Here is a 52182-nt window from a genome sequence, read left to right as displayed (position 1 = left end):
CGATCCCACCGGCGGTCGCGGCGACACCAGCGAAGGTCAGGGCGGTCTTGCGGATCAGATCGGTACGCATGAGGGTGCACCTTTCGATCGGGGGACACGCAACCGTCGTCGGGGGGACGGCGATGCGTGAAAGGAAGTCAAGAAGGGGGATGCCCGGCGGCCGCGCAAGGGGGCTCTGCTCGGGTGTCCGGGGGGATGTAACCAGCCCGGCGGGCTCCGCATTCCACAGCCCGGGAGCCTGCTCGGATGGTGCCGGGGAGGTAACCAACCCGGGTGGCTCCGCATTCCACGGGCCTTCGTTCCGGGGTTCGTCCGGGCCGGGGGGCACGGCGGTCTGCCATGTACAACGACCCCGCCCCGCCGACCATTCCACCACGCGACCGGCCCGGCCACCCGACACCGCAGGTAAGAGTGGACATCCGGGCGGTAGCCACCGGGCCTCAATCCGGACATGCGGCACTGAACCGACGGACGGGGTGACCTCCTGCCCAGGCGCCTACCGACGGCCGACCGACACCCTCGCTCACAGCTCGCGGGCCGGTTCGTCATTGTCTCCGCTGGGAGACATGTTCGTGGTGAGCGATATGCCTGTGAGTCATAAATATGCCTCACAGTCATATCGCTCACCGGCCCATCGACCGGCCATGCACTACTGGCAGTAGCCGATCGCCGTGTTGCCGTTGCCGGTCGGCGGCCCTCGGCGTGCCGGTCGCCGATTGGCCCAGCCGATCATCCTGAAATCGGCTCTCACACTGGGCCGCTCCACCGGCCAGGATCGAAGGACGACAAAGATCCTGGAAGGAACGGAACGACGATGACGACGGCCGACATGTGGTTCGACCCGCGCTGCCCCTGGGCCTGGAACGCCTCCCGCTGGCTGCTGGAGGTGGAACAGGTCCGCGCGGTCGAGGTGCGCTTCCACGTGATGAGCCTCAGCGTGCTCAACGAGGGTCGCGAGGGGTTGGAGGAGTGGTACCGGGAGTGGTTGAAGCCCGGCATGGGCCCGGTGCGGGTCGCGGTGGCGGCGGAGCTGAAGGCCGGCCCGGAGGGGCTGCGGGACCTCTACACCGCGCTGGGCAACCGGATCCACCACGACCGGGCGCCGATCGGGCCCGACCTCTACCGGGCGGCGCTGGCCGAGGTGGGGCTGCCCGTGGAGCTGGCCGAGGCGGCCGACTCGACCGCGAACGACGAGGTGCTGCTGGCCAGCCACCACGCCGGCCTGGAACCGGTCGGCGAGGACCTCGGCACCCCGACCATCCACGTCACCGACGAGGCCGGCCGGCGCACCGCGTTCTTCGGGCCGGTGGTCGCGCCGATCCCCCGTGGCGAGGACGCCGGCCGGCTCTGGGACGGGGTGGTGCTGGTCGCCGGCACCGACGGGTTCTTCGAGCTGAAGCGGGCCCGGACCCGGCCGCCGATCGACCGCTGACCGTTCAGCCGAACGCCGCCGCGAGGGGGCCCCGGTTCGTCGGATCCGGCACCGCGAACACCACCAGGTCGAACCGGCCCGCGTACGGGCGGCCGGGCCCGAGCAGGTCGGCGAAGGCGGCGGCGACCTGGCGCGGGTCGTTGCGGAACACCCCGCAGCCCCAGGCGCCGAGCACCAGCCGCCGGTGTCCGTGCGCCAGCGCCACCCCGAGCACCCGCCCGGCGCGACGCCGCAGCACCCCGGGCAGGTCGACCGGCTCGCGCAGCGCCCCGGCGTTCGGCGCCGCCGCGGTCAGGAAGGTCACCGGGTACGGCGCGATCAGCCGCCCCGAGTCGTCCCGGAACACCGCAACGTCGGGGGAGTGGATGACCCGGTCGGAGTAGACCGGGTCCGGCCGGGCCCGGTGGTACGCGTAGAAGTCCGGCGCCGTCCGCAGGCTGGCGGCCAGGGCGGAGGATCGGGCCAGGCTCTCCTCCTGGGCGTGCGCGCCGGTGGCGTACCCGCCGCCGGGTTTCTTCGCGGAGGCGAAGTTGAGGCAGGCGACCTGACCGTCGGCGGTGCCGGCGAGCCGGCGGGTGGCGGCGAGGCTCGTCTCGTCGGTCACCTCCACCGTGGACGGTCCCGCCGGGCCGGGCTCGGGCAGTGGCTCGTCGGGCAGGTGCAGGGTGGCGGCCGGTACCGGCCCGTATCGGCCCTCGGCGACGAGCCGGTCGGTCTCGGCGGCGAGCGCCGCCCGTTCGGTACGGTCCACCGGCCCATCATGCCGGCGCGGGCCGACTCCGGCCGCCCCGACCGTCCGCTCAGGTCAGCTCGACCGGCAGCGGCACCGGGCGCTTCGCCACCCGGTCGTCGCCGGAGGAGCGGCCGCGCAGGTGCCGGGCCAGCCACGGCAGCAGGTGCCGCCGGGTCCAGGCCAGCTCGGTGCGGAGCACCTCGTGCCCGCGTCGCCGGGGTGCGACCGCCAGGGGTCGGGTCCACGAGTCGTCGTACCCGGGCAGGCCGGCGGTGTGCGCGAGCGCCGCGGCGATCCGCTCGTGGCCGGCGCTGTTGGCGTGCAGCCGGTCCTCGCTCCACAGCCGGGGGTCGGAGGCGACCGGGTGCGCGGCGAAGTCCAGCAGGGTGGCCCCGGTCTCGGCGGTGACCCGCCGCAGCGACGCGTTGAGCATGACCACCCGGCCGCGCAGCGGGCGGGCCAGCGGCATCACCGGCACCGGATCGGGCAGCGTGAAGGTCAGCACGGTGGCGCCCTGGCCGACCAGCGCCCGCTGCATCGTCGCCACGTCCGCGGCGATCCGCCGCGCGTCGAACGAGGGACGCAGCACGTCGTTCATGCCGGCCACCACCGTGCACAGGTCCGGCGCCAGGTCGAGGGCCACCGGCAGCTGCTCGGCGAGGATGCGGGCGGTGGTCCGCCCCCGGATCGCCAGGTTGGCGTACTCCAGGCCGCCCTGCTCCCGGGCCACCGCCTCGGCGAACCGGTCCGCCCAGCCCCGGTAGCCGCCGGCGTCGTCCGGGTCGTCGAGCCCTTCGGTCGTGCTGTCGCCGATCGCGACGTACCGCTGCCACATCACGGTGGACAGCCTATGGGCGGTGGTGCCGCCGCCGTCCGCCGGGCGGGGCCGGCACGGGGCGCGTGCCTGGTTGTTCTCGCTGGACCGGGAGCTGGCCGCGCTCGCCGAGCGTGATCCGACCCTGATCCGGCCCTGATCCGGCTCGTCCTGTCTGCACCGGGTCTGGCGGAGGGCTCAGAGCCAGCCGGAGCGGCGGAAGAGCCGGTGCAGGACCACCGCGGCGGTCGCCATCAGCAGCAGGGCACCGGCGTAGCCGTACCGCCAGGTCAGCTCGGGCATGTGCGTGAAGTTCATGCCGTACACGCCGGCCACGGCGGTCTGGGTGGCGGCGATCGCGGCCCACGCGGCGATCTTGCGCATGTCGTTGTTCTGGTCGACGGCGAGCTGCGCGAGCCGGGACTGGAGCACCGAGTTGAGCAGCTCGTCGTACGCGGCGACCCGCTCCACCGCGCGGCTCAGCCGGCTCTCGACGTCGACGAACCAGCGGCGCAGCCCCGGCGGCGGCCCACCGGCCCGGTCGGAGACCAGCGCGCGCACCGGCTCCTGCAACGGCAGCACCGCCCGCTTGAACTCCACCACCTCCCGCTTGAGCTGGTAGATGTGCTGGATGTCGGCGCCCCGGTCGCGGGCGAACACGCTCTCCTCGACGCGTTCCAGGTCCTTCTCCAGGTGGGCGGCGACCTCCAGGTACAGGTCGACCATCCGGGCGGCCACCGCGTACGCCACCGCCCATGGCCCCTCGGCCAGCATCGCCGGGCGGCTCTCGATGTCGTGCCGGACCGGGGCCAGGGCGCCGGAGGCGCCGTGCCGGACGGTGATGACGAACCGGTCGCCCAGGAAGACCATCACGTCCCCGGTGTCGATCACCTCGGAGGTCGCGGTCAGCTCGGCGTGCTCGACGTAGCTGGCGGTGCGCAGCACCAGCAGGGTCACCGCGTCGTGCCGCTGCACGGTGGGCCGGTGCCCGTCGGCGAGCGCCTGCTCCACGACGAGTTCGTCGAGGCCGAAGGTGCGACCGACCGCCGCCATCACCGCCGCGCCCGGGTCGTGCAGCCCCAGCCAGACGAAGGCGTTGCGGCCGCGCCGGGAGCGGGCGTACGCGTCGGCGTAGTGCGGGCGACCGGGCTCCCGGCGGCCGTTGACGTACACCGCGCAGTCGACCACGGCGTCCGGATTGGACCGCCGCGGGGCCGGCGCGGACGCCTCGGCCTCGCGGCCGAGCACCCGGTCGACCAACGACCCCAGTCGCGGAATGAGCCGTGCCGCCACCGTCCACCTCCGCCGCCCTCGATCCGGGGGCCCACCGTAGTACGGCGGTGCTCCCGCAGGTGGTGGTGGGTCAGGCCACGGCGGTGGCCCGCACGACGATGTTGTCGGAGTAGTCGCGGGAGCGCTCGTCGAAGCGTCCGCCGCAGGTCACCAGGCGCAGCCCCGCGCCCGGCCCGCCCGGTCCGTAGACCAGCGCGGTGGGAAAGCTCCGCTTCGGGTACGCCCCGACGCCGTCCACGGCGAACGTCACCGCCCGGCCGTCGGCGCGGGTGACCCGTACGGTGTCGCCGGGCCGCAGCCGCCCCAGGTTGAAGAAGACCGCCGGGCCGTCGCGGGTGTCGACGTGGCCGACGATCACGGCGTTGCCGGCCTCACCGGGGCTGACGCCCGGCCGGTACCAGCCGGCGACGGTGGGGCGGTCCAGCGGCGGCACCTCCAGGGTGCCGTTCGGGTCGCCGGCGACGGACACCAGGTCGGCGTGGACGCCGATGGCCGGGATGTCGATGCGGACCGGTTCCGAGCGGGGCAGCACCGGGCCGGGGGAGCCGCTGCGGTCGGCGCCGCGCGCGCCCACGCCGGGCTGCGGCGGCCCCGCCGGCGATGCGGTGAGCCCCACGGTGATCAGGCTGAGTCCGGCGGTGCCGGCCACCGTCACCGCCGCCACCGACGCCCGGGTACGCGTGAACCACCTGCCGACGGCCATCGCCTCACCTCCCGCGACACGGCGATGCGGTCGGGGTGCCCGTCCCGGTCGCGCCGGTGCGGGCACCCCGTCCTAGGGATGGTGTGAGGTACGGGTCAGGCGACGGGCGCGGCCGCTCGGCGTCGGCGGCGGACCATGATGGTCGCCCCGATCGCGGCGGCTCCGGCGAGCGCGCCGCCCGCGGCCAGCAGGCCGGTTGTGGTGCCGTCGTCGCCGCCGCCACCGGCCGGCGCCGCGCCGATCGGGGTGACGGTGAAGGTGGCGCTGCCCCCGGAGCTGCCGTCACCGCACGTGGTGGTCACCGTGTAGGTGCCGAGGGTGAAGCCGGCGGTGAAGAGTTCCGCGCTCAGCCCGCCGCCGGCGGCGGCGGTGGTGGAGCGGACGTTCTGGTCCCGGTTCGGGCCGGTGACGCGGAAGATCGCGTCGCCCGCGTTCGGGTTGCAGGTGGTCGCGGTGAGTACGACCGTCCCACCGACCGGTGTGGTGGCCGGTGACACGATGGTCTGCGCGAGCGCGGCGGCCGGGAGCAGAAGCGTGCCGAGTCCCACGCCGAGCGCCGTCGATACGAGAACTGACTGTGCCTTCATACGCGTCTTCCCTCACTTTTCGTCCGCTGTCTGCGTGGGACGTCGTTCGGGTGGCCAACTCCGTAACTAGCACCGGTGTGGCCAACACTAGGAGGGTTGGGCGTCGCGCCCGACGTAAATGAGAAATCTTCGTTGCCGTCACGAGTTTTCCCTCGCGCCGGGGAGGTGCGGAAATGCCCGCACAGGACCGCCCACAACGCCCTTTAGGTCGTACCTGCTCGTGCCGGTCGTCCCGTTGCGGTGGGAAGCGTCCTTCCGCGTGGCCCGTCCCTTTGTGGGAAGGGCTGTCCGGGTCGCCCGGTTCCTCGGCGGGCGGCGGTCGCGGCGCTGGAAGCGGTCCTTAGGTTCACGACGGAGCCAAGGGTGCCTTACCGGACGGCCGGGCCCTGTTGCTGAGGTCCGGACCCGCACCGCTCCACTGTGGTCGGTGATTCGGTGCGGCCGGGTGGACGGCGGACGCGTGCCGCAGCCGGGCCCGACGGCGCCGGCGGGGGCCACCGCATCCGTTGCGCTCCAAGGCGGTCGTCAGGGCGGCGAGGGGGGATGTCCGGTCGCAGAGGCCGCCCAGGGTCCGTCCCTTGCGGACAGCGAGGCCGTCGGGCAGTCCGTACCCCGACCGACGCCCGGCATTCAGCTAGCCTCCTAGGATGGCCTACGGGTTGTGAGGCAGCGCGCTACGGGCAGCCCGACTCCAAAAGTGCTGCGGGGGACCAGCGTGGCGTGGCCGGTCGAGCTGCACGGCCGGCGTCGCGCGAGAGCTACCGCGGTGCGCGTCGCCAGAACTGGCGTGGGGCGTACCCGTCGCGGCGCAGCCAGTGTTCGGTGTAGACGATCCGGTCGGCCTCGACGACGACCAGCGGTCCGCTCGGTGGCTCGTCCAGCGACCGTCCCCGCTCCGCGTGGTCGGACTGCCAGCGCACCGCCGGCCACCAGTGCGCGAAGTCCGCGTCGCCCTCGTGCAACACCCGGGCCCGGCCGAACAGCTGCGCGCCTCGGCTGCTGGCCTGCCCGACGAGCGGGGCGAACACCCCGACCGACACCCGTGGGTCGGCCGCGATGTTGCGCATTTTCGGCGAGGTGGCCGCGGCGGTGAACATGACCGCGAAGTCGAGGTGGAAATAGCGGACCGGGGTGGCCAGCGGGCCGTCCGGGCCGGCGGTGGCGAGCACGCACATGTTCTGCGACGACAGCAGGTTGAGGATCCGCTCGCCGAGGCGTTCGGGGTCCAGGCGGGCGGTGGGGGCGGGGCCGGCGAGCCAGGGGTTCGTGACGGGCATGGTGGATCGTCCCATGCCCGTCCCGGGTCCTCAGATCCGGTCGCGGACCCGCCCCGGTGCGGGACGAATCACCGCTTGCGCGCCTGGAGCGTGTACGTCTGCGCCAGCCGCCACGGCCGGTCGGCCAACCGCCACTCGCCGTCGGCGTCCTTGGTCTGCCGGCCGGGCAGCGCGTCCCAGGGCGCGCTGTCGTGTTCCTGGAGCATGGTGAGGTCGAGGCCGGCGTCGAGCAGGGCGGTGACCACCTCGCCGAGGCCGTGGTTCCACTCGTGGGTGGTGTTGTGCCGGAACGTGGCCTCGGTGCTGACGTAGGTGCCCGGCTCCTCCCAGACCAACGGTTCCGGCCGCTCGAAGTACGGGTGCTCCACCACCAGCAGCCCGTCCGGGTGGGTCTCGTCCAGCGCCCACAGCATCGGGTGGCCCTCGCGCAGGAAGAGCCGGCCGCCGGGGCGGAGCAGCGCGGCGACCACGTCCGCCCAGCGGCGGATGTCGGGCAGCCAGCACAGCGCGCCGACGCCGGTGTAGACCAGGTCGAAGCCGCCCACGCCGAGCACCCCGGGCGCGTCGTAGACGTCGGCCTCGACGAAGTCGACGGCGGCGCCGGTCCAATCGGCCAGGGCCCGGGCCTGGGCCAGCGAGGCGCCGGAGAAGTCCAGCCCGGTCATCCGCGCGCCGAGCCGGTGCAGCGAGACGGTGTCGGTGCCGATGTGGCACTGCAGGTGCACGCCGCGCAGACCGGTCACGTTGCCGAGGCGGGGCAGGTCGAAGCGGACCACCTCGCTCAGGTACGCCGGGTCGGCGGCGAAGCGCTCCACCGCGTAGTCGGGCGACGCGGCGTGGGCGGGGGCGCGCTCGTCCCAGTTGGCTCGGTTGAGGGTGCGGTAGTCGGTCACCCGGCGAACCGTCGCACATCTCACCGCCGCCGCTCAACGGGGATTCGTCGCCGCCCGCAGGGCTGGTAGGTTGCCTCGCCGTGACGGCGCAGCGGTGGGACGGGCGATTCGCGAAGCTGTGGGCGGCGAGCACCCTGTCGGCGCTGGGCAGTGGCATGGCCACCGTGGCGGCGCCGCTGTACGTGGCGGCGCGCACCGACGACCCGCTGGTGGTGTCCGCGGCGTCCGGGGTGGCGTGGCTGCCCTGGCTGCTGTTCGCGTTGCCGGGCGGGGTGTTGGCGGACCGGGTCGACCGGCGGCGGCTGATGGTCGTCATCGACTGGGTACGGGTGGCCGCCCTGGCAGTGCTGACCGGCGCGATGCTGACCGGCCGAGCCGGGGTGGTGCTGCTGTACGTGGTGCTCTTCGTGATCAACACGGGCGAGATCGTGTTCCGTTCGGCCAGCCAGGCGATCCTGCCGGCGGTGGTGCCCCGGGCCCGGTTGGAGCGGGCCAACGGCTGGCTGGGCGGCGGCACCACGCTGATGAACGGGATGCTGGCCGGTCCGCTCGGCGGGTTCCTCTTCCTCGTCGCCGAGAGCATCCCGTTCCTGGTCAACGCCGGCACGTACGCGCTCAGCGCGGTGCTCGTCGCGCTGGTCGCCGGGACGTACCGGGGTGGGGAGGACGCGGGGCGCCCGCCGGCGCGGTCGGTGCGGGCGGAGATCGGCGAGGGGTTCCGCTGGCTGCTGGGGCAGCGGCTGCTGCGCACCATGGCGGTGCTGATCGGGCTGCTCAACCTGACCCTCACCGCGGCGCTGGCGGTGCTGGTGCTGCTCGCCACCGACCGGCTGGGTCTGGACTCGGTCGGCTTCGGGCTGCTGTTCACCTGCATGGCGGTGGGTGGGCTGCTCGGCGCGGTGGTCGGCGACCGGCTGGTCGCGGCGATCGGCGCCACCTGGACCATCCGGGTCGGGCTGCTGGTCGAGGCGGGCCTGCACCTGGCCCTGGCGGCGTCGACGAGCGCCTGGCTGATCGGCGGGGCGCTGTTCGCCTTCGGCGTGCACGGCGCGCTGTGGAACATGGTCGCGAACTCGCTGCGCCAGCGGCTGACCCCGGCGGCGTTGCAGGGGCGGGTCGGCGGCACGACACTGTTCATCGCCGCCGGCGGCAACTGCGCGGGTGCCCTGCTCGGCGGCGTGATCGCCACGACGTTCGGACTGACCGCGCCGTACTGGGTGGGGTTCGTGGTGGCGGTGGCGGTGTCCGCGGCCACCTGGCGGGTGTTCGACCGGGCCACGGTCTCCGCCGCGTACGCCGAACCGGACGACCGGCAGCCGGTCGTCCGGTTCGGTTGAGCGGTCAGCGAGCCGGGACGGGCAGCACCTCGCCCCGCTCCGCGGAGCGGTGCGCCAGCTCGATCAGTTCCACCGTGGCGACGGCGTCGCGCGGGTCGACCGGCATCGGGGTGCCGTCCCGCAGCGCCGCCGCCACCTGCGCGTAGAAGTCCTGGTAGCGGCCCGGGTCGGTGGGCACCGGTCGCAGGTCGCCGTCGACGCCGAGCCGGCCGTACCGCTCGGCGGGGACCTCACCCCAGCCCGGCGCGTCCGGGCGGCCCCCGGCGCGCAGCGCCTCCTCCTGCACGTCCAGGCCGTAGCTGGTCCAGCCGGCGCGGTCGCCGAGGATGCGCATTCGCGGACCGAGCTGCGCGGTCATGGCGCTCATCCAGAGGTGGGAGTGGACGCCGCCGGCGTGGGTGAGTGCCACGAAGGCGTCGTCGTCGACCTGGGCGTCGGGTCGCCGCCGGTTCACCTCGGCGTACACGCTGCGTACCGGCCCGAACAGCTGCACCGCCTGGTCGACGAGGTGGGCGCCGAGGTCGTAGAGGGCGCCGCCGGCCTCGCCGGGGGCGGCGCTCTCCCGCCAGCCCTCCTTGATCGCCGGCCGCCACCGCTCGAACCGGGACTCGAAGCGGAGGACGCGGCCCAGCTCACCCTCGGCGATCAGCCGGCGAGCGGTCAGGAAGTCGCCGTCCCAGCGGCGGTTCTGGAACACCGTCAGCGGCACGCCACGCCGGTCGGCCTCGTCGATGAGGTCGCGACCCTCCGCGGCCGTGGCGGCCAGCGGCTTGTCCACCACGACGGCCAGCCCGGCCGTGACGGCGGCCCGGGCCATCGGCACGTGCGTGCGGTTCGGCGTCGCCACCACGACCAGGTCGAGGCTGTCCGCGGACTCCCACAGCCGGTCGGCGTCGTCGAGGACGCGGGCGTCCGGGTGGTCCTTGCGGGCCTGCTCCTGCCGCTGCGGGTTGCCGGTGACGACGGCGTCCAGCCGCAGCCCGGGGGTCGCGGCGATCAGCGGGGCGTGGAAGACCTGGCCCGCCAGCCCGTATCCGAGCAGTCCGACCCGCAGTGGTGCCGGCGTGTTCGCCATCGTGTCCCCCCGGTTTCCCGTCCGTGCCCTGGTGGTTCCAGGTTGTGCCGGTACGAACCTACGCGCCGGCCCGGACCGGTGTGCCGCCCGGTCAGCGGGGAGTCGGCTCGGTCACCCAGCCGGCGACGAGGACCAGACCGGTCGGGCGGTGTACGGCCAGGAAACCGAACGGGCGGTCGACGGCGAGGCTGACCCGCCGCGCCCGTACGCGGTGCCGGGGTGGCGCGGAGCCGGGTGCGATGGCGATGGCGGTGACCGCGGCGGCGCGGAAGCCGGTGGCGCTGAACTCGGCCGTGACGGTCTGCCGGGCCTGGGAGACGTAGAGCAGCGGGGCGATGCCGGGGAAGTTGTCCGCGTCCCGGCGGGTCGCGGCGGCGAGCCCGTACAGCTCGGCGCGGTCGAGCAGGTCGTGGTCGGCGTCGACGCGGAACGCGACGGTGTGCACGGCCAGTTGCGGCCGGTCGTCGAACGCCTCGACGGTCTCCTCGGTGACGCCGGGCCCGGCGGTGTCGGGGAGCGTCGGGCCGCCGGTGAGGGCGCGGATCGCGGCCGGCAGCACGGCACCGGCCGGGCGCCCGGGTTCGCCGAGGGCCAGCACCACGTCGACGTCCGCCTCACCGGCGACGGTCAGCAGGCTCACCGGTCCGGCCGGGGTGTCGGCCACCCGCAGCGCCCGGGGGTCGCCGCCGTACCGGTGCAGACCGATCAGCCGCCGCCCCTGCCAGGGACCCTGCCGGGGCTCGCACCAGCCCTCCTGGAAGGGCGCCGCCCAGCCGGTCAGCAGCGACAGGGCGCTGGCCAGCACCAGCGCCGTGTCCGGGGTGACCGTGATCGGCATCTTCTGGATCTGCCCGTCGGTGTGGGTGGACGCCCAGCGGTCCAGCACGGGCTGGTCCACGGCCCGGTCGCCGGTCAGCTCACCCCGCATGGACGCGGGGACCGCGCGCAGCCAGGCCGGGTTCAGTCGCAGGTCGCGTCGGGCCCAGAAGCCCAGCGCCAGCCGGGTGGTGGGGGAGGCGGCCAGGTCGTAGGGGGTGGCGTCGGGGGCGACGGCGGACAGCTCGTCGCGGGCCGGGCCGGCCGCGTGTCGGGCGAGCAGGGCCAGCAGCGGGTACGCCCCGGCGCCGGACAGGACGGTCTGCCGGTCGTCGATCAGGGCGGCCCAGCGGGCAGTGAGGGCGTTGGCGGGCGTGCTGCTCATGCCGTGGCACCGTACCGGCCGGGCGGCGCGCCGTGGGGGCTCCGCCCGGCGGGGCCGGGGGATGTGACAGCGTGGTCGGGTGGACAACGTCGACCTAGCGGTCGTCGGCGGTGGCGGCGCCGGTTCCCTGGTCCTCGCCGCGCTGGACCGGCACGACCTGCGTGATCTGCGGATCGCCGTGGTGGACCCGGTGCGCAAGCGCGGCCAGGACCGCACCTGGGCGTTCTGGGGTACGCCCGGCACCGACCTGGAGCCGATGCTCAGCGCGAGCTGGCGGCAGGTGGAGGTGGCCACGCCGGCCGGGCGGCGCCGGCTCGACCTCGCCCCGCTGCGGTACGCGATGCTGCGCTCCGCCCCGGTCTACGAGCGGGCCGCCGAGGCGGAGCGGCGCCTCGGCGCCACCCGGGTCGACGCGGCGGTCGGCGCCCTCGACGACGACGGCGGGTCGGTGACCGTCCGGGACGCCGACGGCGCGGCGCTGCTGCGGGCCCGGTGGGTGCTGGACTCCCGCCCCCGGCCACCCCGGCGGGCGGGGCGGACGAGCTGGTTGCAGCACTTCCGGGGCTGGTGGCTGGAGTCGCCCGGGGCGGTGTTCGACCCGGGCCGGGCGGTGCTGATGGACTTCCGCACCCCGCAACCGGCGCGGGGTGTCTCCTTCGGCTACGTGCTGCCGGTCAGCGACCGGTACGCCCTGGTCGAGTACACCGAGTTCTCCCCGCGACGGCTGACCGACGCCGGCTACGACGCCGCGCTGCGCGGCTACGCCGACCTGCTCGGCCTCGACCTGACCGCGCTGAGGGTGCGGGAGGTGGAGGACGGGGTGATCCCGATGACCGACGCCCCGTTCGACAGCCGGCCGTCGCCGAGGGTGGTGCGGCTGGGCACCGCCGGCGGGGCCACCCGGCCGTCGACCGGGTTCACCTTCTCCGCCATGCACCGGCAGGCCGACGACGTGGCCCGGGCGCTGGCCGCCGGTCGGGCCCCCGTGCCTCGGCCGGCGTACCCCCGTCGGCACCTGTGGATGGACGCCGTCGCGCTGCGGGCGCTGGACCGTCGGGCGGTCGGCGGCCCGGAATTCTTCGACCGGCTCTTCGACCGCAACCCGGCGCAGCGGGTGCTGCGTTTCCTCGACGGCGCCACCACCCCGGCGGAGGACCTGGCGGTGATGCGGTCCAGTCCGCTGCTGCCGATGACCTCGGCGGTGGTCGGTGACGCCGTCGGCCGGCTGCGCGCCCGGCTGCGCCCCGGCCCGGCCCCCGCGCCCGTCGGCGCGGCCCCGGACCAAGCGGGTCAGGCCGGCTCGTAGGTCGCGATCACCACCTCGGCGGTGGTGGTGACGCTGCCCACCAGACGCGCTTCCGCCGGCAATCTTCTGCCGGTACGGTCACCCGGGCGCGACCGGCCGGGACGGTCGGGAACGGGGGCGGACATGCGGCGCGGACACCTGATCGGGCTGGTCGCCGCGACGGTGGCCGTCGCGCTGCTCTGCTGCGGCGGACTCGTGGCCGGCAGCGCGTTCCTGCTGCTGCGCCCGGAGAACGCCCACGCCGTCGCCTACGCCGACCAGTTGACCGTCGGCCAGGGCTACCGGCAGCTCGCCGACTCCGACTGGAGCGACGGGACCTGCGGCTGCAACCTGCTCCGGTCGTTCGTCGGCCCTGCCGACGTCGACCCGGTGGCCGTCTTCACCGGCGGGGGACTGGTCCTCGTGCCCGACACGCGTGTGGTCGACCGGTTCTGGGAAGACCTCGCCGCGGGCGAGGGCCGCAGCCCGGAGTCCGGCACCTGCCGGGTCATCGTCACACGGCTGCGGCACGGGGAGACCCTGGGCCACCACGAGGAGGGACTCTCCCAGGCCGAGGTCGACGGCTGGTACGCCGGGTCGCTCGAGGTGCTCCAACTCTTCGTCGACTGCGAACAGGACCACGGCGGGATGTGGTGACGCAGAGGGCCGGGACCGGCCGCCCGGGTCGCCGCCCGCCCGTACCGGTAGGTTCGGCGGCATGGTGGACGCGGGGACCGGCAGGGTCGTGGAGATCTGGACCGACGGGGCGTGCAGCGGCAACCCCGGCCCGGGCGGCTGGGGCGCGCTGCTGCGCTACGGCAGCCACGAGCGGGAGATCTGCGGCGGCGAGGCCACCCCCACCACCAACAACCGGATGGAGCTGACCGCGGCCATCGAGGCGCTGGAGAACCTGACCCGACCGGTCACCGTGCGGCTGCACACCGACAGCACCTACGTGCGCAACGGCATCACCGGGTGGCTGGCGTCGTGGAAACGCAACGGCTGGCTGACGGCGGCGAAGCAGCCGGTCAAGAACGCCGACCTGTGGCAGCGGCTGGAGGCGGCCTGCGCCCGGCACGAGGTGACCTGGCTGTGGGTCAAGGGGCACAACGGCCACCCGGAGAACGAACGGGCGGACGCGCTGGCCAACAAGGGGATGACCGAGGCGCGGGCGGCGGCGCCGCTCAGCGCTCCGGCAGGCGCTCGCGCAGGGCGCTGACCAGGGCGTCGTCGACGGCGAGCGCGTTGCGGGCGGAGCCGCGTACCGAGCCGTGCGCGGCGGTCGGGTCGGCCAGGAAGAGCTCGATGATGCGCGCGGGCGTCGCGCGCCGTCCCGCTACGTCGTCGGGCCCGGCCGGACGCCGCCGGCCGGGCTCCGGCCCGGGTCGGAGCGCCGTCACCGCTCGGTGGGGGGATTGACCGCCTCCTCCTGGGAGGGGTCGGCCGTGCCGGATACCGCATCCACGTCGTAGCCGGCGCGGCTGGTGTCCCGAGCCGAGAGGTGCTCCTCGGCGGGCAGGTCCGCGAAGTCGTCGCCGGTGTCGTCCGTGCTGCGCAGCGAGTCCCCCGGCGGGCGCAACGACGCCTCGTACGCGGGGGTGCCGTCCGGTTCGTCGGAGTCGGCCCGGTCGGTGCGCTGTTCATCCGTCATACCGGCCTACCTGCCCGTCTGGCCGGCCGGCAAACACGCCGGTCAGCGGCGGGGGTCGCGCTTGCGCCGGGCGGTCGGGCGGACCGCGGCGCGGGTCCCGCCCGGGCGGGGACGGCCGACCGGGGTGATGGCCAGCCCCGACCAGTGCGGCGGGTGGCGCAGCGCGGGCGGCAGCACGGTGCGCCGGTCGCCGCGGGCCGCGTCGAGCTGCGACTGGTGCAGGAACAGCGCGCCGGACAGGTCCGCGCCGCGCAGGTCGGCGCCGCGCAGGTCCGCGCCCGTGAGGTCGGCCAGCCGCAGCCGCACCCCGCGCAGGTCCGCGCCGATCAGGCACGCGCCGCGCAGGTTCGCCCCCACCAGGTCCGCCCCGCGCAGGTCGGCGCCGAGCAGCGCCGCGCCCCGCCGGTCGACGCCGTCGTGGCCGGCCCGGGCCAGCTCGCTGGCCCGCACCAGCAGCGGGTTCATCCGCCCCCGGTACGCGTCGACGTCCACGTCGCGCAGCGCGTCTGCGCCGCCGGCGGTGCGGCATCGGGTCTCGTCCACGGCCGCCCGCAGCTCGTCGCGCAGCGCCCCCGCCGGGGTCAGCGCCAGCGCCTCGGTGAGATACCAGAGCAGCTCGTGCAACGGGCGCACCACGGCGAAGGTGGCGAACATGGCCGACGCCGTCGCCGGGTCGTCCCGCCAGTCCCGCCCGCCGAAGGTGACCTGGGTGACGTGCTGGCCGGCGCCGAAGCAGTCGAAGACGGTGCAGCCGGCGAAGCCCCGTTCGCGCAGCTGCGGGTGGATGCCGCAGCGCGAGTCGGCGCCCAGGTTCGGGCAGGGCCGGCCGGCGGGCTTGTCCAGCGCGAAGTCCGCCGAGGCGGCGAAGGCCGGGGCGACGCAGCACAACCCGACGCAGCGGGCGCAGTCGGCGCGCAGCTCGGTGCCGCCTCGGGGTGTTTCGGACACGCTGACCGGTCTCCCACTGGTTGGTTCGTCTGCCGCCCGGGTCGCCCGGGCCGGCGTACCCCATTGTCCGCCAGCGGGGTGTCCGGGCCGCCCGGGGGAGGGCTCTGATCGGTCTCGGCTTCGTCTCGTGGCCGGGGAGGCGCGACGCCCGTTCCCCAGGGACGGGCGCCGCGCCGATCCGGTCAGAAGGCGAACAAGGCGCCGGTGCCGCGCAGCAGCAGGCACCGGTTCTCGTACGACTTCGACCAGGTCACCGGCCGGTCCTGCCAGAACCCCCAGGCGTGGACCGTGACCGGCGCGTAGTCGAAGGTGCAGGGGCCCGGGTCGGCCGACAGGGCGGAGAGATCGCCGTCGACTCGGGCCAGGGTGCGGCAGGCGGCGACCGCCTCGGGGTGGGTGCCGCCGGTCGGTCCGCAGACCAGCACGGCCGAGCGGTCCTCGGCGGTGCCGGGCCGGTCGATGTCGAGCAGCAGCACCGACGGGGTCTCCGGGCCGGATCGGGGTGCGGCCTGGGCGGCCTGGGGGAGCAGGGCCGCCTGCGCGGTCAGTACGGCGACGGCGAGGGCGGCCGCCGTGGCGGCGGCGCGTCGGGCGAAGGGCATCGTGACGTCCTTCCGTTGCGGGACCCCGGGTCGGGGCCGGTGGACGGCCCGTCCGTCGTGTGGCCGGGCCGTCCAGAACCCTAGGTGGACGGTGTGAACGCGAAGCGTCACGACTTGTTACACCACCTGCCCTTCAGAGGACGTCAGGTGTGACAGCCTGCGCCGGCGCGCGCCGGGAGGGCGGTCGTCCGCCGCGACATGGTCTCCGGCCCGACCCATGAGTTGCCGCGGTGTTGCCGACCACCCGCCGGCGCCGGCCGCACGTCGTCGTCTGCCCCCGGCCGGCCGCCCCCGGACCCAGGGGTGATTCAGACCGAGCGCCAGTCGTCCGAGCGCAGGTGCGAGCCGGCCTGCGGGCCCATCAGCAGCATGCCGCCGTCCACCGGCCAGGACGCGCCGGTCACGTACGCCGCGGCGGGCGAGGCGAGCAGCGCCACCACCGCGGCGACCTCCCGCGCGTCGCCGGGCCGGCCCACCGGTACGCCCGGACGGTCCTCGGTGAACGGGTCGACGTCCTCCTGGCCGGTCATCGGGGTGGAGATCTCGCCGGGCGCCACTGCGTTGACGGTGATCCCGTCGGCGGCGAGTTCCTGCGCCATGACGCGGGTGAGCAGGCCCAGCCCACCCTTCGCCGCGCAGTACGCGGCCGACCCGACCCGGGGCGCGTGCTCGTGCACGCTGGTGATGTTGACGATCCGACCGCCCCGACCGGCGGCGCGCATCCGCCGGGCCGCCCGCTGCGAGCAGAGGAACGGGCCGTCCAGGTCCACCGCGAGCACCTCGCGCCACTGCTCCCAGCCCATGTCGACGAACGGGACGGACGCCCCGGTGCCGGCGTTGTTCACCAGCACGCCGATCCCGTCGAGCCGGTCGGCCAGCTCGTCCACGACGGCGGCGGCCTCCGGCAGCCTGGTCAGGTCCAGCTCGGCGACCTCGCAGCGGCGGCCCAGGGCGCCGACCTCCGCGGCGGTGCGCTGCGCGCCCGCGCGGTCGCGGTGCCAGGTGATGCCGATGTCGAAGCCGGCCGCGGCGAGGGCGACGGCGCAGGCCTTGCCGATGCCGGAGTCCGCGCCGGTGACGATGGCGACCTTCGGGTAGTTCTCGTATCGCTGGGGCATGCTGCCAGCACTACCCGGATCGGGCGAGGGAGAACCAGAGGGGGTGTAACCGGTCCGGGCCGGGGTAGCCGGGCGGGATGGACCTGGTCGAGGAGTCGCCGTACCGGTTCCGCATCGACCGGCACGACCCGATGCGGGTGCCGGGCGTGGTCTTCGCGTCCCGGGATCTGCTCCCGGACGCCGGGGCGGACAAGTCGCTGGAGCAGGTGGCGAACGTGGCCACCCTGCCCGGCATCGTCGGCGCCTCCTATGCCATGCCGGACGTGCACTGGGGCTACGGCTTCCCGATCGGCGGGGTCGCCGCCACCGCCGTCGAGGACGGGGGAGTGGTCTCGCCTGGCGGGGTCGGCTTCGACATCTCCTGCGGGGTGCGGCTGCTCACCGCCGACCTGGACCGGGCCGCGCTGCGCCCGCGGCTGGACGCCGTGATGGACGGCCTGAGCGAGTCCACCCCGCGCGGCATGGGCAAGGGCGCCGTGTGGCACCTGACCGACCGGGCCGAGCTCGACGCCGTGCTCCGCGGCGGCTCCCGGTACGCCGTCGAGCGCGGCTTCGGCGTCCAGCGGGACCTGGACCGCTGCGAGGACTACGGCGCGGTGGGCGACGCGAACCCGGCCCAGGTGAGCGAGCGGGCGGTGGAGCGCGGCGCCCGCCAGGTGGGCAGCCTCGGCTCCGGCAACCACTTCCTCGAGGTGCAGGCGGTGGAGGAGGTCTACGACGAGGCCGTGGCGGGGGCCTTCGGGCTGCGCGCCGGCCAGGTCTGCGTCATGATCCACTCCGGCTCGCGCGGGCTGGGCCACCAGATCTGCACGGACTACGTCCGGGAGATGGAGAAGGTGATGCCCGGGTACGGCATCCACGTGCCCGACCGGCAGCTGGCCTGCGCGCCGGTCTCGTCCCACGAGGGCCGGGCGTACCTGGGGGCGATGGCCGCCGCGGCCAACTACGCCCGGGCCAACCGGCAGCTGCTCGCCCACGCCGCCCGGCAGGTCTTCGCCCGGGTCACCGGCTGCGACCTCGACCTGGTTTACGACATCTCGCACAACCTCGCCAAGATCGAGACGCACGAGGTGGACGGGACGTCCCGGCCGCTCTGCGTGCACCGCAAGGGCGCCACCCGGGCCCTCCCGCCGGGACACCCCGAGCTGCCCGACGACCTGCGCCCGGTCGGGCAGCCGGTCCTCATCCCCGGCTCGATGGGCACCGGCTCGTACGTGCTCACCGGAGTGGCCGGGTCGCCGGCTTGGGCGTCAACCTGCCACGGCGCTGGCCGGGTGCAGAGCCGCAAGCAGGCCACCAAGGCGGTCCGCGGGCACGACCCGCGCCGGGAGCTGGAGGCGCAGGACATCGCGGTGCGGGGCGCCAGCCGGCGCGGGCTGGCGGAGGAGATGCCGGCCGCATACAAGGACGTCACCGCCGTGGTGGCGGCGGCCGAGGGGGCCGGCCTGTGCCGGAAGGTGGCCCGGCTGGTGCCGCTCGGCGTGGTGAAGGGCTGAGCCGGTCAGACGTCCACCGTCACCGCGCAGCGCCAGCCGGAGTCGGTGCCGGTGAACTGCAGCTCGTGCAGCGAGACCGCCTTCGGCACCGCGCCGACCAGCTCCACCGCGTCGGTGCCGACGGTGTGCCAGCGCACCCGCAGGCCGTCGGCGCCCGGCTGGGCCTCGGTGACCAGCGGCACCGTGCCCTCGGTCTCCAACCGGAAGATCACCTCGTCGAGGATCCCGACCAGGAGGTCCTCGTCCCGGTCGGCCGGCAGCTCGACCGTCGTCTCGCCGTCGGGGTGGGCGCCGGTGGTGTCGACGAAGGTCTGCACCAGCGCGGCGACCGCCTCGGCCAGGCAGCCCTCCCGGTCCGGCGCCCACGCCTCGATCCGCACGTCGGCGGTGTGCGGGACGGCGCGGTGCCCTCGGTCCATGCCCCCGATCATGCCCCCGCCACGGCTGTCCGGCGGCCGGAACTGTCGCACCGGGACGCTAGGTTCCTCCCATGATCGCCGATGACGCGGACGCCCTGGCCGTCACGTTCCACCGCATGATGCGGGCCGTTCTCGCCGCCGAAGGGCCCGGTGCCGACACCCTCGGCCGCACCGTCGAGCTGGCCCGCGACTGGGGCACCGGGCCGGCCGCCGAGGCCCGGCTGGCCGACGCGCTGCGCCGCCTGCACGGCGAGCCCGACGAAGCTCCGACGACGCGGGAGTCCGCCCGGGGCGCGGCGATCGGAAAGTTCGCCGCCAACGCCCGGCGGCTGCGCGAGGGGGAGATCACGCCGGCCGAGTTCCACGAGATCATGGACGACGACGACGGCGGCCCGACCCGAGGCTGACCCCAGGGGGGCCGCCGGCTTGCGGAGTGCGTCCGCGCCACCGCCGGCCCCACCGCCGTCACGAGTTGACGAAGTCGCGCACCTGGCCGTAGATGGTGGCGTTGCTCTGCAGGCTGTTGTGTGCCACGCAGCCCGCCAGCGTGTTGCGCGCCCCGGCGAGCACCGTGCTGTCCACGGGGTTGATCACGCCGTCGCAGTTCGACCGCCAGGTGCCGTACGCCGGGACGCCGGGAGTCTCGTCGACCGAGTTGAGGTTGGCCAGGAAGGTCGAGCCGATCCGCATCTCGGTGCAGGCGGTGCTGTAGCAGGCGTTGGCGGAGCTGGTGCCATGGTTCGGGCCGCCGAGGGAGACCCAGCGGTCCACCTTGCCCCCGCCGCCGAGGTTCTTCAGGTAGTAGCGGGAGGAGAGCCCGCCCATCGAGTGGGTGACGATGTCCACCTTCGTCGCGCCGGTGCTGGCGAGCAGCTTGTCGACCTCCTGGCCGACCTGCTGCGCGGTGGTGGCGTTGGACTGACTGGTGTTGTAGGAGAAGGCGCGCAGCCGGCTCGACGGCCAGCCGTCGGCCTGGAACCGGCTGATCATCGTGTTCCAGGTGCTGGCACTGCTGTTCCAGCCGTGCACGAACAGGATCGGGTTGCTCGACGCGGTGTATGTGGCGGCCTGTGCGGGGGTGGGTGCGACGGCGACGGCGGCGACCGCCACGGCCACCGCGAACAGCCACCTGCTGATGTACGTCCTCATGGTCGTCTGTCTCTCTCGGATGCCCGCGCGGGAAGGGGGGTGTGCGCGGACCGACGCCCAACTGGTGGTCGGACGTCGGTCGACGGGGGGTCTCGGTACTCCGATGTGACGGATGTTACTGACGGGTTGCCTTTTGATGTCAATGCATCAATCAGTGCTGCTGAGGGCACGGACAGCGACGTCGAGCAGGGCTGCGGTAGCGTCCGTCCGATGCGGATCACCAAGGACACCCACGCCTGCGTACGGCTGGAACGCGACGGTCGCGTGCTCGTCGTCGACCCCGGCACCTGGAGCGAGCCGGCGGCTCTCGTGGGCGCGGACGCCGTCCTGGTCACCCACGAACACGCCGACCACATCGACGTGCTGCGGCTGGCCGGCCTCGGCGTACCGGTCTTCGCGCCCGAGGGCGCCGAGCTGCCCGCCCTGCCCACGCTGCCGGTCCAGCGGGTACGGGCCGGGCAGCGGTTCGCCGCCGCCGGCTTCGCGGTCACCGCAGTGGGCGGCCGGCACGCCGCCATCCACGACGGCCAGCCCGACTGCGCCAACCTCGGGTACGTCGTGGACGACGAGGTCTACCACCCGGGTGACTCCCTGCACCTGCCCGGGCAGCCGGTGCGGACGCTGCTGGTGCCGGCCCAGGCGTCCTGGCTGAAGCTGACCGAGGCGATCGGGTTCGCCCGTGCGGTCGGCGCGGCGCGCACCCACCCGATCCACGACGCGCAGGTCAACGAGCGGGGCCTGGCCAGCGTGAACGGCTGGTTCGCCGAGACGCTCGGCGACGGTTACCGCTACCTCGCGCCCGGCGAGACGGCCTGACCCGGCCGCTGCCAGCCGCGGCGTCCTCGCGGCGTCACGGCCGGCTCCCGGGGCCGGTTCGCCCCCACCGCGCTGCCGGGTCCCCATCCGCCCCTGCCCGAGTTGCGGTGTGTCGCGGTGTCGCTGTCCCGGCTCTGCGCGGATTGCGGCGTGTTGCGGTATCGCGAGGGCCGGATACCGCGACACGCCGCAATCGGCGGGACAGAGATCGGCTCCGCCGTCGGATGACGCGCCGTCCTGGTCCGGGCCGAGGCCCACTGCCCGCTGTCCTCCGCTGACGATGTCGCCATGGGGCGGCGGCGCCGGTCACCGTCCCCGACCGCGCGTCAGTGGGCGCGCCGGCAGCGGGTGGCGGCCGGAAAGGACGGGGACCTCAGCCGGGTACGTCGACGGCCGGTGCGGCGGCCGTCAGCACCACGCCCCGCGTGCCGACCTGCCATCCGGCGGCCAGCTCCGCGGTCGGGCTGGTCCTGGAGGACGACTACGACGCCGAGCACCGGTACGACCGCCCGCCCGTGCCCGGCCTGCGCGGCGCGCTGCCCGAGCGGGTCTGCTACACCGGCAGCGTCTCCAAGCTGCTCGCCCCCGCCCTGCGGGTGGGCTGGGTGCTGGTGCCCCCGCGCCACCTCGACGCCCTGGTGGCGGCGAAGCGGATGGCGGACCTCGGCAACGCCGTCCTGCCGCAACTGGTGCTGGCCGAGCTGATGACCTCCGGCGACCTGGACCGGCACCTGCGGCTGCTGCGCCGCCGGCACGTGCGCCGCCGGGACGCGATGATCCGCGCGATCGCCGCGTACCTGCCCGGGGCCACGGTGCACGGGGCGGCGGCCGGGCTGCACCTGACCGTCACCTTCGCCAGCGACCTGCCCGACGCCGACCTCGCCGCCGCCACGCTGCGCCAGGGGGTGAAGACCCAGCCGCTGTCCTGGCACGCGCAGCGCCCGTACCCGCCCGGACTGGTCCTCGGCTACGCGGCGAACACCGCGAGTGAGATCGATGAGGGCGTCGCCACGATCGGCGCGGTGCTGCGCGGCCGTCAGGGGTCCGCGTGACCTCAGGGGCGTGGTCGCTGGCCCGGCGTCGAGGCCGGCACTTCCGGGGAGCAGGGCCCCGATGACGGGGCGGTCGCGGTGCGGTAGAGGGCGGCGAGCCCGGCCGCCGTCTCCGCCAGCAGGTCGCGCAGCTCGGTCGGGGCGAGGATCTCCACCTGGGCGCCGAGCCGCAGCAGGTCGCCGTGGGCGTGGGTCAGCGACTCGATCGGCACCACGGTGGTGACCCATCCGTCGGCGTCGGGGGCGCCCGCGCCCGCCTCGGCCGTCGCGACCACCACCGCACTGCCGATGTCCCGGAGTCGTTCCCGGCCGGCGGGGGAGAGCCGGATCACCGCCTCGTCCCGGTGCAGGCGGGCACGGAAATCCATGACGTGGGTCCGCCACCAGGCCGGCAGGTCGAAGCCGGCCGGCCGCTCGAAGGTCTCCGGCAGGGCGGTCAGGTCGAGGATCTGGTTGACCCGGTAGCTGGCCGGCCCGTTTCCCCCGTCGGCGACCACGTACCACCGACCGCCCTTGAGCACCAGCCCGTACGGCGCCAGGACCGTCGTCCGCTCGCCCCGCCAGCTGCGGTAGCGCACGCGCAGCCGGTGCTGCCGCCACACCGCGTCCGCCGTGGACGCCAGGTACGGCGAGGCGTCGCCGTCGGAGTACCAGCTCGGGGTGTCCAGGTGGAATCGCTGGCGGAGCGCCTCGGCCCGGTCCCGCAGCGCCGCCGGCAGCGCGGCGTCCAGCTTCAGTTGCAGCGCGGCGACCACGGCGCCGTAGCCGAGTTCGGCGGCCGGGCCGGGCAGCCCGGCGAGGAAGAGCCGCTCGGCCTCCTCGGTGGTCAGCCCGGTCAGCCGGGTGCGGTAGCCGTCGAGCAGTTGGTAACCGCCGGCGTGCCCGGCCTCGCCGTAGAGCGGAATGCCGGCGGCGTGCAGCGACTCGACGTCCCGGTAGATGGTGCGGGTGGAGACCTCCAACCGTTCGGCGAGTGCCGCGGCGGTCATCCGGCCGTGCGTCTGGAGCAGGAGCAGGATCGAGAGCAGGCGACTGGCGCGCATTCCGCTGACACTAGTTGTCAGCAGACCGGGTCTACCGTCCCGGCATGGCATTCCTAGACAAGGAGCTGCGGACGCCGGGACCGGTCACGGTCGCCGGGCGGCAGCTCAAGCGCTACCACATCGACCAGCCGGAGCCGCGCCTCACGCCGGAGGTGGAACGCGCCGCGTACGCCTTCCTGCCCCGCCTGCTGCCTCCGTCCGACGGCGGCACCCCGCCGGCCGGTTGGGTGGTGCTGCACCGGGGCGCGGACACCGGCGCCTACCTGCTGGCGTACACCTGGTTCTGGGACAACGTGGTGGAGTGCCGGATCGCGGTGGCCGGGCAGCCGGCGCTGCGCTGCCCGGACGACGACCCGGCGCACTTCGTGCCGCTGGACCGGCCCGGGGTCGGCTGTGTCTGGGAACTCGGCGTGCTCGAGCACGAGCGGGCCGCCTGGGTCCGCCACGTGCTGGCCCCGGACCTGCCGGACCTGGCCGGGTACCTGGCCGACAGTCGGGCGGAAGGACCGGTGGGCCGGTGAGCGGGGACTTCGACTTCCTGGCCGGCCGGTGGGACGTCGCCAACCGTCGCCTCACCCGGCGGCACGTCGGCAGCGACGACTGGGACGAGTTCCCCGCCACCATGGTCGCCCACCGGTTCTTCGCCGGCGCGGGCAGCTTCGACGAGATGACCTGCCCGACCAGGGGCTTCTCCGGTGCCACCGTGCGGATCTTCGACCCGGTCTCCGCGCAGTGGTCGATCTACTGGATGCACAGCCAGCGCGGCCAGCTGGAACTGCCCCCGGTCGTCGGAGGGTTCACCGATCAGGTGGGCACCTTCTACGCCGACGACACCGACGAGGGTCGCCCGATCCGGTGCCGGTTCGTCTGGTCCGGGATCACCGCCACCTCCTGCCGGTGGGAACAGGCGTTCTCCATCGACGACGGGACGACCTGGGAGACCAACTGGATCATGGACTTCACCCGGGCCGGCTGACGGGTCCGGGGGGCGTGGCGGCAGGGCCGCCACGCCTTCAGCCCGGATCGGTGGTGCGGTAGATGCCGGTCAGCCAGACGTCGAGCAGCACGTCCACCACGTCCCGCTCGGCCACCGCCGGCCCGTCGCCGGCGAAGGTCGCGTACCAGACCCGCTCGTTCATCGAGTTCAGCGCGATCGCCAGGTCCCGCGCGGGCAGGCCCGGTGGCGCGGCGCCCCGGCGGCGTTCCGCCTCGATGGCGGCCTCCACCGCCTGCACCCAGCGCTCCAGCACCCGGGCCCAGAGCCGGCGCACCTCGCCGTTGGTGCCGCGCACCTCGGCGCAGGCCAGCACCACGGCCCGGTGGCCGCCGAACGTGGCGTGGAACCGGCTGATCAGCTCCCGCCACCGGGCCCGGGGGTTCTCGGCGAGGTGGACCAGCACGTCACCGGCGGCGCTGTCGGCCTCCTCGGTGACCCGGTCCAGCAGGGTCAGCAGCACCGCGTCCTTGGAGGGGAAGTAGAAGTAGAAGGTCGGCCGGGAGATGCCCGCGCCCCGGGCCAGGTCGTCGATGGAGATCTCGCCGAACGCGCGCTGCTCCAGCAGCCGCTCGGCGGTGGCCAGGATGGCCAGCTCGCGATCGTCGCCCGCGGACCGTCCGGCCCGCCGTCCGCGCCCGGCTGCGGCGCCGGTGGAGGTACGGACGGTCGTCATGAACGCCGATGTTACACGCGCTCGACAGGGTGTCGATTGCTCTCGACAGAGTGTTGACGGGCGTCGACGGTGGTGGATAGTGTCCGTCCACCGCCTCAGCCAGGGAGTTGCCATGGCCTCCGACCACGTCGACGTCCTCATCGTCGGAGCCGGCCTGTCCGGCGTCGGCGCGGCCTGCCATCTGCGGCGCAACTGTCCGGACAAGACGTACGCGGTGCTCGAGGCCCGCGACGCGATCGGCGGCACCTGGGACCTGTTCCGCTACCCGGGCATCCGCTCCGATTCGGACATGTTCACCCTCGGCTACTCCTTCAAGCCGTGGACCGACCCGAAGGCCATCGCCGACGGCGACGCCATCCGCGACTACGTGCGGGAGACCGCCCGCGAGTTCGGCGTCGAGGAGCACATCCGCTTCCGCCACCGGGTGCTGCGCGCCGAGTGGGACAGCGCGACGGCCCGCTGGACCGTCCACGCGCACCGCGACGACACCGGCGAGGACGTCGTGCTCACCTGCGCGTTCCTCTTCGTCTGCTCCGGCTACTACCGCTACGACGCCGGCTACACCCCCGAGTTCCCCGGAGCGGAGCGGTTCACCGGAAAGCTGGTGCACCCGCAGCACTGGCCCGAGGATCTCGACCACACCGGCCAGCGGGTGGTGGTGATCGGCAGCGGCGCCACGGCGGTCACCCTGGTCCCCGCGATGGCCGAACGCGCCGGCCACGTCACCATGCTCCAGCGTTCGCCCACGTACGTCATGTCGCTGCCCTCCCGGGACGTGGTCGCCGACGCGCTGCGGCGCTGGCTGCCGGCGAAGGCCGCGTACCCGGTGGTGCGCTGGAAGAACGTGCTGCTCGGCACGGCCAACTTCCAGCTCAGCCGGCGCGCGCCGAAACTGGTCAGGTCGTTGCTGCGCCGGGCCGCCAAGGGCCGGCTGCCGGTCGGCTACGACGTGGACCGGCACTTCTCGCCCCGCTACAACCCCTGGGACCAGCGGCTCTGCATCGTCCCGGACGGCGACCTGTTCCAGGCGGTGCGGGCGGGCCGGGCGTCGGTGGTCACCGACACCGTCGACACGTTCACCGAGCGGGGCATCCGGCTCGGCTCCGGCGAGGAGCTGCCGGCCGACGTCATCGTCACCGCCACCGGGCTCAACCTGCTCGCCCTGGGCGGGATGACCCTCGCCGTGGACGGCGTCGACGTCGACCTGGGGCAGACCGTGGCGTACAAGGGGATGATGATCTCCGGCGTGCCCAACTTCGCGTTCACGATCGGCTACACCAACGCCTCCTGGACCCTCAAGGCCGACCTGGTCGCCACCTACGTCTGCCGGCTGCTGCGCCACCTCGACGCCACCGGCCAGCAGGTCGTCACCCCGGTCCCGCCGGACTCCGGCGAGCTGGAGCCGATCATCGACCTGAAGTCCGGCTACGTGCTGCGCAGCGTCGACTCGCTGCCCAAGCAGGGTCCCCGCGCCCCCTGGCGGCTCTACCAGAACTACGCCCGCGACGTGCTGCTGATGAAGCGCGGCCGGCTGGTCGACGAGGGGATCCGGTTCTCCAGGGCCGCGCCGGCCGCCGCCGGCGCCCGTACCGCCGACGCCCCGGTCGCCTGACCCGGGCTCCGCCACCCGCACCGCAGAAGGAGAACGCCGTGCGAAGGTTCGTCTTCCCCGCCGGAACCGCCGTGGTCACCGGCGCCGCCAGCGGGATCGGTGAGGCGCTCGCCCACGGGCTGGCCCGGCGCGGCACCGACCTGGTGCTGCTCGACCGGGACGCCGACCGGCTCGACACCGTGGCGGCGGCGATCCGCGCCGCGCACCCCGACCGGCAGGTCGACACGCACCTGGTCGACCTGGCCGACCCGGCCGCCACCGACCGGGTCGCCGAGGAGATCCGGGCCCGGCACCCCCGGATCCGGCTGCTGGTCAACAACGCCGGGGTCGCCCTCGGCGGGCGGTTCGACCAGGTCACCCTCGACGAGTTCAACTGGGTGGTCGACATCAACTTCCGGGCGGTGGTGCGGCTGACCCACGCCCTGCTGCCGGCGCTCAAGGCCGAGCCCGGCGCCCACCTGGTCAACGTCTCCAGCCTCTTCGGACTGATCGCCCCCGCCGGCCAGGCCGCCTACTCGGCCAGCAAGTTCGCCGTGCGCGGCTTCACCGAGGCGCTGCGCCACGAGCTGGCCGACGACGGCATCGGGGTGACCTCGGTGCACCCCGGCGGCATCGCCACCCGGATCGCCCGCAACGCCCGGATCGGCAGCGGCGTGGCGCCCGAGGAGTACGAGGCCGGGCTGCGGCAGTTCGAGAAACTGCTCTCCATCCCGCCCGCGAAGGCCGCCGAGGTGATCCTGCGCGGCGTCGAGCGGCGGCGGGGCCGGGTGCTGATCGGCTGGTCGGCGAAGCTGCCCGACCTGCTGGCCCGGGTCGCCCCCGCGTCGTACCACCGGGTGCTGGTGGCCGGGCTCAACCGGGGCGCCGCCGATCCAGCGCGCCAGGCCGGCCGAACGCCCACGGCGACCACGCCGGAGCTGTCCACGGGGGAGCGGGCATGACCGCCACCACCGACCCACGCCCCCGGCACGTCACGGTGAACGGGCGCCGGGTGCGCCACCGGGTCGACGGCGACGGCCCGCCGGTGGTGCTGCTGCACGGCATCGGGCGCACCCTGCGCGACTTCACCGCGCAGCACGAGCTGCTCGCCCGCGGCTTCCGGGTGCACAGCGTCGACCTGCCCGGGTACGGCGGGTCGCTGCCGATGGCCGAGCCGTGCACCCTGCCGGCGCTGGGCCGCTTCGTCGGGCACTACCTCGACGCGGTCGGCGTCGACCAGCCGGCGCATCTGGTCGGCAACTCGCTCGGCGGGGCCGTCGCGATGCGCTTCGCCGTGACCGAGCCGGCCCGGGTGGCCAGCCTCGTGCTGATCAACAGCGCCGGGTTCGGCCAGGAGGTCGCCGCCGTCCTGCGGGTGCTCGCCCTGCGCCCGTTCGGCCGGCTGCTGCTGCGCCCCAACCGGTCCTTCGCCCGCCGCGTCGAGCGCGCCCTCTTCCACGACCCGTCGTTCGCCACCGAGGAGCGGATCGCGTACGCCCTGGAGGTGGCCCGCCAGCCGTACACCGCCCGGGTGATGCTGGAGACGTGCCGTGACCTGGGCACCTTCCGGGGCGTCCGCCCGCAGTGGCGCGAGGAGCTGCTGACCGAGGTCTCCCGGCTCGACGTGCCGACCCTGATCGTCTGGGGCGACCGGGACCTCATCCTCCCCGCCGGGCATCTCGACGCCGCGCGGGCCCGGCTGCCCCGGGCCCGGACCCACCTGTTCGCCGAATGCGGGCACATGCCGCAGATCGAACGGGCCGAGGAGTTCCACCGACTGCTGGTCGACTTCTGGGCCGCGGCCGAGGCCGGCGACCTCGCCGACGAGGCCGCCCCGCAGCGGCCGGCGGTGACCGAGGCCGGCTGACCGCGTCCGGCTGACCGCGTCCGGCGCCGGCCGGAGCGGGGGTTACCCGACCTCGGTGCCGGCCGGCGCCGGCACCGCGCGCGCCACCGGTGCCTCCTGGGCGGGCAGCCGCGGCGGGGCGGCGCCTTCCAGCACCGCCAGGTCCGCCTCGACGGCGGCCGGCAACCGCCGGCGCTCCCGCAGGATCCAGCCGAGCTGTCGCGCCGCGTCGAGCAGGCCGGCCCGGCGCTCCGGATCCCGCCAGGTCTGGCGGACCACCCCGGCGACCACCCGCGCCGGCCGGCGCAGCGCCGCGGTCAGCACCCGGTTGCGCGCCTCCTGCCGGTGCCGGGCCCGCCGGTCCCGACCGGCCGGCAGCGGCAGGTGGTGCACGACCAGCTCGTCCACGTACGCCAGGTGCCAGCCGGCGGCGGCCAGGTCCATCGCCAGCAGCGCCTCCTCGCCGTACGTCCCCAGCCGGTCGGCGAACCCGCCGACCTGGGTGAACGCGGCGCGGCGCAGCACCACCGCGCAGGCCAGGAAGCCCAGCACCGCCGGACCCGGCGCGCCCGCCGGGGTGCCCAGCGGCGCCCGCGCCATCCCGGCGGAGACCGGGTCGAGCCGACGCTGCGCGCCGACCCGCACCTGGGCGGTCAGCAGCCCGGTACGCGGGTGCGCCCGCAGGATCGCCGCCGCACGGTCCAGCGCCCCCGGCGCCCAGTAGGAGTCGTCGTCGGCGAAGGCCACGAACGGGGTACGGGCCAGCGCCACCCCGACGTTGCGGGCGGCGCCGGCGCCCAGGTTGGTGCCGAGCGGCACCACCCGTACCTCGGGGAAGGCCACCGCGACCGCCTCCGGGGTGCCGTCGTCGGAGTCGTTGTCCACCACGATCACCGGCCCGGAGTGCCGGCGCAGCACGTCGAGCAGCTGCTCGCGCCGGTTCCGAGTGGCCACCACCACCGTCACGTCCGCCGTCATGGCGGCCCTGGTACCCCCGATCCGGGTGACTCACGCAATCGTGGGTGCAATTCCCACCATGGTCGGGGTACGACACCGCCGGTACAGGGAAGCTGGCGTCATGCCCGGCGACCAGGTGACCCTGTTTCTCAGCGGCGACGTGATGACCGGTCGCGGCGTCGACCAGATCCTGCCCCGACCGGGGCTGCCCGAGCTGCGGGAGCCGATGGTGGGCGACGCCCGCGGGTACGTGGAGCTGGCCGAGCGGACGTCCGGACCCATCCCGCGCCCGGTCCCGCCGGACTGGCCCTGGGGGGAGGCGTTGCGGCTGCTCGACGACCTGCGACCGGACGTGCGGATCGTCAACCTGGAGACCTCGGTGACCGGCCGGGGCGAGTTCGCCGCCGGCAAGGAGGTCCACTACCGGATGCACCCGGACAACCTGGCCTGCCTCAGCGCCGCCCGGCTGGACATCTGCGCCCTGGCCAACAACCACGTGCTCGACTTCGGCCCGGACGGGCTCACCGACACCCTCGACGGGCTGCGCCGGGTCGGCATCACGCCGGCGGGCGCGGGCCGGGACGCGGCGGAGGCCTGGCGGCCGGCCCGGATCGACCTGGCGGGTGGCCGCCGGCTGCTGCTCTGGTCGGTGGGCGCCCCGTCCGCCGGGGTCCCGCCACAGTGGGCGGCGACCGAGGGGCGACCCGGGGTGGCGTACCTGCCGGAGACGACCGAGGCCTCCGCCGACGCGCTCGCCGAGCGGGTGGCCGGCGAGGCCGGGCCGGGCGACCTGGTGGTGGTCTCCGTGCACTGGGGATCGAACTGGGGTTACCAGGTGCCGGCGGAGCAGGTGAGCTTCGCCCGCCGGCTGGTGGCGGCCGGGGTGCACCTGGTGCACGGCCACTCCTCGCACCACCCCCGACCGATCGAGGCGTACCGGGGCGGGCTGATCCTGTACGGCTGCGGTGACCTGATCGACGACTACGAGGGGATCGGCGGGCAGGAGTCGTTCCGCCCGGAGCTGCGGACGCTGTACCTGCCCACGTTCGACACCGACGGCCTGGCCGGACTGCGCCTGGCGCCGGTGCGGGTCCGCCGGATGCGGCTGGAGCCGGCGACGCCCGACGAGGCCCGCTGGCTCGCCGAGCTGGCCGACCGCCTCGGCGCGCCGTACCGGACCCGGTTCCGCCTCGGCGACGACGGCCTGGTCGTGCACGACCAGGCCGGCGGCGGGACCGCCTGATCCGGCCGGCCCTGCCGCCGGCGGTGTGGCGGGCCCCACCCCCGCCCCTCCCGCCACAGCGAACCCACGGGGCAGGGACGCATCATAGATACATGACGCATCCCAGCTCGCCGCCGCGCGCCGTGCCGTCGGCCGCGGAACGGGCCTACCGTCACCTCAAGCGGGCCATCCTGGAGCAGGTCCATCCGGGCGGCTCGCTGATCAGCGAGGGCGAGATCGCCGAGGCGGCAGGGGTATCCCGCACCCCGGTCCGCGAGGCGCTGCTCCGGCTCGAGGCCGAGGGCCTGGTCGCGCTCTACCCGAAGCGTGGCGCGCTGGTCCGGCCGGTCTCCGCCCGGGAGATCACCGACGTCGTCGAGGCCCGGCGGCTGGTCGAGCTGCACGCCGCCGAGCGGGTCTGGCCGCAGCGGCACGCCCTGCGCCCGGTGCTCGCCGACTGGCTCGACCGGATGCGCGCGGCCCACGCCGCCGGTGACCTGCGCGCGCTGATGGAGGCCGACCGGGCCTTCCACGCCAGCGTGGTGGAGGCGGCCGGCAACGAGATCCTCGCCGAGCTGTACCACCGGCTGCGCGACCGCCAGCTGCGGATGGGGGAGGCCAGCTTCCGGCTCTCGCCCGGCTGGGCCCGGGTGGCGCTCACCGAGCACGCCGGCCAGCTCGCCGCCCTCGACGGCGACGACCCGCACGCCTGGCTCGACGCCGTCGGCGCGCACATCGACAGCGCCGCCACCGTCTTCCGGTCCCTGCGGTGAGCGCCGCCCTGGGCATCCCGCGCCGGTCCGCCGCGCTGGTCTGGGCGGTCGCGCTCTGCGCGTACGTGGCGGCCGTGTTCCACCGCAGCTCGCTCGGGGTGACCGGGGTCGACGCCGCGCACCGGTTCGACATCAACGCCGCCGCCCTGGCCACCTTCTCGGTGGCGCAGCTGGCCGTGTACGCGGCCATGCAGGTGCCGGTCGGGGTGCTGCTCGACCGGTACGGCTCCCGCCGGCTGCTGCTCGTCGGCGGCGCGCTGATGGTCGCCGGGCAGCTCTGCTTCGCCGTCGCCGCCGACGTACGCCTGGCCGTGGCCGCCCGGGTGCTGGTCGGCCTCGGCGACGCGATGACCTTCATCAGCGTGCTGCGGATCGTCGCGTTCTGGTTCCCCGGCCGGCGCAACCCGCTGATGGTGCAGCTCACCGGCACCCTCGGCCAGCTCGGGGCGATCCTCGGCGCGGTGCCGCTGGTGGCGCTGCTGCACCAGGCCGGCTGGACCCCGGCCTTCCTCACCGCCGCCGCGCTCGGCGCGACGGTGCTGCTGATGGTGGCCGCCGCCGTCCGGGACACCCCGCACCGCGAACACGCCGGCGCCCTCGCCCCCGACCTCGCCACCGTACGCCGGCAGCTCGCCGCCGCCTGGGCGCAGCCGGGCACCCGGCTGGGCCTGTGGACCCACTTCGTCACCCAGTTCTCCGGGGCGGTCTTCGCGCTGCTGTGGGGCTACCCGTTCCTGGTGCAGGGGCAGGGTCTGTCACCCACCGCCGCGGCCGGCCTGCTCACTCTGATGACCGTGGCGACGCTGCTCAGCGGCCCGGTCGTCGCGCACCTGTGCGCGCGGCACCCGTTCCGCCGCTCGGTCGTGGTCTTCGCCATCACCGCCGCGACCGCCGCGGTCTGGGCCGTGGTGCTGGCCTGGCCGGGCCGCGCGCCGCACTGGCTGCTGGTGGTCCTGGTGCTGGTCCTAGCGGTGAACGGCCCCGGTTCGGTGATCGGGTTCGACTACGCGCGCACCTTCAACCCGGTGCACCGGATCGGCAGCGCCACCGGCATCGTCAACGTCGGCGGGTTCGTCGCCTCGATCGTGCTGATCCTCGCGGTCGGCGTCGTCCTGGACGTGGCCGGCCCGGCCGGACAGGCGACCCCGACGCTGGACGCCTACCGCTGGGCCTTCGCCGTGCAGTACCTGATCTGGGCGCTCGGCGCGGTCCAGGTGCTGCGCTACCGCAACGCCGCCCGCCGCCGGCACGCCGCCGAGGCCGTACCCGTCGGGAGCGTGGCCGGCCGCTGACCGCGCGGCGGTCAGCGGACCAACCGGCGGTGGGTGAGCGAGTCCAGGACGAGGGTGAGGCCGGCGCCGACCAGCCACGAGTCCTTGGCGAGGCCGATGCCCGCCTGGGTGGGTTTGAGGCTGCCCGGCTCGCGCAGGCCGGGCGTACGCACGTAGAGCTGGACCAGCCCGGCCCCGAACGCGGTCAGCCCCAGCCCGCCCAGCAGGGACGGCACGAACGGGGTGAGCAGGGCGGCGCCCAGCGCGATCTCGCTGGCGGACAGCAGCCGGGCGAAGCGGGCCGCGTCGATCTGCCGCAGCTGGGGGAGCGCCCCGGCGGCCATGCCGTGCAGCTGTTCGGCCGCCTCACCCTCCAGCGTCCGCTTGCCGAGCCCTGAATTGAGGAAGAACGCGCCGATGATGAGCCGCAACGGCGCATGCGTGAGCTTCATGTGCACTCCCGTCCCGCGGAGAATCGTGCCCCCGCCTACCCCGCATCGGCCGCGATAACCCGCCGCGTGGGGCTGTGTCCCCGAGCCGGCGCGGCGGTAGGTTCGCGGGAGGCATGATCGTGGGCGCAGCCGGGAGGACACCGTGAGCCAGGAAGTCCGGGGAGTCGTGTCGCGGCGCAAGGGCGCGCCGGTCGAGGTCACCACCATCGTGGTGCCCGACCCGGGGCCCGGCGAGGCGGTGGTGCAGGTGCGCTCCTGCGGGGTCTGCCACACCGACCTGCACTACCGGGAGGGCGGGATCAACGACGAGTACCCGTTCCTGCTCGGCCACGAGGCGGCCGGCGTGGTCGAGCAGGTGGGGGAGGGCGTCACCGGTGTCGCGCCGGGCGACTTCGTGGTGCTCAACTGGCGGGCGGTCTGCGGCGTGTGCCGGGCCTGCCGTCGCGGGCGGCCCTGGTACTGCTTCAACACCCACAACGCCGCCCAGAAGATGACCCTCGCCGACGGCACCGAGCTCGCCCCGGCGCTGGGCATCGGCGCCTTCGCGGAGAAGACGCTGGTCCACGCCGGGCAGTGCACCAAGGTGGACCCCGCCGCCCGGCCCGCCGCCGTCGGGCTGCTCGGCTGTGGAGTGATGGCCGGGCTCGGCGCGGCGATGAACACCGGCCAGGTCACCCGGGGCGACTCGGTCGCCGTGATCGGCTGTGGCGGGGTCGGCGACGCCGCGGTGGCCGGTGCGGCCCTCGCCGGCGCGACCACGATCATCGCGGTGGACACCGACGCCCGCAAGCTCGAGTGGGCGCGCAGGTTCGGCGCCACCCACACCGTCAACGCCTCGGCGGACGACCCGGTCGAGGCGATCCGCGCCGCCACCGGCGGGTTCGGCGTCGACGTGGTGATCGACGCGGTCGGCCGCCCGGAGACCTGGAAGCAGGCGTTCTACGCCCGCGACCTGGCCGGCACGGTGGTGCTGGTCGGGGTGCCCACCCCGGAGATGACCGTCGAGCTGCCCCTGCTCGACGTCTTCGGCCGGGGCGGCGCCCTCAAGTCCAGCTGGTACGGCGACTGCCTGCCCAGCCGGGACTTCCCCCTGCTCACGGAGCTCTACCTGCAGGGCCGCCTCGACCTGGACGCCTTCGTCACCGAGGAGATCGCCCTGGACCAGGTCGAGGAGGCGTTCCGCCGGATGCACCACGGCGACGTGCTGCGCTCGGTGGTGGTGTTCCCGTGACCGCCCGCGTCGACCATGCCGTCACCTCCGGCACCTTCTCCCTCGACGGCCAGAGCTTCGACGTCGACAACAACGTCTGGGTGGTCGGAGACGACACCGAGTGCGTGGTGATCGACGCCCCGCACGACGTGGACGCCATCCGGCGCGCGGTCGCCGGCCGCCGGGTCGTCGCCGTCCTGGCCACCCACGCCCACGACGACCACGTACGGGTCGCTCCCGAGCTGGCGAAGGCCACCGGAGCGCCGGTGCTGCTGCACCCCGCCGACCGGGTGCTGTGGGACCTGGTCCACCCCGACCTGCCGCCCGACGGGACACTCGCCGACGGGCAGGGGATCGACGTCGCCGGCACCACCCTGCGGGTCCTGCACACCCCCGGCCACAGTCCCGGCGCGTGCAGCTTCCACGCGCCCGACCTCGGCGCGGTCTTCACCGGCGACACCCTGTTCGCCGGCGGTCCCGGCGCCACCGGCCGCTCGTACAGCGACTTCGGCACCATCGTGGCGTCGATCCGCGACCGGTTGCTCACCCTGCCGCCGGAGACCGTGGTGCACACCGGGCACGGCGACGACACCACCATCGGCGCGGAGGCCCCGCACCTTCCGGACTGGCTGGCCCGGGGGCACTGACCGACGCCGGCGCCGGGGTCGGCTCAGCGTTCCCCGAGCCCCGCCAGCACCGGCTTGACGTCCAGCACCGGCGTGCCGTCCAGGGCCTCCAGGTCGGCCACCCGCACCCGCAGGCCGTCGACCGCCAGCACCCGCACCCGGTGCAGCCCGATCGGGTTGGGCCGGTGCGGGGAGCGGGTGCTGAACACCCCGGTCTCCGGCCGGCTCCGATCGCCACGCGGGTGCACCGTGAGGACGTCCCGGCGGGCCCGGTCCAGCCAGGTCAGCACCAGCACCTCCGCGCCCGGCCGCAGGTCGCGCAGCCCCGCGCCGACGGCGGGGGAGAAGACCAGCCAGGCCTCCGGCGCGCCCTCGTCCCCCTGCTTCGGCGCGAGGTCCGCGTCGGTCAGCGGGGACTCCACCCGCCCGACCGGCCGCAGCTCGTACGCCCCGCTCACGCGCCCGCCAGGCGCAGATGCAGCCGTACGGTGGTGCCGGCCGGGGCCGTGTGCACCAGCACCAGGTCGCAGAGCGCCTGCACGATGACCAGGCCACGCCCGCCGATGCCGTCGTGCCCGGGCGTCAGCCGGCCGGCGAGCGGATCGGTGAGCCAGCCGCCGTCGTGGATCTCGCACACCAGGTGTTCACCGGTGCGCCACAGGTGGAGCACACCGCCGCCACCGGCGTGGGCGATGCTGTTGGCGGCCAGCTCGGTCACCGCGATCTGCAGGTCGGCCACCCGGTCCGGGTGCAGGTCGGCGGCCTGCGCGTGCCCGGTGACGAAGCGGCGCACGTCGCCGAGCATGTCGAGGTCGTAGGGCAGCACGGCGACCGGTTCGGCCGGGACCGGCAGCGGCTTGTTGTGCCCGGCGACGACCTGCTCCGGCGCGAAGGTGGGGCTGGGCCGCCGACCGGCCCCGTCGACCAGCACCGGGTGGGTGCGGTACGCGTCCGCGAGCACCGCGGGGGCGAGCCGGGACACGTCGTACGGGCAGAGGATCGCGACGTCCCGCTCGGCGAACGCCACGTTGATCAAGGCGTCGTGCTGCGCGCAGGCCGGCCGTTCCAGCTCGGTACGCTCCGCCCACACCGGCTCGCCGACGATCCGTACCCGGCGGTCGGGGTGCCGGTCGACGAAGGCCTGCAACACCCACGGGATGATCCGCCCCGGGTTGCGCCCCTGCACGGTCAGGTCGGCGTACCGGACCCGGTCGTCGTCCGCGCCGACGGCGGCCCGGATCAGCGCGAGCCGGTCCTCCGGGGCGGCCACCAGCACCGGTTCCTCGCGGGTCAGACCGTCCCGGACGAAGGGCACCGTCAGCGCCAGCAACTCCGCGGCGTCCCGGTAGAACGCTCCCTCGTGGACCAGGCTGCCCGGTATCGGCCCGGTCGCCGCCGCGGCCGTCACGCCGGTGGTCCCGGGTCGGCGCCGTCGACCAGGCCGAGCAGCCGCGTCAACGCCGGGCGGCAGCCGACCAGGCGTACCTGCGAGGGGGCGTTGCGGCGGACGCGGGCCAGCGCGCTCGCGGCACCGACGTCGGCGAAACGCAGCTCGGAGACGTCGAGCACCGCCGTCCGCTGGTTGGTGCCCGGACCGGTCACGTGGTCGAGCATGGCGGCGAAGGCCCCCCGGTTGCTCTGGTCGACCTCGCCCACCAGGCGCAGTCCGTGCGGTTCCCGCGTCCGGTACGCCCGCAGCATCGGCGCCCAGGCCCGACCGGCGTTGCGCCCCACGGTGGCGGGGTGGGCGGCGGTGGCCGGCAGCAGGTACTCGGCGGGGAAGAGCCGCCGGTCGTACAGGCACATCGCGGCGGCCTCGCCGTCGAGGAAGAGCCGGTTGACCTCGGCCTCGTACCGGACCAGGTCGGCGACGGAGATGCCCTGGCGGATCGCCCAGCCCATGTCGCCGACGACGCGTACCCCCGCCCGGTCCTCGCGCCGGGCCCGCAGGATCTCGGTGGTGAGGTTGCCGATCATCTCGTCCGGGGTGAACCGACCCCCGGCGACGTAGCTCTCCACCGCCGGCGCGATCCGTAGCTGGCCGTCGGCCAGCGCGGCCTCCGTGGGCACGCCCGCACCGTCGAGGTGGGCCCGGACGGCGGCCGGGGAGACCCCGTCAGTGAACCAGACGACCTTGTGACCGAGGCGGAGACCGCTGGCGACGAAGCGGCCGGCGGCGTGCAGGCTGCCGGTCTCGTCGTCGTCCACCCAGCAGACGTGGTCACCCAGGTGCAGCTGGTCGACCACCGCGCTTGCAGTCACCTTCATCGCCTTCCGGTCGCCGCGCGCCCCCACTCTAGCCCGCACCCCGGCACCGCCCAACGCCGACGGACGCCAGGTGCCCGCCGGTCCGCCCCCGTCCGCGCTGCCGCCGAACCCGCCTCTGCGTCCTGGGTGGACCGTCGAAAGGCTGCGGCCGGCCCTGACGACGACCGGACAGCCGCGGTTCTAGGATCGACCGGGTGAGCACCGACGACCGACCGCCGACCGTACGACAGCTGCGCCTGGTGGTGGAGGCCGAGGACTACGACGCCGCGGTCGCCTTCTTCCGCGACGCCCTGGGCCTGCCGGAGCAGGCCGCGTTCTCCGGTGCCGGCGACGCCCGCGTGGTGATCCTCGACGCCGGCCGGGCCACCCTCGAGATCGCCAACCCGGCCCAGAAGCGCATGATCGACGAGGTCGAGGTGGGCCGGCAGGTGGCCCCGAAGATCCGGGTGGCCTTCGAGGTGGACGACGCGCCGGCCGCCACCGCCCGGCTGGTGGCCGCCGGCGCGACCGAGATCGCCCCGCCCACCGTGACGCCCTGGCACTCGCTCAACTCACGCCTCGACGCGCCGGCCGGGTTGCAGCTCACCCTCTTCGAGGAGCTGCGGGACCTCGACGACCGCGCCACCCTCGACGGCTTCGGCACCGATCGCGAGCGCTGACGCCGGCCGGAAACCGGTCGACTGGCCGCGGGCCGCCGCCGATACTGCTGCCCATGCCGGCCGCCACCCGCCCCGTCGTCCTCACCCCGGCGCAGTCCGCCGCGCTGCGCCACGTGCGCACCGTCGCGCTGCGGGACCGCTCGACCGCGCTGGCCACCATCGCCCGGCACCTCGCCGGGTCCGGCGCCGGCCACCACCCCGAGCAGTTGATCGCCGCGATCACCGCCGGCGGAGGGCTGACGGTCAACTTCCACCCTGACCGGCTGATCGCCGACGGTCGCACCGTGGCCGAGGTGCTCGCCGAGGAGGGAAGCTATCGCAGCCAGTTCGTCACCGGCATCTCCAACGGCGGGCTCACCGCGTACCCGGGCGGGGACCGGGACCGCTGGGAGGAGGCGATGTTCGGCGGTGCGTACCAGACCCCCGGCGTAGGGCCCGCCGAGCGACCGGTCTACGGCGGGTTGAACCTGCTCGACCACCCCGACGGCGCCTGCCCCCGCTTCGGCTCCTGCCATCTGCGGCTGCGTCCCGAGGTGCTGGCCCGGACCACGCTCTGCTTCGGCGACAGCCACCTGGGGCCGAAGGACTTCGGCACGGTCGACGTCGCCGAGCCGGTGCTGGCCGCCCTGCTGGAGGTGACCGCCGGCACTGGTGTCAGCCTGGGCGTCGCCGGGATGGACACCGCGCGCCTCGTCGCGACGCTGCTGCGCCGGCGGGAGCGGCAGGCGTGGGCGCCCGGGTCAGCCGGCCGCGCCCTGGACGACTACGTCGAGGCGCAGGTCCACGGCGGCGTCGAACTGGCCCGGGATGTCGAGACCATCGTCGTCGACCCCTCGTTCCAGGACACGGACACCGGGCGCGTACTGGCCCGGATCGCCCACCGGTGCGGCATCGAGCTGCTCTTCCACCCCGGCTTCGCGCTGCCCGTCGAGGACGTCGACCCGGACTTCCGGGGACCGGCCATCCCGGTGCTGGCCGCCCGGGTGCACGCCGAGTTCGGTACGCCGGGAGCGCCGGTCGACGCCGCGCTGATCGGCCGGGCGGCGGCCTCGGTGGTCCGCGAGCCGCAGCGCTGGGCGGACCGGGGATTGATCGCCGACACCCTCCAGCACCTCAAGCAGCTGTGGCACGTCCTCGTCCGGTTCGGCGCGCCCCGCGCCTGACGTCCGGTTCGGCACGCTCGCGGCCGGCGTCCGGTTCGGCCCCGGCCGTCCGATCCTCGGGGTGACCCGCGCCGCAGCCCCCGTGGCCCCTGGCATTTCCGGAATGCCCGACAGGTGAACCTGGTTGTGTCCCCAGAACCGCCGGTAGGCAAACCCCGGCGGGCCAGGCAGTTCCCCCGAGGGGCGCTCACTGAGCGAGCGCGTCGACACGACGAAAGGGCAACCATCGTGAGGGCCGACTTCACTCGATGGCTCCCCGCCATCGCGAAGAACCGCATCACCGCACTGAAGGTCGCCGGCGTCGCCTGTCTCGGCGGCCTGGCGTTCGGACCCGCCGCTGTGGCCGCCCCCGTCACCAGCGGACCGCACGCCGGGGCCGTGGCCGCCATCGACCTCGCCACCGGCAAGAGCCGGCAGGGCGCCACGGTCGAGTCGGGCCTGACCACCGGCAGCGCGACCGGCAAGGTCCCGACCGGCAAGCCGGGCAAGGACAAGCTCATCCCGCACGGCGTGGAGGGCGCGCAGTCCCGCATCCCGCTGGACGACGCGCAGCTCGCCAACGCCAAGGCCATCGTCAAGACGGCCAAGAAGACCGGCGTGGGGGAGCGCGGCGCGGTGATCGGCATCGCCACCTCGCTGCAGGAGTCGAAGCTCTACAACCTGGGGCACCTCGGCGCGTACAACGACCACGACTCGCAGGGGCTGTTCCAGCAGCGCCCGTCGTCGGGTTGGGGCACGCCGGAGGAGATCACCGACCCCGAGTACTCGTCGCGGGCGTTCTTCGAGGCACTGAAGAACGTGCACGGCTGGGAGGACCTGCCGCTGACCACCGCGGCGCAGACCGTCCAGATCTCGGCCTTCCCGTACGCGTACGCGCAGTGGGAGGAGCAGGCTGCGGACATCGTCCAGCAGCTCTGGTGACCTCCTGAACGAGCAGCACGACCGGCCGGTCCCCGTCACGGGGGCCGGCCGGTCGTCGTTCGCGGGCGTACCCCCGGCTCAGAGCGTCGGGGCGGTCTCCCGGCGCAGCTTCGCCGACCCCGCGCCCACCGAGAACCCGGCCACCCACCGGCTCGCGCTGCCGGCCCGGGTCCGGTCGGCCAGGTGGTACCAGTCCATCCGGCAGTGCTGCGGCGTCACCTCCAGCACGCCGTACCCGTGCCCGTCCAACTCCGTCCACCTGACGTGCGGATTCGTCGACCGGATCAACCCGGCGCCGAGGGCGCTCAGCGGATTGCCGGCCGGCAGCTTGAGGAAGTCGTTGACGTTGTCGCTGGTCACCGACGGCACCACGAACTCCGCGGCGGCCGGGTTGGACAACCCCGTCGACTTCGTGGTCACCTCGTTCGCCCACGACGTGTGGATGTCACCGGTGAGGAAGACGACGTCGCGGGTCCCGGTCGCCCGCAGGTGGTCGACCAGCTCGTTGCGGTCGGCGTTGTAGCCGTCCCACTGGTCGGCGTTGAGCACCGCGCCGTTCTGCGGGATGCCGAGCAGCGTGCCGAGCGGCCCGAGCAGCCACGCCGGCAGTGAGCCGACGTCGACCCGCGCCATCATCACCGGGTTGCCGACCAGCTTCCAGCGGGCCGTCGACGCGGCCAGGCCGGCCTTGAGCCAGGTCATCTGGGCGTCGCCGGTGACGGTGCGACGCGGATCGTCCACCGCCGTGCCCGAGGCCTGCTGCGAGCGGTACGTCCGCAGGTCCAGCATGGACAGCTCGGCGAGCTGCCCGTACCGGAACCGCCGGTAGATCGCGCCGTCCTCGCCCATCCGCACCGGCATCCACTCCTGGTACGCCCGCCGCGCGGCGGCCACCCGGTCCGCCCAGGCGCCCTCCGTGGACGGGGTGTGGTTCTCCGCCCCGCCCGACCAGGCGTCGTTGGCCACCTCGTGGTCGTCCCAGGTGATCACCCAGGGCAGCGCGGCGTGCAGCGCCACCAGGTCCGGGTCGGACTTGTAGAGCCCGTGCCGGATCCGGTAGTCCGCCAGGGTCAGCGCCTCGTGCGCCGGCTCCACCTTGCGCACCACCGTGCCCCCCGCGTCGAACTGGCCGGTGCCGTACTCGTACAGGTAGTCGCCGAGGTGCACCACCAGGTTCAGGTCGCCCCGGTCGGCCAGCCGCCGGTACGCCGCGAAGTAGCCGGCCTCCCAGTTCGAGCAGGACACCACGCCCATCCGCAACCGGTCGATGGCAGCATCGGTGGGCGGGGCGGTCATCGTCCGGCCCGTCGGCGACCATCCGCCCGCGTACCCGAACCGGTACCAGTACGTCGTCGCCGGCGCCAGACCGGAGACCGCCACCTTCACCGTGTGGTCGCGGGTGGTGCCGGTCGTCAGCTGGCCCTGTGCGGTCACCGTGACGAAGTCGGGGTCGGTGGCGACCTGCCAGGTCACCTCCACATCGGGGCCCACGCCGGAGCCGGGCGTCGCGTCGAGGGTCGGGGTGATCCGGGTCCAGAGCAGGATGCCGTCCGGCAGCGGATCGCCCGAGGCGACGCCGTGCAGGAAGACGTCACCGGCGGCGTGGGCGGCACCGGCGCCGGCAAGGGTGGCGCCGGCGAGGACAGCGGTGCCGGCGGATGCGCCGGCCATACGCAGGAGGGTGCGGCGGTCGAGGGTGTTGGTCATGGTCTATGTGTTTACCGGTACCCGCCGCGTTCCCGCTGCCCCCTGGGGCGACTGTTCGCCAGTCTTTCCATTGTGTTTCGCTTTCCCGTCCGACGATCACTTTGTTAACAGCGTCCCTTGTGGACCAATTGGCCGAGTCCCGTCCGCTTGCCCGCCGGCACCGACAAATCCGCTGCGTGGTGGTGTTCACCGCCGGCCACCACCCTCCCGCCGCCGACCCGTGGAACGTCGCGGTTGTCTCCCGCCTCTGGAGGCAGGCCATGGTGTTCCGCTCGTCGTTGGGAGGGGGTGCGGCCGCCCGGACATAGGCGGTCGGGATGCATGCGCCCTCCGCCCCGATTTCCGGTGGTCGCGACGCCTGGGCTTGGGCGGTCCGCTGGGGGCGGCGTAGCCCGAGTGTTAAGGCTTGGCAATTCCGGGCGGTCCGCTGGCTGCGGTCCGGGCCGGGCGTTCATGCTTGGCCGGTCTGTCCGGATCGCAGAGCGCGCCTCGTTCAGCGCTGCGGTGAATCCCGGCCGACCGCAGGGGCCTGTGCCAAATGTCCGCGTCGCGCCATGCCCAGGTCGATACGGTGGCCGGTCCTCGCCGCCTCTCGCGTCCGATATTCAGGAGGCTTGGCATCCGGTTTTGGGCGGATTGCTCTGGGAGTCGGGTGCTCGGGGCACTCTGGCGGTGGAATGGTGGCCGGCCCGGGGTCGTTACATCACCTGGACGATCGCAGTAGCACCCCCCGTTGGCCTGGCCCGATCACGTGGGCCGCCCGGGGTGCCGGGCACCGGAATGACGACGGGCCCGGGGTCGTTACATCACCTGGACGATCGCAGCAGCACCCCCGCTGGCCTGGCCCGATACATGCGGCCGCCCGGGATGCCGGGCCCCGGAATGATGGTGGGCCGCCGGTCGTTACACATGGACCCGGCGCCGTGAGCCCCCCGCTCGCGAAGCCTGCCGGGCGAAGACTTTCCCCTTTGATCTTTGAGCGCCGTCGTGGTGCTTGCGCGTGTCCGACCCCCCTTGGACACGTCGCCAACCCCCGAATGGAGCCACTCTGATGAACACGACCATTCTGCGGAAGAGCGTTCTGGGTATTGCTGGTCTGGCTTTCGCCGGTGGCGTCTTCGCCGGCCCGGTCACCGAAGCCCACGCCGCCCCGGCGGTGGACGCCAAGGCGGTTGCCGTGGTGCAGGCCGACAAGCCGGGTGTGGACAAGGGCAAGCTGATCCCGCACGGTGTGCAGGGCAAGCAGTCCCGCATCGACCTGGGCGACGAGCAGACGAAGAACGTGAAGGCGATCATCGCGGCGACGAAGAAGTCGGGTATGGACGAGCGGGCCGCCGTGGTCTCGATCGCGACCGCCCTGCAGGAGTCGAAGCTGGAGAACCTGGGTCACCTGGGTGACCGCAACGATCACGACTCGCAGGGCCTGTTCCAGCAGCGTCCGTCCTCGGGTTGGGGCACGGTTGAGCAGATCACCGACCCGGAGTACTCGACGATGGCGTTCCTCAAGGGTCTGAAGCAGGTCGACGGTTGGCAGGACATGCCGCTGACCGAGGCCGCGCAGACCGTGCAGGTGTCGGCCTACCCGGACCACTACGCCCAGTGGGAGAAGCAGGCCGCCGACCTCGTCGCCAAGCACTGGAACAACTGACCCACCCCTGAACGATCACGCTGGCCGGTACCCCCGAGCGGGGTGCCGGCCAGCGGCATATCCAGTCACGCGTCAGCGGCGGGGGCGGGAGGGCTGCGGCACGGAGCGGTGGGCGCCCGTGATCGTCTCCGTTTGTGGCGTGTCGCGGTGTCCGAGCCCGGCGATAGGGCGACACGCCGCAATCGGAGTGGATCAGGCGACGGTCGATCGAGGCGTGACGGCGGGTGGACGACTCCACGCCGCGCCGACACCCGAGGGCGGCGGCAGACGCTGGCGGGGGATCGGCGGCGGCGAGGGCCGCGCGGCGGTCGCCCGCGACGGGGGTGTGGCCCGCCGTGTCCGGCGCAGGGATCAAGCCTGACCGCCCGGAGCCGGGCACGGCGGGCCACACCCCACCACCGACCAGCCGGCCGAACGAAACCCACCGACCAGCCGGCGGAGCGAAGACCACCGACCACCCGGCGGAGCGGATCACCTCCGCCGATGCCCCACCCAGATGTCCACCCCCGCCGCCACCAGCGCCAGCACGACCACCCCCGCCGCCAGCAACAACGAATGCCGGAACGCCGCGGCCCAGTCCCCACCCGTGCTCGCGAGCGAGGAGAAGAACATCGCCCCGACCGCCGCGATCCCGGCCGCCGAGCCGAGCCGCTGGCCGGTCTGGAGCATCCCGGCCGCGCTGCCCGCCTGCGGCACCGGCACCTGGGAGAGGGTGAGGGTCTGGTTCGGCGTGATGACCAGCCCGCTGCCCAGCCCGGCCACCAGCAGCGGCACCGCGGTCAGCAGCGGTACGGAGTGCTGCGGCGAGCCGCGCAGCACGAGCACCACCGTGCCGAGGCCGATCACCACGACGACCAGCCCGATGCCGACCAGTGGGCGGCCGAAGCGGTTGACGATCCGGCCGCCGAGCGTCGAGGCGAGTGCGGAGCCGAGGGCGAACGGCGTGATCGCCAGGCCGGCGATCAGCGCGCTGTAGCCGAGGCCGTTCTGGAGGTAGAGCGTGAAGATGAAGAAGATGGCGGTGAACCCGCCGAAGTAGACCAGTGCGATCAACGCGCCGAGGGTGTACGAGCGCAGCCGGAACAGCCGCAGGTCGAACAGGGGTGTCTGGTGGCGGGCGTACCGGCGCTCCCAGAGGCCGAAGCCGACCAGGACCGCCAGGCCGGCCGGGACGAGCGCCCACTTCCACGGGCTCTGCCATTGCTCGCGTTGCACCAGCGGCAGCAGCAGGAGCACCACGCCGATGCCGAGCAGCAGGACACCGACCGGGTCCAGTCGGTGCCGGTCGGGCTGCCCGGCCGGTCGGGCGGGCAGCAGCCGCCAGCCGAGCACCACCGCGAGGATGCCCACCGGCACGTTGACGAAGAACACCCAACGCCAGCCGTGTTCCTCGCCGCCGAGCTGGATGAGCAGCCCGCCGAGCAGCGGGCCGACCGCGGTGGAGATGCCGATGGTCGCGCCGAGCAGACCGAAGGCCCGACCTCGTTCGGTGCCCGGGAACAGCTGCTGGATCAGGCCGGTCACCTGGGGGTTGACCACCCCGGCCGCGGCGCCCTGGAGCAGCCGGGTGGTGACCAGCCACGCGGGCGAGGTGGCCAGGCCGGCGAGGGCGCTGGTGAGCGTGAAGAGGGCGACGCCCACCACGAAGGCGGTGCGTCGCCCGCGGGCGTCGCCGAACCGACCGGCGGGCACCAGGATCAGTCCGAACGTCAGCGCGTACCCGGAAAGCACCCACTGCAGGTCGCTCGGGCTCGCGTCCAGCGCCCGGTCCATCGACGGGACGGCCACGTTGACGATGCTGACGTCCAGCAGCGTCATGAACGCCGCGACCAGCCCGACGCCGAGGGCCTGCCAGCGGCGTCGGTCACCCGCGTCCGTCACGGCGGCCCGTCGATCATCCATGACCGACCGCTACCCGGCGCCCCGACGGGCAAACCGGTCACGCCATCTGGCGGGCACACCACCGCGGACCGAAGTCCAGCCCGGCCATCGGGGAGTCCTCCCGGTGCAGCAGGGCCTTCTCGGTGAGCAGGTGCAACGGCGCGTGCACCTCCTCCTCCGCCATCCCCGCCTCCTGGGCGATCGAGTCGGGGTACGGCACCTGGCCGCGCGCCTCCAGCGTGGCGACCGCGTCGTACACCCGTACCTCGGCCTCCGACAGACGTACCTGCTGCATGGTGACCTCCTTGCCGTGACCCGCCCGTCGCACGGGCGGTCTGGGTACCGCGGCTTACCCGCCGGGTGACCGACAATGCCCACCCGATCGGTCGGTCGTGAGCGGCCGGCCGCGCCGGGGTGTCCTAGGGTGGAGCCCGTGATCACCTGGGATCTCGTCGTCGTCGGCGCCGGCCCCGCCGGGCTCTCCACCGCCCACGCCGCGGCCGGCGCGGGGGTGCGCACGCTGGTGCTGGACCGGGCCGTCCACCCCCGGTACAAGACGTGTGGCGGCGGCCTGATCGGCACCTCGCTGACGGCGGTCGCCGGCCGCATCGAGGTGCCCGCGCACGACCGGGTCGACCGGGTGACCTTCACCCGGGACGGGCGACGCGCCTTCACCCGCCGGCACCGCACCCCCCTGGTGGCCATGGTCCGCCGGGACGAGTTCGACGACCGGCTGCGCGCGGCCGCGGTCGCCGCCGGGGCCGAGCTGCGCGAGGGCGTCGCGGTGCGCGGCATCGACCAGGACCCCGACGGGGTACGGGTACGGCTGGCCGACGGTCAGACCGTGCACGCCCGGACGGTGGTCGGGGCGGACGGTTCCTCAGGGGTCAGCTCCCGGCACGTGGGTGTCCGTTTCCGCCAGGTGGACCTGGGCCTGGAGCGGGAGCTGCCGGTGCCAGCGGCCGAGCAGCGGCGCTGGCGCGGCCGGCTGCTGCTGGACTGGGGAGCGGTGCCCGGCTCGTACGCCTGGGTGTTCCCCAAGGGGTCGAGCCTGACGGTGGGGGTGATCGCCGCCCGCGGCGAGGGGGAGCGGACCCGCGAGTACCTGCGCCGCTTCGTGGATCGGCTCGGGCTGTCCGGGGTGGCGGCCGAGCACGACTCCGGGCACCTGACCCGCTGCCGGGCGGAGGGGTCGCCGCTGCGGCACGGCCGGGTGCTGGTCGCCGGGGACGCGGCCGGCCTGCTGGAGCCGTGGAGCCGGGAGGGGATCAGTTACGCGCTGCGCTCCGGGGCGCTGGCCGGCGCGGCGGTCGCCGCCGGTGATCTGGCCGGCTACGAGCGGGACGTGACCGAGCAGCTGGTCCCGTCGATGCGGGCCGGGCACCGGCTGCTGGAGGTGTTCGAACGCCGGCCCGACGTCTTCCACGCCCTGCTGGCGACGCCGGCCGGCTGGGGGATGTTCGTCCGGTTCTGCCAGGGCCGGGCGAGCTTCGACGAGACGCTGACCCGGGCTCCCGTCCGGGCCGGTCTGGCGCTGCTGGACCGCCTCCCGCCGGTACGGCAGCGCACGCCGTCGGCCCCTGCCCAGCCGATGACCACCCGGTCCGGCTGACACCCTCCGGTCAGGGCACGACCACCGCTGAGCCCTGGACCTTCATCTGTTCGGGCATCCCCTGAGCGGTCATCCGTACCGCGCGCAGGTGTCCCCACCTCGTCGCCGGCGCCGGTGGCGGCGCGCTTACCCGCGCGGGCGTCGTTGATGGGACGGCGGTGCTGGACCGGCGGCGGCACAATGCGGGCATGAGCGACCCGGAGCCCACCTCGTTCGACGACGAGGAGTACGCCTTCCTCCGCCATGTGCGCTTCGGTGAGCTGCCGCCTGCGGTCCGCCCAGAGGAGCGGGTGGAGCTCACCGAGACCGATCCGCGCCGCGACCGACCCGAGTCGACCAACGACGACGAGTGGCACCTCCGGCTCGGGCCGGGCGGCTGACCGCGACCGGCGGGGCGGCGCCGGACGCGGACGGGCCGCGGGGGTCGATCCCCGCGGCCCGTCGACGTGTGTCGGTGGTACGGCTCAGAAGACCGGCACGCCCTCGCGCACCAGCTTCCAGTTCGGGACGTAGAAGTCGACCGGGTCGATGGTGCCCTTCGCCTGCGCCCAGTCGATCAGCAGCTGGCGGATCTCCTGCTGCTCGTTGTAGACCTGGGTCTTGACGATGCCGGGGAAGTTGCCGCCGCCGCTGCGCCGGTAGTTGTTCACCGCGATGACGAACTGCGCGGTGTCGGCGACCGGGGTGTCGGTGCCCGCCAGCACCAGGCGGGTGATCCGCTGGCCGACCGGCTTGCTGATGTCGATGTCGTAGTCGACGCCCGAGATCACGTCGTAGTTGTAGTCCGGCACGGCCGGGTCGCTGATGGTGGCCGGGTCGACGGCCGCGCCCACCGGCAGGGTGACGAAGTACTTCGCCGAGAACTCCAGGTACGCCTTCACCTCGGCGCCGGTGAGCACCACGGCCTCGAGGGTGTTGTCGAAGACGTAGAGGCCGGCCACGTCGCGGATCCGCACGTCGCCCTGCGGGAAGACCGCGGTGCGGCTGAACGGGGCGGCGATCGACAGCACCGGCAGCGACGCGTACGACGTGCCGGCCAGCGCCGCGGTGACGACCTCGGTCTGGACGTGGTTGATGAAGTCCAGGATCGGGGTGTCCTTGTACCGCGACTCGGCGGCCGACAGGTCCTCGGAGGACTGGGCGACGACCGTGTTGACGTAGTCGACGGTCTTGCCGTGCTGGCCGCGCACGGCCGCGAGCACCGCCGGGTCCTCGACCACGGTGTTGGTGTTGAGCATGGTGGCGCGCTTGGTGACGACCTTCCAGGTGCCGCGCACTTTCTGGACGGTGAAGTCCATCCGGGTCAGCCGCTGGCCCCACTTCGACGGCTCGGCGGTGAGCACCTGGGCGCCGGTGGCCGTGTTGGTGACGAACTTCTCCACCACCTCGGCGTGGGCGTGGCCGAAGAGGATCGCGTCGATGCCGGGGACCTGCTGGGCGATCAGCGTGACGGGGTTCTCGTTCGGCAGCTCCGGGCCGTAGCTGGAGGTGCCGCTGTCGCCGCCGTGCGCCGAGATGAGGACCAGGTCGGCGCCGCGCTCGCGCATGATCGGCACCCACTTCGCGGCGGTCTCGACCATGCCCGGGAAGACCAGCTTGCCCTCGACGTTGCCCTTGTCCCAGATGGCCACGCCGGGGTTGGTGAGGCCGAGGATGCCGACGTTGATGGTCGGGGCGTCCCAGCCGCCGAGGCGGACCTTCTTGATCACGTACGGCAGGTAGGCCGGCTTGCCGGTGGCCGCGTTGACCGCGTTGGCGGCGAGCGCCGGGAAGCCCAGCTGCGAGATCCAGGTGGCCAGCAGCGGCAGGCCGTAGTTGAACTCGTGGTTGCCCAGCGTCACGGCGTCGTACTTCAGGATGTTCATGGCGTTCGCCATCGGGTGCGTCTCACCGCTGGTGGTGATCGGCTCCTGCTTGGCGTAGTAGGTGGCCAGCGGCGTGCCCTGGATGGTGTCGCCGGCGTCGAGGACCAGGGTCGGCTTGCCCTTGCGCTCGGCACGGATCTGGTTGACCAGGGTGGCCAGCTTGGCGACGCCGACGTCGTTGTGCCTGCTGTCGTCGTACTCGGCGTCCTTGTAGTAATCCCAGTTGTAGACGTTGCCGTGCGTGTCCGACGTGCCGAGCACGGTCAGGTCCCAGGTCTTCGGTCCCGTCGCTTCGGCGGCCCGGGCGGGGGCGCCGGCGATCAGGGGGGTGGTCGCCGCGGCGGCGGCCACGGCCAGCACCTGGCGCCGCGAGGCGCCGGAGGAGGAGGTCATGCGGTGCCCTTCCAATGGGGGAGAGGCGCCTCGTGGGCGCCGTTGCGCACCATAACGAGCCGCTGTCACTCCCGCCACCGCGGCTCGAGCTGTTCCACCCCACCAGCGCCGCCGGCCACCCTCGCGTAACACCGAGGTCATCCGGGCGGCGGTCGCCGTCGTTTCCGGCCCGGCTCGCCGGGTAGGGCAGACGAGCAGAAGGCCGGACGAACGACCCCGAGGAGCACCGGTGAGCGAGGACCAGTACACCCAGCAGGACCCCACCGAGCAGTACGGTCAGCAGCAGGGCCAGCCCGCCCAGCAGCAGTCCGCGCCCGGGTCGACCGGCGAGATGGGCCCGAAGCCCGACCACGGCGAGGAGTCGTACCGGGGCAGCGACCGGCTGACCGGCAAGCGGGCCGTGATCACCGGCGGCGACTCCGGGATCGGCCGTGCGGTGGCGATCGCCTTCGCCCGGGAGGGCGCCGACGTGGTCATCTCCTACCTGAGCGAGGAGGAGGACGCCGACGCCCGGGAGACGGTGCGGCTGGTCGAGGAGGCCGGCCGCCGGGGCGTGGCGGTGCGCACCGACCTCACCGACGAGGGCCACTGCCGGGAGCTGGTCAAGCGGACCCTGGCCGATCTGGGCGGCATCGACATCCTGGTGAACAACGCCGCCTACCAGATGTCCCAGGACGACGGCATCGCCGGCATCAGCACCGCCCAGTTCGACCGGGTCCTGAAGACCAACCTGTACGCCATGTTCTGGCTGTGCCAGGAGGCGATCCCGCACATGAACGACGGCGCCACGATCATCAACACCGCGTCGATCCAGGCCTTCGACCCGTCACCGCAGTTGCTCGACTACGCCACCACCAAGGCGGGGATCGCCAACTTCACCAAGGGGCTCGCGGCGCAGCTGGCCGAGAAGGGCATCCGGGTCAATGCGGTGGCCCCCGGCCCGATCTGGACGCCGCTCATCCCGGCCACCATGCCGCGGGAGAAGGTCAAGCAGTTCGGCACCGACACCCCGATGGGACGACCCGGCCAGCCGGCGGAGCTCGCCCCCGCGTACGTCTTCTTCGCCTCACAGGAGTCCAGCTACGTCACCGGCGAGATCCTCGGCGTGACCGGCGGTCGCTTCACCAAGTGAGCGCAACGCGCCCCGCTGGCCGTCCCGGCGGTCAGCGGGGCCAGGCGGCCAGCCGGCGACGGACCTCGGCGATCCGCGCCGCGTCCAGGCCGTAGCGGGTGAACCGCTGATCCGGCACCCGGTCCAGGTAGCGGCCCGCCTCCCGGACGTCGTCGTCGTCCAGCGCCGGGTCGACCTGCCGGGCCAGCGCCAGCAGTTCGGCCACCGGGTAGTGGTCCAGCGCTGATGACACGTCGATGTAGTCGCGGACCTCGCGCCGGTTGACCAGCGCGGCGGTCTTGTTGGCAACCAGGTCGCGGACGTCCATCACCGGGCCGAAGTCCATCACCACCGGGGAGCGGTACCGGTCGAGCCGGGCGAGGCTCAGCCGGATCCGCCTCGGGCCGCGGGTGACCACGAAGTCCTTCATGTCCCGGTCAAAGCCGTCGAACAGCTCGCCCAGGTCACTGTCCGGGTCGGCGTCGGCCACCTCGAACCCGGCGCGCTCCAGCGCCGCCCGCACCTCCGCGGCGGCGGCCGCCGCCGCGCCCTCCACGTCGGCGAACAGGTCGACGTCCTCGGTGGGGCGGGTGACCAGCCCGTGCGCGGCCCAGGCCACCCCGCCGCCGAGCACGAACCGGTGCGGCCCGGCCGCCGTGAGCGCCACCCGGGCGACCTCCCGGTAGAACTCGTGCAGGTGGAGTCCGCTCACGCGGTCCGCAGACCGCGGTGCCGGCTCTCCCACGCCTGCCGGACACCCCGGGGCAGGTTCAGCCGCCGCCACACCCGCCGCAACGTCCGGCCGTTGATCAGGTGCCGCAGGTCCTCGGCGCGGGTGGTCTCCCGCAGCACGTTCTCGTACATCCAGAGCAGCTGGTCCGGGTCACCCAGGTCGAACGTCCGGTCGGCGTTCCACATCAACCGCACCGGCAGCTCCACCACCCCCCGGGTGGGGCCGGCCAGCTCCGCCAGGGTGCGCGCCACCACCGTGGGACGGCCCGGGCGGGCCAGGTGGGGCGCGGTGCTGACGACGGCCTGCATGGTGTCAGGGTAACGCCGACTCCGCTCCGCGCAGCCGACCCGGTTGCCCGCATTCCACTCCCCGCCCATTTCCCCCTGTCCCGCGCCTTCGCTCCCACCACCCCCGCTGCGGCCGATCACGCCCGTTTCCGGCACCGATCACACCCGCCGACGCAGGCCGGCCTCGACCGCCTCGGGCTGGCCGCCCGGTCGGTGCCCGCCGGGTACGCGGCCAAGGCCCCCGCCCGCACCTTCCTGACGCGTTCGTCCCGCCCGGTCCGTGCCCGCGCCTCCTGACGCGGCCGTCCCGCACGGTCCGCGCCGCCCGGCCACCCTTGCCCGGGTACGCGGGGCCGCCCCGGCCCTGCCCGTCGCCGAGCTGTCGCCTCTTCGCGATTTGCGGTGTGTCGCGGGATGGGGGCGCGGGATCGCGCGACACGCCGCAAACGGTGTGCGCCCTGGAAGGCGGCCGGGCGCCTGTTGCCGGAGCGCAGGCAGCCGCGAACTGAGGGCGGCGGCTGACTAAAGGCGGCAAGCGGGACTGTCCTGTTCCGTTCGCTGGCCGTGGTCGGGATGTCCGGTTCCGGCACGGATCGGCGTGCCTGGATGACCGGCCCCGGGTTGGCATCGGCGTGCCGGATGTCCGATTGCAGGGCGCACTGGAGGTGCCAGAAGTCCGGTCTGGGCTAGCTGGTCCGGGCCGTCCCGTGACCGGGGGCACCCCGGCGGTGGAATGGTGGCCGGGCCGGGGCCGTTACATCACCTGGACGATTGCAGTAGCACCCCCGTTGGCCTGGCCCGATCACGTGGGCCCCCGGGGTGCCCGACCCGGAATGATGACGGGCCCGGGGTCGTTACATCACCTGGACGATCGCAGCAGCACCCCGCTGGCCCGGCCCGAACGCATGGCCGGCCCGGGATGGGCGGGCCCCCGGAATGATGGTGGGCCGCCGGTCGTTACACATGGACCCCGGCGCCGTGAGCCCCCGCTCGTGAAGCCTGCCGGGCAGAGACTTTCCCCTTGTATGTGTGAGCGCCTGCTCGTGGTGCTTACGCCGCCTGTCATGTCGATCCCCCGGTCGACCGGCGGCGTCAACCCCCTGAAGGAGCTTCCCCCATGAACACCACCATTCTGCGTAGGAGCGTTCTCGGTATCGCTGGTCTGGCCTTCGCCGGTGGCGTCTTCGCCGGCCCCGTCACCGAAGCCCACGCCACCCCCGTGGTGGACGCCAAGGCCGTTGCCGTGGTGCAGGCGGACAAGCCGGGTGTGGACAAGGGCAAGCTGATCCCGCACGGTGTGCAGGGCAAGCAGTCGCACATCACCCTGGGCGACGAGCAGACCAAGAACGTGAAGGCGATCATCGCCGCGACGAAGAAGTCGGGCATGGACGA

At 74.1% G+C, this 52182-nt stretch carries 56 protein-coding genes and 1 pseudogene; 28 read left to right on the top strand and 29 right to left on the bottom strand.

Going from position 1 to position 52182, the window contains the following annotated elements; genetic code table 11:
- The first annotated feature begins 814 nt into the window (after positions 1-814).
- Entirely contained in the window at positions 815-1432 is a 618-nt protein-coding gene (locus M2302_RS28470; RefSeq protein WP_280840900.1) for a DsbA family protein, read from the top strand.
- A 4-nt stretch (positions 1433-1436) separates the two neighbouring features.
- On the opposite strand, the gene M2302_RS28465 is transcribed toward M2302_RS28470, so the two are convergent.
- Both M2302_RS28465 and M2302_RS28460 read right to left on the bottom strand, forming a co-directional pair.
- The gene (locus M2302_RS28465; protein WP_280840899.1) at positions 1437-2183 is read right to left on the bottom strand and encodes a TIGR02452 family protein; all 747 of its coding nucleotides are present in this window, start codon (positions 2181-2183) and stop codon (positions 1437-1439) included.
- Between the two features lie 49 nt (positions 2184-2232).
- A complete protein-coding gene (locus M2302_RS28460; RefSeq protein WP_280840902.1) occupies positions 2233-3000 on the bottom strand; it encodes an SGNH/GDSL hydrolase family protein in 768 nt (255 codons plus the stop codon).
- Positions 3001-3004: 4 nt separating this feature from the next.
- Between M2302_RS28460 and M2302_RS28455 the strand changes: the two genes are divergently transcribed.
- Entirely contained in the window at positions 3005-3139 is a 135-nt protein-coding gene (locus M2302_RS28455; RefSeq protein ID WP_280840898.1) for a hypothetical protein, read from the top strand.
- A gap of 38 nt (positions 3140-3177) precedes the next feature.
- Here M2302_RS28455 and M2302_RS28450 read toward each other — a convergent pair whose 3' ends face one another.
- From M2302_RS28450 to M2302_RS28430, 5 genes are all read right to left on the bottom strand, one after another.
- Positions 3178-4248 carry a magnesium and cobalt transport protein CorA gene (locus M2302_RS28450; RefSeq protein ID WP_280840901.1) on the bottom strand — a complete coding sequence of 357 codons (1071 nt, stop codon included), beginning with the start codon at positions 4246-4248 and terminating at the stop codon, positions 3178-3180.
- A gap of 94 nt (positions 4249-4342) precedes the next feature.
- Entirely contained in the window at positions 4343-4975 is a 633-nt protein-coding gene (locus tag M2302_RS28445; protein ID WP_280840897.1) for a class F sortase, read from the bottom strand.
- Positions 4976-5070: 95 nt separating this feature from the next.
- Positions 5071-5562 (bottom strand): hypothetical protein, encoded by a 492-nt coding sequence (locus M2302_RS28440; protein WP_280840896.1) that lies wholly within the window; start codon positions 5560-5562, stop codon positions 5071-5073.
- A gap of 758 nt (positions 5563-6320) precedes the next feature.
- Entirely contained in the window at positions 6321-6839 is a 519-nt protein-coding gene (locus M2302_RS28435; protein WP_280840895.1) for a pyridoxamine 5'-phosphate oxidase family protein, read from the bottom strand.
- Between the two features lie 68 nt (positions 6840-6907).
- A complete protein-coding gene (locus tag M2302_RS28430; protein ID WP_280840894.1) occupies positions 6908-7732 on the bottom strand; it encodes a class I SAM-dependent methyltransferase in 825 nt (274 codons plus the stop codon).
- Positions 7733-7812: 80 nt separating this feature from the next.
- On the opposite strand from M2302_RS28430, the gene M2302_RS28425 reads away from it, so the two are divergent.
- A complete protein-coding gene (locus M2302_RS28425) occupies positions 7813-9069 on the top strand; it encodes an MFS transporter (protein ID WP_280840893.1) in 1257 nt (418 codons plus the stop codon).
- Between the two features lie 4 nt (positions 9070-9073).
- On the opposite strand, the gene M2302_RS28420 is transcribed toward M2302_RS28425, so the two are convergent.
- Together M2302_RS28420 and M2302_RS28415 are read right to left on the bottom strand one after the other, a co-directional pair.
- A complete protein-coding gene (locus M2302_RS28420) occupies positions 9074-10144 on the bottom strand; it encodes a Gfo/Idh/MocA family oxidoreductase (RefSeq protein ID WP_280840892.1) in 1071 nt (356 codons plus the stop codon).
- A gap of 91 nt (positions 10145-10235) precedes the next feature.
- Positions 10236-11345, bottom strand: coding sequence for a serpin family protein (locus M2302_RS28415; protein WP_280840890.1), 1110 nt, complete (start codon positions 11343-11345; stop codon positions 10236-10238).
- 79 nt (positions 11346-11424) lie between these two features.
- On the opposite strand from M2302_RS28415, the gene M2302_RS28410 reads away from it, so the two are divergent.
- From M2302_RS28410 to rnhA, 3 genes are all read left to right on the top strand, one after another.
- Positions 11425-12651 (top strand): lycopene cyclase family protein, encoded by a 1227-nt coding sequence (locus tag M2302_RS28410; RefSeq protein WP_280840889.1) that lies wholly within the window; start codon positions 11425-11427, stop codon positions 12649-12651.
- 123 nt (positions 12652-12774) lie between these two features.
- Positions 12775-13287, top strand: coding sequence for a hypothetical protein (locus tag M2302_RS28405; protein ID WP_280840888.1), 513 nt, complete (start codon positions 12775-12777; stop codon positions 13285-13287).
- Between the two features lie 61 nt (positions 13288-13348).
- Positions 13349-13849, top strand: a complete 501-nt coding sequence (rnhA, locus tag M2302_RS28400) for a ribonuclease HI (RefSeq protein ID WP_280840887.1) — start codon at positions 13349-13351, stop codon at positions 13847-13849.
- On the opposite strand, the gene M2302_RS28395 is transcribed toward rnhA, so the two are convergent.
- The 5 genes from M2302_RS28395 to M2302_RS28375 all read right to left on the bottom strand — a co-directional run bounded on the left by M2302_RS28395 (position 13815) and on the right by M2302_RS28375 (position 16949).
- A complete protein-coding gene (locus M2302_RS28395; protein WP_280840886.1) occupies positions 13815-14030 on the bottom strand; it encodes a hypothetical protein in 216 nt (71 codons plus the stop codon). The genes rnhA and M2302_RS28395 overlap by 35 nt on opposite strands.
- The gene (locus tag M2302_RS28390; protein WP_280840885.1) at positions 14027-14281 is read right to left on the bottom strand and encodes a hypothetical protein; all 255 of its coding nucleotides are present in this window, start codon (positions 14279-14281) and stop codon (positions 14027-14029) included. The genes M2302_RS28395 and M2302_RS28390 overlap by 4 nt, the downstream gene beginning before the upstream one ends.
- Before the next feature lie 42 nt (positions 14282-14323).
- The gene (locus tag M2302_RS28385; RefSeq protein WP_280840884.1) at positions 14324-15229 is read right to left on the bottom strand and encodes a pentapeptide repeat-containing protein; all 906 of its coding nucleotides are present in this window, start codon (positions 15227-15229) and stop codon (positions 14324-14326) included.
- A 182-nt stretch (positions 15230-15411) separates the two neighbouring features.
- Positions 15412-15831 (bottom strand): SSI family serine proteinase inhibitor, encoded by a 420-nt coding sequence (locus M2302_RS28380; protein ID WP_280840883.1) that lies wholly within the window; start codon positions 15829-15831, stop codon positions 15412-15414.
- Between the two features lie 308 nt (positions 15832-16139).
- The gene (locus M2302_RS28375) at positions 16140-16949 is read right to left on the bottom strand and encodes an SDR family oxidoreductase (RefSeq protein ID WP_280840882.1); all 810 of its coding nucleotides are present in this window, start codon (positions 16947-16949) and stop codon (positions 16140-16142) included.
- Between the two features lie 77 nt (positions 16950-17026).
- Here M2302_RS28375 and M2302_RS28370 point away from each other — a divergent pair, with 77 nt between their 5' ends.
- Entirely contained in the window at positions 17027-18445 is a 1419-nt protein-coding gene (locus M2302_RS28370) for an RtcB family protein (protein WP_280840881.1), read from the top strand.
- Positions 18446-18450: 5 nt separating this feature from the next.
- Here the strand turns inward: M2302_RS28370 and M2302_RS28365 are convergent, their stop codons facing one another.
- On the bottom strand, positions 18451-18876 hold the full coding sequence (locus M2302_RS28365) for an archease (protein ID WP_280840880.1): 426 nt from the start codon (positions 18874-18876) through the stop codon (positions 18451-18453).
- Positions 18877-18935: 59 nt separating this feature from the next.
- Here M2302_RS28365 and M2302_RS28360 point away from each other — a divergent pair, with 59 nt between their 5' ends.
- Positions 18936-19271 carry a hypothetical protein gene (locus M2302_RS28360; protein ID WP_280840879.1) on the top strand — a complete coding sequence of 112 codons (336 nt, stop codon included), beginning with the start codon at positions 18936-18938 and terminating at the stop codon, positions 19269-19271.
- Positions 19272-19329: 58 nt separating this feature from the next.
- Here M2302_RS28360 and M2302_RS28355 read toward each other — a convergent pair whose 3' ends face one another.
- Positions 19330-20013: a triacylglycerol lipase gene (locus M2302_RS28355; RefSeq protein ID WP_280840878.1), complete on the bottom strand. Its 684-nt coding sequence runs from the start codon at positions 20011-20013 to the stop codon at positions 19330-19332.
- Between the two features lie 210 nt (positions 20014-20223).
- Here M2302_RS28355 and M2302_RS28350 point away from each other — a divergent pair, with 210 nt between their 5' ends.
- Both M2302_RS28350 and M2302_RS28345 read left to right on the top strand, forming a co-directional pair.
- Complete coding sequence (locus M2302_RS28350; protein WP_280840877.1) at positions 20224-20829, top strand: MBL fold metallo-hydrolase; 606 nt, start codon at positions 20224-20226, stop codon at positions 20827-20829.
- Between the two features lie 425 nt (positions 20830-21254).
- Positions 21255-21881, top strand: coding sequence for an aminotransferase class I/II-fold pyridoxal phosphate-dependent enzyme (locus tag M2302_RS28345; protein ID WP_280840876.1), 627 nt, complete (start codon positions 21255-21257; stop codon positions 21879-21881).
- 2 nt (positions 21882-21883) lie between these two features.
- Here M2302_RS28345 and M2302_RS28340 read toward each other — a convergent pair whose 3' ends face one another.
- The gene (locus M2302_RS28340; protein WP_280840875.1) at positions 21884-22924 is read right to left on the bottom strand and encodes a WYL domain-containing protein; all 1041 of its coding nucleotides are present in this window, start codon (positions 22922-22924) and stop codon (positions 21884-21886) included.
- 44 nt (positions 22925-22968) lie between these two features.
- Between M2302_RS28340 and M2302_RS28335 the strand changes: the two genes are divergently transcribed.
- Both M2302_RS28335 and M2302_RS28330 read left to right on the top strand, forming a co-directional pair.
- Entirely contained in the window at positions 22969-23445 is a 477-nt protein-coding gene (locus M2302_RS28335; protein WP_280840874.1) for a hypothetical protein, read from the top strand.
- Entirely contained in the window at positions 23442-23900 is a 459-nt protein-coding gene (locus tag M2302_RS28330) for a hypothetical protein (protein WP_280840873.1), read from the top strand. The genes M2302_RS28335 and M2302_RS28330 overlap by 4 nt, the downstream gene beginning before the upstream one ends.
- A gap of 37 nt (positions 23901-23937) precedes the next feature.
- Here the strand turns inward: M2302_RS28330 and M2302_RS28325 are convergent, their stop codons facing one another.
- Positions 23938-24594, bottom strand: a complete 657-nt coding sequence (locus M2302_RS28325; RefSeq protein ID WP_280840872.1) for a TetR/AcrR family transcriptional regulator — start codon at positions 24592-24594, stop codon at positions 23938-23940.
- Between the two features lie 112 nt (positions 24595-24706).
- Between M2302_RS28325 and M2302_RS28320 the strand changes: the two genes are divergently transcribed.
- The 3 genes from M2302_RS28320 to M2302_RS28310 are packed head-to-tail and all read left to right on the top strand — an operon-like array spanning position 24707 to position 28052.
- On the top strand, positions 24707-26206 hold the full coding sequence (locus M2302_RS28320; RefSeq protein ID WP_280840871.1) for an NAD(P)/FAD-dependent oxidoreductase: 1500 nt from the start codon (positions 24707-24709) through the stop codon (positions 26204-26206).
- Positions 26207-26244: 38 nt separating this feature from the next.
- A complete protein-coding gene (locus tag M2302_RS28315) occupies positions 26245-27147 on the top strand; it encodes an SDR family NAD(P)-dependent oxidoreductase (protein WP_348529469.1) in 903 nt (300 codons plus the stop codon).
- Complete coding sequence (locus M2302_RS28310; RefSeq protein WP_280840870.1) at positions 27144-28052, top strand: alpha/beta fold hydrolase; 909 nt, start codon at positions 27144-27146, stop codon at positions 28050-28052. The genes M2302_RS28315 and M2302_RS28310 overlap by 4 nt, the downstream gene beginning before the upstream one ends.
- Positions 28053-28094: 42 nt before the next feature.
- Here the strand turns inward: M2302_RS28310 and M2302_RS28305 are convergent, their stop codons facing one another.
- Complete coding sequence (locus M2302_RS28305) at positions 28095-29009, bottom strand: glycosyltransferase (RefSeq protein WP_280840869.1); 915 nt, start codon at positions 29007-29009, stop codon at positions 28095-28097.
- 100 nt (positions 29010-29109) lie between these two features.
- On the opposite strand from M2302_RS28305, the gene M2302_RS28300 reads away from it, so the two are divergent.
- The 3 genes from M2302_RS28300 (at position 29110) to M2302_RS28290 (ending at position 32275) form a co-directional block, all read left to right on the top strand.
- Entirely contained in the window at positions 29110-30231 is a 1122-nt protein-coding gene (locus tag M2302_RS28300) for a CapA family protein (RefSeq protein WP_280840868.1), read from the top strand.
- Between the two features lie 92 nt (positions 30232-30323).
- The gene (locus M2302_RS28295; RefSeq protein WP_280840867.1) at positions 30324-30983 is read left to right on the top strand and encodes a GntR family transcriptional regulator; all 660 of its coding nucleotides are present in this window, start codon (positions 30324-30326) and stop codon (positions 30981-30983) included.
- Positions 30980-32275 (top strand): MFS transporter, encoded by a 1296-nt coding sequence (locus tag M2302_RS28290; protein WP_280840866.1) that lies wholly within the window; start codon positions 30980-30982, stop codon positions 32273-32275. Before M2302_RS28295 ends, M2302_RS28290 begins: the two co-directional genes overlap by 4 nt.
- An 11-nt stretch (positions 32276-32286) precedes the next feature.
- Here M2302_RS28290 and M2302_RS28285 read toward each other — a convergent pair whose 3' ends face one another.
- Positions 32287-32706 carry a hypothetical protein gene (locus tag M2302_RS28285; protein ID WP_280840865.1) on the bottom strand — a complete coding sequence of 140 codons (420 nt, stop codon included), beginning with the start codon at positions 32704-32706 and terminating at the stop codon, positions 32287-32289.
- A 142-nt stretch (positions 32707-32848) separates the two neighbouring features.
- Here M2302_RS28285 and M2302_RS28280 point away from each other — a divergent pair, with 142 nt between their 5' ends.
- Complete coding sequence (locus M2302_RS28280; protein WP_280840864.1) at positions 32849-33937, top strand: S-(hydroxymethyl)mycothiol dehydrogenase; 1089 nt, start codon at positions 32849-32851, stop codon at positions 33935-33937.
- The gene (locus M2302_RS28275) at positions 33934-34563 is read left to right on the top strand and encodes an MBL fold metallo-hydrolase (protein WP_280840863.1); all 630 of its coding nucleotides are present in this window, start codon (positions 33934-33936) and stop codon (positions 34561-34563) included. The genes M2302_RS28280 and M2302_RS28275 overlap by 4 nt, the downstream gene beginning before the upstream one ends.
- A gap of 23 nt (positions 34564-34586) precedes the next feature.
- On the opposite strand, the gene tsaA is transcribed toward M2302_RS28275, so the two are convergent.
- The 3 genes from tsaA to M2302_RS28260 are packed head-to-tail and all read right to left on the bottom strand — an operon-like array spanning position 34587 to position 36804.
- On the bottom strand, positions 34587-35000 hold the full coding sequence (gene tsaA / locus M2302_RS28270; protein ID WP_280840862.1) for a tRNA (N6-threonylcarbamoyladenosine(37)-N6)-methyltransferase TrmO: 414 nt from the start codon (positions 34998-35000) through the stop codon (positions 34587-34589).
- The gene (locus tag M2302_RS28265) at positions 34997-35950 is read right to left on the bottom strand and encodes a sensor histidine kinase (RefSeq protein WP_280840861.1); all 954 of its coding nucleotides are present in this window, start codon (positions 35948-35950) and stop codon (positions 34997-34999) included. Before M2302_RS28265 ends, tsaA begins: the two co-directional genes overlap by 4 nt.
- Entirely contained in the window at positions 35947-36804 is an 858-nt protein-coding gene (locus M2302_RS28260) for an MEDS domain-containing protein (protein ID WP_280840860.1), read from the bottom strand. The genes M2302_RS28265 and M2302_RS28260 overlap by 4 nt, the downstream gene beginning before the upstream one ends.
- A 200-nt stretch (positions 36805-37004) precedes the next feature.
- Here M2302_RS28260 and M2302_RS28255 point away from each other — a divergent pair, with 200 nt between their 5' ends.
- The 3 genes from M2302_RS28255 (at position 37005) to M2302_RS28245 (ending at position 39553) form a co-directional block, all read left to right on the top strand.
- A complete protein-coding gene (locus M2302_RS28255; RefSeq protein ID WP_280840859.1) occupies positions 37005-37469 on the top strand; it encodes a VOC family protein in 465 nt (154 codons plus the stop codon).
- A 53-nt stretch (positions 37470-37522) separates the two neighbouring features.
- Positions 37523-38632: a DUF3626 domain-containing protein gene (locus M2302_RS28250; RefSeq protein ID WP_280840858.1), complete on the top strand. Its 1110-nt coding sequence runs from the start codon at positions 37523-37525 to the stop codon at positions 38630-38632.
- Positions 38633-38860: 228 nt separating this feature from the next.
- The gene (locus M2302_RS28245) at positions 38861-39553 is read left to right on the top strand and encodes a hypothetical protein (RefSeq protein ID WP_280840857.1); all 693 of its coding nucleotides are present in this window, start codon (positions 38861-38863) and stop codon (positions 39551-39553) included.
- 78 nt (positions 39554-39631) lie between these two features.
- On the opposite strand, the gene M2302_RS28240 is transcribed toward M2302_RS28245, so the two are convergent.
- On the bottom strand, positions 39632-41260 hold the full coding sequence (locus M2302_RS28240; protein ID WP_280840856.1) for an alkaline phosphatase D family protein: 1629 nt from the start codon (positions 41258-41260) through the stop codon (positions 39632-39634).
- 1051 nt (positions 41261-42311) lie between these two features.
- On the opposite strand from M2302_RS28240, the gene M2302_RS28235 reads away from it, so the two are divergent.
- On the top strand, positions 42312-42908 hold the full coding sequence (locus M2302_RS28235; protein ID WP_280840855.1) for a hypothetical protein: 597 nt from the start codon (positions 42312-42314) through the stop codon (positions 42906-42908).
- A gap of 471 nt (positions 42909-43379) precedes the next feature.
- On the opposite strand, the gene M2302_RS28230 is transcribed toward M2302_RS28235, so the two are convergent.
- Positions 43380-44810, bottom strand: coding sequence for an MFS transporter (locus M2302_RS28230; RefSeq protein WP_280840854.1), 1431 nt, complete (start codon positions 44808-44810; stop codon positions 43380-43382).
- Between the two features lie 37 nt (positions 44811-44847).
- Positions 44848-45084, bottom strand: a complete 237-nt coding sequence (locus M2302_RS28225; RefSeq protein WP_280840853.1) for a hypothetical protein — start codon at positions 45082-45084, stop codon at positions 44848-44850.
- 138 nt (positions 45085-45222) lie between these two features.
- On the opposite strand from M2302_RS28225, the gene M2302_RS28220 reads away from it, so the two are divergent.
- The gene (locus M2302_RS28220; RefSeq protein WP_280840852.1) at positions 45223-46401 is read left to right on the top strand and encodes a geranylgeranyl reductase family protein; all 1179 of its coding nucleotides are present in this window, start codon (positions 45223-45225) and stop codon (positions 46399-46401) included.
- Positions 46402-46589: 188 nt separating this feature from the next.
- A complete protein-coding gene (locus tag M2302_RS28215; protein ID WP_280840851.1) occupies positions 46590-46781 on the top strand; it encodes a hypothetical protein in 192 nt (63 codons plus the stop codon).
- Positions 46782-46865: 84 nt separating this feature from the next.
- On the opposite strand, the gene M2302_RS28210 is transcribed toward M2302_RS28215, so the two are convergent.
- Positions 46866-48659, bottom strand: a complete 1794-nt coding sequence (locus M2302_RS28210) for a 5'-nucleotidase C-terminal domain-containing protein (protein ID WP_280840850.1) — start codon at positions 48657-48659, stop codon at positions 46866-46868.
- A 229-nt stretch (positions 48660-48888) separates the two neighbouring features.
- Here M2302_RS28210 and M2302_RS28205 point away from each other — a divergent pair, with 229 nt between their 5' ends.
- Positions 48889-49791 carry an SDR family oxidoreductase gene (locus M2302_RS28205; protein WP_280840849.1) on the top strand — a complete coding sequence of 301 codons (903 nt, stop codon included), beginning with the start codon at positions 48889-48891 and terminating at the stop codon, positions 49789-49791.
- Between the two features lie 31 nt (positions 49792-49822).
- On the opposite strand, the gene M2302_RS28200 is transcribed toward M2302_RS28205, so the two are convergent.
- The gene (locus M2302_RS28200) at positions 49823-50482 is read right to left on the bottom strand and encodes a nucleotidyl transferase AbiEii/AbiGii toxin family protein (protein ID WP_280840848.1); all 660 of its coding nucleotides are present in this window, start codon (positions 50480-50482) and stop codon (positions 49823-49825) included.
- On the bottom strand, positions 50479-50811 hold the full coding sequence (locus M2302_RS28195) for a hypothetical protein (RefSeq protein WP_280840847.1): 333 nt from the start codon (positions 50809-50811) through the stop codon (positions 50479-50481). Before M2302_RS28195 ends, M2302_RS28200 begins: the two co-directional genes overlap by 4 nt.
- A 1096-nt stretch (positions 50812-51907) precedes the next feature.
- Between M2302_RS28195 and M2302_RS28190 the strand changes: the two are divergent.
- Positions 51908-52182: pseudogene (locus M2302_RS28190) on the top strand (hypothetical protein); the annotation flags it as partial.

The sequence above is a fragment of the Micromonospora sp. A200 genome (assembly GCF_029893845.1).
Taxonomy (GTDB): domain Bacteria; phylum Actinomycetota; class Actinomycetes; order Mycobacteriales; family Micromonosporaceae; genus Micromonospora; species Micromonospora purpureochromogenes.
Note: the sequence above shows the minus strand (reverse complement) of the source record. Positions and strands in the feature narration are given on the sequence as shown.

What these genes read in the sequence shown, in the direction of transcription:
- rnhA (WP_280840887.1), top strand. Translation starts at nt 13,349, where the DNA reads ATGGTGGACGCGGGGACCGGCAGGGTCGTGGAGATCTGGACCGACGGG.
- M2302_RS28350 (WP_280840877.1), top strand. Translation starts at nt 20,224, where the DNA reads ATGCGGATCACCAAGGACACCCACGCCTGCGTACGGCTGGAACGCGAC.
- M2302_RS28340 (WP_280840875.1), bottom strand. Translation starts at nt 22,924, where the DNA reads ATGCGCGCCAGTCGCCTGCTCTCGATCCTGCTCCTGCTCCAGACGCAC.
- M2302_RS28355 (WP_280840878.1), bottom strand. Translation starts at nt 20,013, where the DNA reads ATGAGGACGTACATCAGCAGGTGGCTGTTCGCGGTGGCCGTGGCGGTC.
- M2302_RS28235 (WP_280840855.1), top strand. Translation starts at nt 42,312, where the DNA reads ATGAACACGACCATTCTGCGGAAGAGCGTTCTGGGTATTGCTGGTCTG.
- M2302_RS28230 (WP_280840854.1), bottom strand. Translation starts at nt 44,810, where the DNA reads ATGGATGATCGACGGGCCGCCGTGACGGACGCGGGTGACCGACGCCGC.
- M2302_RS28300 (WP_280840868.1), top strand. Translation starts at nt 29,110, where the DNA reads ATGCCCGGCGACCAGGTGACCCTGTTTCTCAGCGGCGACGTGATGACC.
- M2302_RS28210 (WP_280840850.1), bottom strand. Translation starts at nt 48,659, where the DNA reads ATGACCTCCTCCTCCGGCGCCTCGCGGCGCCAGGTGCTGGCCGTGGCC.
- M2302_RS28335 (WP_280840874.1), top strand. Translation starts at nt 22,969, where the DNA reads ATGGCATTCCTAGACAAGGAGCTGCGGACGCCGGGACCGGTCACGGTC.
- M2302_RS28445 (WP_280840897.1), bottom strand. Translation starts at nt 4,975, where the DNA reads ATGGCCGTCGGCAGGTGGTTCACGCGTACCCGGGCGTCGGTGGCGGCG.
- M2302_RS28420 (WP_280840892.1), bottom strand. Translation starts at nt 10,144, where the DNA reads ATGGCGAACACGCCGGCACCACTGCGGGTCGGACTGCTCGGATACGGG.
- M2302_RS28325 (WP_280840872.1), bottom strand. Translation starts at nt 24,594, where the DNA reads ATGACGACCGTCCGTACCTCCACCGGCGCCGCAGCCGGGCGCGGACGG.
- M2302_RS28390 (WP_280840885.1), bottom strand. Translation starts at nt 14,281, where the DNA reads ATGACGGATGAACAGCGCACCGACCGGGCCGACTCCGACGAACCGGAC.
- M2302_RS28195 (WP_280840847.1), bottom strand. Translation starts at nt 50,811, where the DNA reads ATGCAGGCCGTCGTCAGCACCGCGCCCCACCTGGCCCGCCCGGGCCGT.
- M2302_RS28215 (WP_280840851.1), top strand. Translation starts at nt 46,590, where the DNA reads ATGAGCGACCCGGAGCCCACCTCGTTCGACGACGAGGAGTACGCCTTC.
- M2302_RS28415 (WP_280840890.1), bottom strand. Translation starts at nt 11,345, where the DNA reads ATGAGCAGCACGCCCGCCAACGCCCTCACTGCCCGCTGGGCCGCCCTG.
- M2302_RS28365 (WP_280840880.1), bottom strand. Translation starts at nt 18,876, where the DNA reads ATGATCGGGGGCATGGACCGAGGGCACCGCGCCGTCCCGCACACCGCC.
- M2302_RS28460 (WP_280840902.1), bottom strand. Translation starts at nt 3,000, where the DNA reads ATGTGGCAGCGGTACGTCGCGATCGGCGACAGCACGACCGAAGGGCTC.
- M2302_RS28440 (WP_280840896.1), bottom strand. Translation starts at nt 5,562, where the DNA reads ATGAAGGCACAGTCAGTTCTCGTATCGACGGCGCTCGGCGTGGGACTC.
- M2302_RS28375 (WP_280840882.1), bottom strand. Translation starts at nt 16,949, where the DNA reads ATGCCCCAGCGATACGAGAACTACCCGAAGGTCGCCATCGTCACCGGC.
- M2302_RS28225 (WP_280840853.1), bottom strand. Translation starts at nt 45,084, where the DNA reads ATGCAGCAGGTACGTCTGTCGGAGGCCGAGGTACGGGTGTACGACGCG.
- M2302_RS28295 (WP_280840867.1), top strand. Translation starts at nt 30,324, where the DNA reads ATGACGCATCCCAGCTCGCCGCCGCGCGCCGTGCCGTCGGCCGCGGAA.
- M2302_RS28250 (WP_280840858.1), top strand. Translation starts at nt 37,523, where the DNA reads ATGCCGGCCGCCACCCGCCCCGTCGTCCTCACCCCGGCGCAGTCCGCC.
- M2302_RS28435 (WP_280840895.1), bottom strand. Translation starts at nt 6,839, where the DNA reads ATGCCCGTCACGAACCCCTGGCTCGCCGGCCCCGCCCCCACCGCCCGC.
- M2302_RS28470 (WP_280840900.1), top strand. Translation starts at nt 815, where the DNA reads ATGACGACGGCCGACATGTGGTTCGACCCGCGCTGCCCCTGGGCCTGG.
- M2302_RS28240 (WP_280840856.1), bottom strand. Translation starts at nt 41,260, where the DNA reads ATGACCAACACCCTCGACCGCCGCACCCTCCTGCGTATGGCCGGCGCA.
- M2302_RS28370 (WP_280840881.1), top strand. Translation starts at nt 17,027, where the DNA reads ATGGACCTGGTCGAGGAGTCGCCGTACCGGTTCCGCATCGACCGGCAC.
- M2302_RS28360 (WP_280840879.1), top strand. Translation starts at nt 18,936, where the DNA reads ATGATCGCCGATGACGCGGACGCCCTGGCCGTCACGTTCCACCGCATG.
- M2302_RS28320 (WP_280840871.1), top strand. Translation starts at nt 24,707, where the DNA reads ATGGCCTCCGACCACGTCGACGTCCTCATCGTCGGAGCCGGCCTGTCC.
- M2302_RS28380 (WP_280840883.1), bottom strand. Translation starts at nt 15,831, where the DNA reads ATGCCCTTCGCCCGACGCGCCGCCGCCACGGCGGCCGCCCTCGCCGTC.
- M2302_RS28285 (WP_280840865.1), bottom strand. Translation starts at nt 32,706, where the DNA reads ATGAAGCTCACGCATGCGCCGTTGCGGCTCATCATCGGCGCGTTCTTC.
- M2302_RS28405 (WP_280840888.1), top strand. Translation starts at nt 12,775, where the DNA reads ATGCGGCGCGGACACCTGATCGGGCTGGTCGCCGCGACGGTGGCCGTC.
- M2302_RS28310 (WP_280840870.1), top strand. Translation starts at nt 27,144, where the DNA reads ATGACCGCCACCACCGACCCACGCCCCCGGCACGTCACGGTGAACGGG.
- M2302_RS28305 (WP_280840869.1), bottom strand. Translation starts at nt 29,009, where the DNA reads ATGACGGCGGACGTGACGGTGGTGGTGGCCACTCGGAACCGGCGCGAG.